The sequence below is a fragment of the Saccharomonospora amisosensis genome (genome assembly GCF_011761185.1).
GTDB lineage: Bacteria > Actinomycetota > Actinomycetes > Mycobacteriales > Pseudonocardiaceae > Saccharomonospora_A > Saccharomonospora_A amisosensis.
Map to the genome: position 1 here is coordinate 1,524,678 of NZ_JAAOYM010000001.1, position 57,671 is coordinate 1,582,348.

Consider the following 57,671-nt stretch of genomic DNA (forward strand, 5'->3'; position numbering starts at 1 on the left):
CCGAGCCTTCTGTTCCGCCGATCCGTACGCCAGGAGGTAGTGCGGAACGATCCCGCTGTGTACCGAGAACTGCAGCGCGCTGTTACCTACCCGGGCCTGCTCTTCCAGCAGGACTACCTCGTGGGCGAAAGTTCCACCTCCCCCGCCGTACTCCTTCGGGATCGACATGCAGAGCAGGCCCAGGTCGCCCGCACGACGGTAGAGATCGCGGTCCGGATAGCCCTGCCGGGCGAAGCGCTCCTCGTGCGGCGAGACCTCCCGCTCGAAGAATTTCCTGGCCAGATCCCGGACCGCAGCCAGTTCTTCGTTCACGCGTACATCGCCTCAATGACCTCCGCGTACTTGGCGGCGATCGGACCGCGCCGCAGTTTCATCGTGGGGGTCAACTCGACCCCCGCGGGCAGCCAGTCGCCGGGCACGATCGTGAACTTCTTGATCTGTTCGACCCGCGCGAGCCGGGTATTCGCCGCCTCGACCCCGGCTTCGACGGCCGCCACGATGCGCTCGTCCCCGGCGAGCGTGACCAGGTCGCCGGGGACGATTCCGTGGTTTTTCGCCCAGGCGGGCGCGGCATCCGCGTCCAGCACGATCAGAGCCGTGTTGTACGGCCGCCCGTCTCCGATACAGCAGGCTTGCCCGATCAGCGGTGAGGCGGCCTTGAGCCGGGACTCGATCATCGCGGGCGACATGTTCTTGCCCATCGCGTTGATGATCAGTTCCTTCTTGCGATCGACAACGCTGAGGTAGCCGTCTTCGTCGATGCTCCCGATGTCTCCGGTATGTAACCACCCGTCCACGATCGTCTCCGCCGTCAGCTCGGGACGGTTGCGGTATCCGCGCGTCACCACCCCGCCGCGGAGCAGGATCTCGCCGTCGTCCGCGAGCCGGATCTGCACGCCGCGCGCGGCGATTCCGACGGTCCCGATCTTGATCCGGTCCGGCGGGTTGGAGCAGCCCGCGCTCGTTGACTCGCTCAGCCCCCACAACTCCGATACCGGAAGCCCTATCGCGTGGAAGAACTCCAGCACGTCCGGTGGCGTCGGCGCGGCCCCCACGTTGAGGGTGTGTGCCGCGTCGAGGCCGAGTTTCGCGCGGATGCCCGCGAAAAGCGCGCCGTCCGCGGCGGCGACGGCGGTGGCCAGGTCGGGCGGGACCGGCTCACCGGACTGTTCGAGACGGACCTTGCGGACCGCCTCGCGTACCGCGGTCTTGGCATGAGCGCCCTGCTCGCCAGGCAACGCGTACAGCATCGCCTCCAGTCCCGCCTTCATCTTCTCCCAGACTCGGGGAACCGCGAAGAACCAGGTGGGGCGCACCTGGGGCAGGTACTGCGAGATCAGCTTCGGATCGGGACAGCATGTCACTTCCGCACCGAAGATGATCGGCAGGTAGTGGTGGGCGATCCGCTCGGCGATGTGCGCCGCCGGCAGCCAGCTGATCACCCGCGAACCGTCGGGCCAGGGGATCCGGCCGTCACATGCCAGCGCGGCGGCCGCGATGTTGCCGTGGGTGAGCTCGACCGCTTTGGGATCCCCTGTCGTCCCCGAGGTGTAGATCAGCGTCAGCAGGGTGTCGGCGTCCAGCGTGCGGACCAGGCCGTCGACGTCGAAGTCGCTGTCCTGCCCCGCTCGGGCGACGTCGGCGAGCGCGTGGACCTCCGTGGGGGCTTCGCCGTCGACGACGATCATGTCCCGCACGTCGGGGACGTTGTGCCACGCGGCCATGGCCTTACCGAGCAGGGCCTGCTCGACGACGATCGCCGTGGCGCCGGAGTCCTTCAGGACGAATTCGATCTGCTCCGGCGCATATGTGGTGTAGATCGAGAACGGGATCGCGCCCACGCTCGCGACGGCCAGGTCGACGAGGTGGAACTCAGGCCGGTTGGACAGCAGCAGGCCGACCCGGTCGCCGGCTCGGACACCGAGCTCGTGCAGTCCGCGTGCCAGTTCGATGGCCGCGGACCGGAGCTCGCGCCAGGTCCAGGACGTCTCGCCGGCGAGGTCGCGGACGGCGACCGTGTCCGGGATTCGCTCAGCCGTGGCCCTCAGGGCGTGCAGCAGGGTGGGTGGGTGACTGGGCATGGGCGATCAGTCGAGGATCAGGTCGGTGTCGCGCTCGAAATCGGTGGCGAGCCATTCGTGGCAGATCTGGAGGTATTCGAAGGGGCCGCCGCCGTAGGTCCGGCCGAACAGGCTCGGGCGATCGTCAAGACCTTCGTTGTTGTAGTAGCCGGGCGTACATTCACGCTCGAACTGCCCGCGATCGACGGCCTTGCTGGCCATGATCTCGGCCCAGCGCTGTTCGGCTTCCTGGCGTATCTCCATGGCGGCGATGCCGTCGGCCATGCAGCGCTTGATGACCTGTGCCACGAAGGCAGCCTGCTCACCGAGGATATGCGGAAAGTTGATCGTCACCGCGGCCTGCGTGATGCCACCGATCACGAACATGTTCGGGAACCCGTTGCTGTAGATGCCGTGCAATGAGTGCACCCCGTCGGCCCAGTCCTTGGCCAGGTTCACGCCACCGCGGCCGAACACCTCGAATCCGCCGGACTCATAGGCGGGGGCGCCGACGTTGAATCCGGTGGCGTAGATGAGGCAGTCGACTTCATGGACGTCGTCGCCTACCTGGACTCCCGTCTCGGTGATGCGGTCCACGCCGCGCCCGTCGGTGTCGACGAGCGTCACGTTGGGCCGGTTGAAGGTCTGCAGGAACTCGTCGCTGTAGAGGGGCCGCTTGCAGAACAGGTTGTAGTACGGCTTGAGCGCCTCGGCGGTGGCCGGGTCCTCGACGATCGAGTCCACCCGAGCTCGGATCTCCTCCATCTTCTCGAAGTCGGCGAGCTGCATCAGTGCCTGCGGATCGGTCTCGACCACCGCCGCCTTGCTGCTGGCCCACACCGCGAGCTTGCCCCACACGTCCGTCCAGCGGTCAGCGACCAGATCCTCGTTCTGCGGAATACCGATCATGATCGAGTCGAAGTTCACCATCCGCCGCTTCTGCCATCCCGGCGTCAGGCTCTTGACCCACTCCGGGTCGGTCGGCCGGTTGTCCCTCACGTCGACGGCCGACGGGGTGCGCTGGAAGACGGTCAGATGCTCGGCCCACTCCGCGACGCGGGGTGCGATCTGGACACACGACGCGCCGGTGCCGATGATCCCGACCCGCTTCCCCCGCAGTCCGGTCAGATTGCCATCAGGGTCACCGCCGGTGTAGGCGTAATCCCACCGAGCGCTGTGGAACGCATGGCCGGTGAAGGTGTCGAGGCCGGGAATGCCGGGCAGCTTGGGGCGGTTCAGTGGACCGCTACCGAGCACCACGAACCGGGCCTTCATGGCATCGTCACGATCGGTGCGGACGATCCACCGTAGGCAGTCCTCGTCCCAGGTGATGCTGGTGATCCTGGTCTGCAGTGCGGCGTCGGAGTAAAGGTCGTAGTGCCGTGCGATCCGCTGACAGTGCGCGAGGATATCCGCGCCCTTGGCGTACTTCTCGGTTGGCATCGCGCCGGTCTCTTCCAGCAGCGGCAGGTAGATGTAGGAATCCACGTCGCACCGGATGCCCGGGTACCGGTTCCAGTACCAGGTGCCGCCGACGTCCGCGGCCCGGTCGATGATGCGGATGCGCGGTATGCCGGCATCGCGCAGCCGCGCACCTGCCTGCAGCCCTGACATCCCGCCACCGACGATGACGACGTCGACCTCGTCGGTCAACGGCTCGCGCTCGACCATGGGCTCGGCGTACGGGTCGTCGTCGTAGGTCTCGAACTTCCCGGAGACATCGACGTACTGCCGGTAGCCGTCGGAACGCATGCGCTTGTCCCGCTCCTGCCGGTACTTGCGCCGCAGTTCCTCCGGATCGAATCCCAGCTCGTCCGTGGTCATCGGCTGCTCCCATCGCTGCGTTGAAATGGTGATCACACTGTAGGTATGAAGCACTACTTCGTCAAGGTAGTGTTTGCTAGCTTTCTGATCCGACATGTCCGCTGAGCAGCGCATACTGGGCGGCCAACTTCGGCAATCAGTGGTCCGATCAATACCGGAGTTGTGTAGTACCAGGAAGCGAGCCTGATTGCGCGCCCAGCCAATCTCGGGGCAATGCCGACTTCCGCGCCGGCGGTACGGCGGTCGCCGCTACCGGCGTCGTGGGTCCGGCTTGCAAGTGGAAGCCCGACGAAGGCGCGCCCGTCGGCGCGTGTGCGCGCGGGCATCGACGAACCCGTCAGCAAGCGGCCAAAGGCGCGGCCACCGCCGGCTCCGTCACCGGCTTGCCCGGATCGAAGCGCTGCGGTCGGGACGGCCCCACATACCGGTCACGGCGCCGGGCACTGCCGCGGACCATCCGCCGGGCTGAGCCGGGCAAGGTGATGACTCCGGACAGGTTGACACTGTGGACATTCGGCGCCCGTGCGACCGGGACGTGAGCACGGTACCGGCTTCGCCCGCCGACCCCCGACCAGATGCAGGGAATTCCGGCGCTACCGTAGCGGCCCCTCGCGCCTCAGCAACATCATCACCACCGCTTGTGTTCCTGCGGGTTACCCGGAAGGCTCGCCGCCCAGCCCCTCGCCATCGCCGCGTACGGGGGCCACGACCGGGTGGCCGCCGGCGGTGGTCAGCACCTCCACGGTCGCGCGGTAGTGCCGCCGCAGCACCTGTGGTGTCAGCACCTGGGCAGGCGGACCCTGCGCGGCAACCCCACCGGAGTCCAGTAACAGCAGCCGGTCGGCGTACTGCGCGGCGAAGGTCAGGTCGTGCAGCGTGGTGACCACGGTGGTGCCGTCCTCGCGGCGCAACCGGTCGAGCCGGTCCAGCAGCACCTGAGCGTGCCCGATGTCCAATCCGGACGTTGGTTCGTCAAGCAGTAGCAGGCTGGTGCGCTGTGCCAAAACCCTGGCCAGCACGGCGCGCTGCCGCTCGCCGCCGGACAGCGTGCGCAGCCTGCGGCTCGCCAGTCGCCGCAGGTCCAGTCTCGCCAGCGATTCCTCGACGATGGCCAGATCGGTCGCGCCCTCCTTGGCCAGCGGCCCCAGGTGCGGCGTGCGGCCCAGCAGCACGTAGTCGGTGACGGTGAGGCCGTCCGGCAGGATCGGGTTCTGCGGGGCGTAGCCGAGCAGCCTCGCTCGCCTGCGCCGGGTCAGCGCATCGCTCGCCGTGCCGTGCAGCGTTATCTCGCCACCGTGCCGCACCAGTCCGGCGATCGCCTTCAGCAGGGTGGACTTGCCCGCCCCGTTGGGACCCACGATCGCCAGCCAGCCACCCGGCTCGATCTCCGCCGACACCTCGCGCACCACCGGATCGGCCCCGTAGCCCGCGGACACCCCGCGCAGCCACACCGCGGTCACGGCAGCCGTCCCCTCGATGTGCGTAGCACGATCGCGAAGAACGGCGCGCCCGCGAAGGCGGTGACCACACCCAGCGGCAGCTCTCCCGGCAACACCGTGCGCGCCACGTGGTCGGCGAGGATCAGGAACACCGCACCACCGATCAGCGCCAGCGGCACGATGACCCGGTAGCTCGATCCCGCCAGCAGCCGCACGATGTGCGGCACGACGATCCCGACGAACCCGATCAGCCCGCTGACCGCCACCGCGGCGGCGGTGGCCAGCGACGCCGCCGCGAGCAGCAGCAGCCGCACCCGGCCGGGCCGGACCCCGAGCGACGCCGCTTCCGCGTCGCCGAGCGCCAGCACGTCCAGCAGCCGGGCCGATGCCAGCAGCACGACGGCCGCCAGCACGACGTAGGGCAGCGCCAGCAGCAGGTCGCGCCAGCTGCTGACGTTGAGCCCGCCCATCGTCCACGTGTAGACCTGCTTGATCGTGTCGGTGTTGAGTTGCTGGACGAAGGTCTGGATCGCGGTCAGGAACGCCGTTACGGCCACGCCCGCCAGCAGCAGTGTCGCGGTTCCTGAACCACCCGCCGACCGCCCGACGGCCCAGCTCAACCCCACACCGGCGAGCGCGCCCGCGAACGCGGCAAGCGGCAGCGGCCCGATCAGCCAGCCGGTGACGGCCGGGGCGAACACCATGACCACCGTCGCGGCCATCCCGGCGCCCGCCGCCGCGCCGAGCAGGTACGGGTCGGCGAGCGGGTTTCGGAACACGCCCTGGAACGCCGCACCCGCACCGGCCAGTGCCGCGCCGACGAGACCAGCGAGCAGCACCCTCGGCACCCGCAGCTGCCACACGATCGCGGCCTCGCGTTCCGACAGCGGGGACACGCCGCCGCTGACCTGGGCGGCGATCTCGGCGAGGACGCGTTGCCAGCCGAGCTCACCCGCCCCGACCACGACGGCGAACACCACGGTGAACAGCAGCGCGAGCAGCGCGAGCAGCACAGTCCGTGGCCGCAGCCTCGTCGTGGCCGGGCGGGAACGAGCTTTGAGCACGGCTACCGGCCGGCGTCGCGCACGGTGGACGACACGGTGCGGACGAAGTCGACGAGCCGGGGACCCCAGCGCGAGGCGATGTCGTCGCCCACCGCGACCACGCGGCCCTGCCTGACGGCGGTCAGCGTGTCCCAGCCGGGCCGCTCGGCGACCGTGTCCGCGCTCTGCCCGCAGCAGTTGGTGTCGGCGAGGAAGATCAGGTCCGGGTCAGCGCGCAGGATGTGCTCCGCCGAGAGTTGCGGGTAGCCGCCGAGCGCGTTGGGGTCGTCCTGGTCGGCGATGTTGCGCAGCCCGAACAGGTCGTAGACCCCGCCGATGAAGGTGGCCGAGGTGACGCTGTAGAAGCTGGGGTCCAGCTCGTGGTAGTAGCTCAGCTCGGTTTTCGGTGTGTCGGCCACGAGCTTGCTGATCTCGGCCTCGGTACGGCGCGCGAGTTCGGCCCCCTCCTTGGCGTGACCGGTGGCCTTGCCGACGAGTTCGAACTGCGTGTAGGCGTCGCGCAGCGTCGCGGGTGCGGGAAGCACCAGCGTCTTGGTGCCGGTCTTCGCCAGCGCCTTCGAAAGCTTGTTCTCCAGGTCGGACTCGACGATGACCAGGTCGGGGTTGTGGGAGGCGATCGCCTCCGGGTCGATGTTGAGCCCGGAAAGGGACGTGCGCGGCGCCTGCTCGGGGTAGGTGGACTGATCGTCGGCCGCGACCACCTGCTCGCCCGCGCCGACGGCGTACAGCGTCTCGGTCGTGGAAGGTGACAGCGAGACGATGCGCTCGGGCGCCGCCTCGAGGGTGACCTCGGGCGCACCCGAGGGACGAAGGGTGACCGGGAAGCCGTTCCCACCCCCTGCCGAGGCCGATGCGGGCTCCTCCCGCTCGGCGCAGCCGGCGAGGGCGAACAACAGCAACAGCGGTAACAGTGGCAACAGCGCCCACAGGCGCCGGCTGGAAGGCAACATGGAACCTCGACTGGTCGGCCGGCGCGGGCCGCGCCGGGACCGCGGGCCGCGATCGCGGACGCCGCACCCCTGCGCCGGAGGCGGGTGGCGTCAGCGCGAGCGGCAGGCGACCTGGCTCGAGGCCCGCTGTCACGGCACGTGTTCGTACCGGCACAACGGGTCCCATCACAGTTGCGGCACAGCGCCGGATTCACACCGGACTTCGCTCCCGCTCGCGTCGAAGGACGCTACCAGGCCGCGAAATTCGGGTAGACTCCATAGGACAAATCACCGGTAGTGCACAGTCCGTGCGCCAGTCGGGCAAGGCGCCCAAAACATCAAGAACATCGCCGTTCTCCGCAGCCAGATTGTTACGGTCGCGTGGGCGGAATGTGCACTTCGAACCGGTGCTCCCACGTTTCCCAGATGTTAAGGTCGCGCTAATGAGCGGGCCATCGTCGTCCCGTGCGCAGCACAAACCGAGCACGAAGACGACGCAGGAGGTCCCATTGATCTTCTCCGCGATTCCGGCTCAGCAGGGTCTTTACGACCCTGTAACGGAACAGGATTCCTGCGGTGTGGCCATGGTCGCCCACGTCCGAGGGGTACGCTCCCACAACATCGTCACCGACGCGCTGACGGCGCTGACGAATCTCGACCACCGTGGCGCCGCGGGCGCAGAGCCCACCAGCGGCGACGGGGCGGGCATCCTGCTGCAGCTGCCGCACGAGTTCCTTCGTGCGGAGTCCGGGATCGACCTGCCTTCGCCGGACGCGTTCGGCTCGCACCACTACGCCGCGGGCCTGGTGTTCCTGCCCACCGACGCCGAGCAGCGCAGCAAGGCGGTCGGCCTGGTCGAGCGGATCGCGTCCGAGGAGAACCTCCGGGTGCTCGGCTGGCGTGAGCTGCCGGTCGACGCGGACACCGCCGACATCGGCCCGACGGCGCGCTCGGTGATGCCCCACATCGCGATGCTGTTCGTCGCCGGAACAGCCGACGCCGACGGCGTGCTGCCGAGCGGGCTGGAGCTGGACCGGCTCGTGTACCCGCTGCGCAAGCGCGCCGAACACGAGAGCCAGGCGGCGGGCTGCGGCACCTACTTCCCTTCGCTTTCGGCACGTACGCTGGTCTACAAGGGCATGCTGACGCCGGTGCAGCTGCCGAAGTTCTTCCCCGACCTGCGCGACGAGCGGCTCAGCAGCGCCATCGCACTGGTACACAGCAGGTTCTCCACCAACACGTTCCCTTCGTGGCCGCTGGCGCACCCCTACCGCTACGTGGCGCACAACGGCGAGATCAACACCATCCGGGGCAACCGCAACCGGATGCGGGCAAGGGAAGCGCTGCTTGAGTCCGACCTGATTCCAGGAGACCTCAGCAGGCTCTTCCCGATCTGCTCGCAGGAGGGCTCCGACTCCGGCTCCTTCGACGAGGTGCTGGAACTGCTGCACCTCGGCGGCCGCTCGCTGCCGCACGCGGTGCTGATGATGATCCCGGAGGCGTGGGAGAACCACGCCACGATGGACTCCGAGCGCAGGGCGTTCTACCGGTTCCACGCCAGCCTGATGGAACCGTGGGACGGCCCCGCCAGCGTGGCCTTCAGCGACGGCACGCTGGTCGGTGCCGTGCTGGACCGCAACGGGCTGCGGCCGGCCCGCTGGTGGCAGACCGCCGACGACCGGGTGGTGCTGGCCAGCGAGGCGGGCGTGCTCGACCTGCCGCCGTCGCAGGTAATCGCCAAGGGCAGGCTGAAGCCCGGCCGGATGTTCCTCGTCGACACCGACGCGGGCCGTATCGTCAACGACGACGAGATCAAGTCCCGGCTCGCGGCGGAGGCGCCGTACGAGGAGTGGCTGCACGCCGGGTTGCTCTCGCTGTCGGAGTTGCGCGACCGTGACCACATCACGCAGTCGCATGCCTCCGTGCTGCGCCGCCAACTCGCCTTCGGCTACACCGAGGAGGAGCTGAAGGTGTTGCTCGCTCCGATGGCTGCCAAGGGCGCCGAGCCGGTGGGTTCGATGGGGTCGGACATACCGCCTTCGGTGCTGTCCAAACGCTCGCGGTCGCTCTACGATTACTTCAAGCAGGGGTTCGCGCAGGTGACGAACCCGCCGCTGGACGCGATCCGCGAGGAACTGGTCACGTCGACGAGCCGGATCATGGGTCCTGAGCAGAACCTGCTGCAGCCAGGACCCGCGTCGTGCAGGCACATCCAGTTGCCCAGCCCGGTGATCGACAACGACGAGCTGGCCAAGCTCATCCACATCAACGACGACGGCGACCTTCCCGGGTTCGCCTGCACCGTTCTGTCCGGACTGTATGAAGTGGACGGTGGTGGTCCCGCGCTCGCCGATGCGATCGAGCGGGTACGCAGGGAGGCGTCCGAGGCGATCGCCGCGGGGGCGCGCACGCTGGTGCTTTCCGACCGCGACTCCGATCACCGGATGGCACCCATCCCTTCGCTGCTGCTCGTCTCGGCCGTGCACCACCACCTGGTGCGCACCAAGGAACGGCTGCGGGTCGCGCTTGTGGTGGAGACCGGCGACGCCCGCGAGGTACACCACATCGCGTTGCTGCTCGGTTACGGAGCGGCGGCCGTCAATCCCTACCTCGCGTTCGAGACGATCGAGGACATGGTCGCGCAGGGCGCCATCACGGGTGTCGAATCCGCCAGGGCGGTGCGCAACTACGTCGACGCGCTCGTCAAGGGCGTGCTGAAGATCATGTCCAAGATGGGCATCTCCACCGTGGGCGCCTACACGGCGGCGCAGGTGTTCGAGTCGCTGGGACTGTCGCAGGAACTGCTGGACGAGTACTTCACCGGCACCGTCTCCAAACTCGGCGGCGTCGGCCTCGACGTGCTCGCCGAGGAGGTCGCCATGCGGCACCGGCGCGCGTACCCGGACAACCCCACCGAGCGGGTGCACCGTGGCCTCGACAGCGGCGGCGAGTACGCCTACCGGCGCGAGGGCGAACTCCACCTGTTCACCCCCGAAACCGTGTTCCTGCTGCAGCACGCGAGCAAGTCACGCCGCGACGAGGCATACCGGGCCTACGTCGACGAGGTGAACCGGCTCAACCGTGAAGGCGGTGTGCTGCGAGGGCTGTTCTCGTTGCGCACCGGCCAACGTCCGCCCGTGCCGATCGACGAGGTCGAGCCGATCGAGTCGATCATGCGACGGTTCAACACCGGCGGCATGTCCTACGGCGCGCTGTCGATGGAGGCCCACCAGACGCTGGCCATCGCGATGAACGCCATCGGTGGCAAGTCCAACTGCGGCGAGGGCGGTGAGGACCCGGAGCGGCTGTACGACCCGCAGCGGCGCAGTGCCGTGAAGCAGGTCGCGAGCGGCCGGTTCGGTGTCACCAGCGAGTATCTCGTGAACGCCGAGGACATCCAGATCAAGATGGCGCAGGGCGCCAAGCCGGGCGAGGGCGGCCAGCTTCCGCCGAACAAGGTCTACCCGTGGATCGCACGCACCCGGCACTCCACGCCGGGTGTGGGCCTGATCTCGCCGCCACCGCACCACGACATCTACTCGATCGAGGATCTGGCCCAGCTCATCCACGACCTCAAGAACGCCAACGAGCGGGCGCGAGTGCAGGTCAAGCTCGTCAGCACGCTCGGTGTCGGCACCGTGGCCGCCGGGGTGTCGAAGGCACACGCCGACGTGGTGCTCATCTCCGGCCACGACGGCGGCACGGGTGCCTCGCCGATGAACTCGCTCAAGCACGCGGGCACGCCGTGGGAGATCGGGCTGGCGGAAACGCAGCAGACGCTGCTGCTCAACGGTCTGCGCGACCGCATCACGGTGCAGGCGGACGGCGGGTTCAAGACCGGGCGCGATGTCGTCATCGCCGCGCTGCTGGGTGCGGAGGAGTACGGCTTCGCCACCGCCCCGCTGGTGGTGGCAGGCTGCGTCATGATGCGGGTCTGCCACCTGGACACCTGCCCGGTGGGCGTGGCGACGCAGAACCCGGACCTGCGCAAGCGTTACACCGGCCAGGCCGAGCACGTGGTGAACTTCTTCCGGTTCGTCGCGCAGGAGGTGCGCGAGTACCTGGCGCAGCTCGGCTTCCGTTCGCTGGACGAGGCGATCGGCAGGGCGGACATGCTGGACGTCGACCGTGCCGTGGAGCACTGGAAGGCACAGGGGCTCGATCTAGCGCCGATCTTCCGGATGCCGTCGCACACGCCGTACGGCGGCGCGCGGCGCAAGACCCGCGAGCAGGACCACGGACTGGAACACGCGCTTGATCGCACGCTGATCCAGCTCGCCGAGGCCGCGCTGGAGGACGCGCACCCGGTGCGCCTGGAACTGCCCGTGCGCAACGTCAACCGCACCGTGGGCACGCTGCTCGGTTCGGAGATCACCAGGCGGTACGGCGGGGCGGGTCTGCCCGACGACACGATCCGGGTGTTGCTCACCGGTTCGGCAGGCCAGTCACTGGGTGCTTTCCTGCCGCCCGGCGTGACGCTGGAGCTGGTGGGCGACGCCAACGACTATGTCGGTAAGGGCCTTTCCGGTGGACGCATCGTGGTGCGGCCGCATCCCGATTCACCGTTCGACGCGGAGGGACAGGTGATCGCGGGCAACACCATCGCATACGGGGCCACCAGCGGTGAGCTGTTCATCCGGGGCCAGGTCGGCGAACGCTTCGGGGTACGCAACTCCGGTGCGCTGCTCGTGGCCGAAGGCGTCGGTGACCACGCGTTCGAGTACATGACCGGTGGCAGGGCCGTCGTGCTCGGCAAGACCGGCCGCAACCTGGCAGCCGGCATGTCCGGCGGCATCGGGTACGTGCTCGACCTCGACAAGCGCCAGGTGAACGAGGCGATGGTGGATTTGCTCGCGCCCGAGGCGGACGACCTGGCATGGCTGAAGGGGATCGTGCGGCGGCACTACGAGCTGACCCGCTCGGCGGTGGCCGCGTCGCTGCTGGGCGACTGGCCGCGCCGCGGCGCGGCGTTCACGAAGGTGATGCCCAAGGACTACCAGCGGGTGCTGCGTGCCGCCAACGCCGCGAAGGCGGAGGGAAGGAACATCGACGAGGCCATCATGGAGGCAGCCCGTGGCTGAGAATGGCGGAGCTTGCGTAGCGGTGGCCGCGGGTGCCGATCGGGTGTGGGTGTCCCACAAGGCACTGAGGCAGCCCGTGGCTGAGAATGGCGGAGCTTGCGTAGCGGTGGCCGCGGGTGCCGATCGGGTGTGGGTGTCCCACAAGGCACTGAGGCAGCCCGTGGCTGAGAATGGCGGAGCTTGCGTAGCGGTGGCCGCGGGTGCCGACCGGGGTGGGCCCCCGCTGTGGCAGGTTGTTGGGCCACAGCAGGGGAGGGTGTCCCACAGGACACTGGAGGCGGCCCGTGGCTGACCCGACCGGTTTCCTCGACCACGAGCGCGTCGAACAGCCGAAGCGACCCAGGGACGAACGAGCCCGTGACTGGCGCGAGGTGTACGCCGACCTGGACCCGGAGGAGCGCAACCGGCAGGTGCGGGTGCAGGCGACGCGCTGCATGGACTGCGGTATCCCGTTCTGCCATTCCGGCGGTGCGGGCTGCCCGCTGGGCAACCTCATTCCGGAGTGGAACGACCTGGTGCGCAGAGGCGAGTGGGAGCAGGCCAGTGAGCGGCTGCACGCCACCAACAACTTCCCCGAGTTCACCGGCAAACTCTGCCCCGCGCCGTGTGAGTCGGCGTGCGTGCTGGCCATTTCCCCGGCTTCCGGCGGAGCGGTGGCCATCAAACGCGTCGAGGAGACGATCGCTTCGCAGGCGTGGGAATCGGGATATGCCCGGCCGGAGCGGGCCGCGGCCGCCACGGGTAAGAAGGTGGCGGTGGTTGGCTCTGGGCCTGCGGGGCTGGCCGCCGCGCAGCAGCTCACGAGGGCGGGACACGAGGTGACCGTGTTCGAGCGGGACGACCGGCTCGGCGGCCTGCTGCGTTACGGCATTCCCGAGTTCAAGATGGAGAAGAAGGTGCTCGACCGCAGGCTCGCCCAGTTGCGGGAGGAGGGCACCACGTTCGTCACCGGCTGCGAGGTCGGCGTGGACCTCACGGTGGAGGAGTTGCGGGAACGCTACGACGCGGTGGTGCTCGCCGTTGGCGCGCTGCGCGGAAGGGACGACACCGCAACGCCGGGTCGTGAGCTGGCGGGTGTGCATCTCGCGATGGACTACCTGGTGCCCGCCAACCGGTTCTGCGAGGGCGACGGGCCTGCAGAGATCGACGCGGCCGGAAGGCACGTCGTCATCATCGGTGGCGGCGACACCGGAGCGGACTGCTACGGCACCGCCACCAGGCAGGGTGCGCTGTCGGTGACGCAGCTCGACCAGTACCCGCAACCGCCGTCCACTCGCGACGACGACCGCTCGCCGTGGCCCACCTGGCCCTACCTGCTGCGCACCTACCCGGTGCACGAGGAGCGCGGGGAGCGGCTGTTCGCCGTCGCGGTGAAGCGCTTCCTCGGCGACGAGGAGGGGCGGGTGCGCGGCATCGAGTTGCAGAAGGTGCGCGTGGAGAAGGACCCGGGAACCGGGCGACGCCAGGTGGTGCCCACAAGCGAGGAAGTAGAAGAAGTTCCGGCCGACCTGGTACTGCTCGCGATCGGGTTCGAGGGCGTGGAGCACATGAGGCTGCTCGACGACCTCGGGCTGAAGCTCACCGGGCGGGGCACGCTTTCCTGCGGCACCGACTGGCAGACCGACGCGCCAGGAGTGTTCGTGTGTGGCGACGCGCACCGGGGCGCGTCGCTGATCGTGTGGGCGATCGCGGAGGGCAGGTCAGCCGCGCATGCGGTGGACAGCTGCCTCACCGGCTCCTCGGACCTACCCGCACCCGTGCACCCGACGGCGCTGCCGCTCGCGGCCGTGTGAACCCACTGCCTGAGTCCTGCACGCCACTCGTGCCGCTGACCGCGGAGCCAGGAAGGGTCAGCCTGCCGACCACGCGAAGTGCCCGAGAGCCGCGGCAGCCAGGAGGAGAAACGCCACGGGGAAGGCGATGTTGTGGAACACCCGTGCCCGGATGTGGGTGACGACCGCTGCGATGAAGTACAGCACCAGCCCAACCGCGGCGGCGAGCCCGATGAGCCGCGGACCGAGCAGGCCGAGAACAAGCCCGGCGACCCCAGCCGCCTCAGCGACCGCGAGGTAGCGGATCCATTCGCGGCCGACTCCCACCTCGGCGGAGTTGCGCACCACGAACTTCGCGCTGACCGCCTTCGCGACGACTTCGAAAGTGTTCGCGGCGATACACAGCAGGGTGGCGACCAGTAGCCCGGTCGCGAGCACCGCGCTCAACCGGAGCACCGCCCCGGCTTGCCCTGCCGGGCTCCGTGGCGGCCGAGGACCGCATCGGCATTCCCCGCGGATCTGACGATCGGTACGCTCATGGCTGTCTCCTCACGCGTGTACTCATCGGGTATCGCTGTTTCACTTGTCTCGACGCTGCGCACGTGGGAAAGGTGACCAACCCGTGGAACTGGTCGAACAGTTCGAGGCGGCAAGGCCCCGGCTGGTATCACTGGCGTATCGGATACTCGGCTCGCATCACGATGCCGAGGATGTGGTCCAGTCCGCGTGGCTGCGCGTACAGGACACCGGATTGGCCGAGTTGGCCAATCCGGCCGGCTATTTCACCACGGTGACCACACGGTTGTGCCTCGATCAGCTACGGATCCGCGAGCGACGTGGCGAACTCCCGTTGCTGTCCAGCGAACTGCCCACCGAACAGGTGAGTGCCGACGAGGCGTACCTGCGCCGCGAAGATGTGTCCAGGGCGCTGCTGGTGCTGCTTGCCGAGCTTTCGCCGAGCCAGCGGGTGGCCTTCGTACTGCACGATCTTTTCGCCGTGCCGTTCGCCCAGATCGCCGACGTGCTGGACACCAGCCCTGCCTCGGCGAAGAAGCTGGCCAGCCGTGCCCGCGAGCGACTCCGCGGTGCCCGACCAGGCGAGGGTGGCCACAGCGCCGAACATTTCGAGATCATCGAGGCTTTCCTGGTGGCCGCGCGAGATGGTGACATCACAAGGCTCGTCACGCTGCTGGCTCCTGATGCCGTCCGCACGGCCGATCCGTTGCTGCTCCCCGCCCGCGCACGCGTTGAGGTCCGCGGAGCCAGGGCAGTCGCAGAGGAAACCAGGGCTTTCGCCGACCGGATCGCGGCAGCGGTGCCGGTCCTTGTCCACCGCCGCCCCGGTGCGCTGATCGCGCCTGGCGGCCACCCATACGCGTTCGTGCACTTCGAGGTCCAAGCCGGACTCGTCGTGAGGGTCGAGATCATTCCCTACCAGCCCGGCGCGGCGTCACTGGCTGCCGTAGCTTGACCTGGCCGCCGGACTCGTGGGCAACGGCCGGGTGGCGTAGCCGGGCCACGCGCGTTCGCCGCAGCCGTGGTGGGTCCGTTCAGCCGCTTCCACCCAGGGCCGGTTGGCTGATTGCCAAGCCGTACTGATGGTTGGTTAATTACCTTCGATCGAGTTCGGCGAGAGGCGGCATGATGAAGCGAGCGTGGCTGCGGTCCGTGGTTGCCCTTTCCGCGACGCTGTTGACGGTATCCATGACGGCAGCGGCCAACCCCGCCCTCGCGGAGCCCGCAGCCGTCGCGGTGCACACATTGGACAGTGCGGCTGGCGTAACCGACTACTGGACGTCGGATCGGATGCGTGCCGCGACACCGCTTGACCAGCTGCTGACCTCCCGGGCACCCGCCGCGGACGTCCCGGCAGGCGACGCCCAGGTCGTGCCCGGGGTCGCTGCGCTGGCCTACCCGACTTCGGGAGAGCCGTGGACGGGCGGGGGCGAGGTCACCCGGACAGCGGGCAGGGTGTTCTTCACCTTCGACGGCTCGCCCGCCTCCTGCAGCGGCAACGCGGTCACCAGCGCCAATCGCAGCGTGGTGCTGACGGCCGGCCACTGTGTGAAGTACCAGGGCAGTTGGCACACCGACTGGATCTTCGTGCCCGGATACGACGAGGGGACAGCACCCTTCGGCGAGTGGGCGGCCAGTGCCACCCTGACCACCCCGCAGTGGGAGGCGAACGAGGACATCAACTACGACGTCGGCGCGGCGGTGGTGGAGCCGGTCAACGGCCAGCGCCTGACCGACGTGGTCGGCGGGCAGGGTGTGGCGTTCAACCAGCCGCGCGATCAGGACATGTACGCCTTCGGATATCCGGCCGCCGACCCCTACGACGGCAGTGCGCTGATCCACTGCGGCGGTGCCACGTTCACCGACCCGTTGCTCAGCGACGACCACGGTATGCGCTGCGACATGACCGGTGGCTCCAGCGGAGGACCGTGGTTCCTCGACTTCGACGAATCCAGCGGCACCGGCGTGCAGGCATCGGTCAACAGCTTCGGCTACAGCGTCCTGCCCGGTTACATGTTCGGTCCCTACTTCGGCTCCGACGCACAGGCGCTGTACGAGGAGGCACAGTCGGCGTAGCCGCCCGGAAGGTGTCCGTGCGGTTGTTCGTATGCTGGTAGGCGTGAACTGGACTGTCGACGTCCCCATTGACGCACTTCCCTCGCTGCCTCCGCTGCCGGTTGAGCTGCGAGAACGCCTCGACGACGCGCTCACGCGCCCGGCGGCGCAGCAACCGGAGTGGCCCGACGACGAGGCCGTACACCGCGTGCGTACCGTGCTGGAGAGTGTGCCGCCCATCACGGTGCCTGCCGAGATCGACCGGCTCCGCGAGCGGTTGGCGATGGTCGCGCGAGGCGAGGCGTTCCTGCTACAGGGCGGTGACTGCGCTGAGACGTTCGAGTCCAACACCGAGCCGCACATCAGGGCGAACCTGCGCACGCTGCTACAGATGGCCGTGGTGCTCACCTACGGGGCCAGCCTGCCGGTGGTGAAGGTCGCCCGCATCGCGGGGCAGTACGCCAAGCCGCGCTCCAACACCACCGACGCCCTCGGCCTGCCGGTGTACCGGGGCGACATCGTGAACTCGCTGGTGGCCGAGCCGCAGCTGCGGGTGCCCGACCCGGGCAGGATGATCAGGGCGTACGCCAACTCCGGCGCCGCGATGAACCTGATGCGCGCGCTGACCGGGGCGGGCATGGCCGACCTCGCCCAGGTGCATGACTGGAACAAGGATTTCGTGCGGACCTCGCCCGCGGGTGAGCGCTACGAGGCGCTCGCCTCGGAGATCGACCGGGGGCTGCGGTTCATGTCGGCGTGCGGGGTGAGTGACAGTTCGCTGCACTCCACCGAGATCTTCGCCAGCCACGAGGCGCTGCTGCTGGACTACGAGCGCGCGATGCTTCGGCTGGACGACCCGAGCGCGGCCGATCCGACGCTGTACAACCTGTCGTCGCACTTCCTGTGGATCGGGGAGCGCACCCGGCAACTCGACGGTGCGCACATCGCGTTCGCGGAGCTCCTCGCCAACCCGATCGGGGTCAAGATCGGCCCGACCACCACGCCGGAACAGGCGGTGGAGTACGTGCACCGGCTCGACCCGCACAACGAGCCCGGCAGGCTGACGCTGATCTCCAGGATGGGCAACGGCAAGGTCCGCGAGGTGCTCCCTGCCATCGTGGAGAAGGTCGAAAGCTCGGGACACAAGGTCATCTGGCAGTGCGACCCGATGCACGGCAACACCCACGAGTCGTCCAACGGCTACAAGACGCGGCACTTCGACCGGGTCGTGGACGAGGTGCAGGGCTTCTTCGAGGTGCACCGCAAGCTGGGCAGCTACCCCGGCGGCATCCACGTCGAACTCACCGGTGAGGACGTCACGGAGTGCCTCGGCGGAGCCCAGGACATCTCCGACCTCGACCTGTCCGGTCGCTACGAGACCGCGTGCGACCCGCGGCTGAACACCCAGCAGTCGCTGGAACTGGCGTTCCTCGTCGCCGAGATGCTGCGGGCCTGATCAGGGGCAGCGCTGGTACAGCGCCGCCAGCGACTTGCCGACGGCATCTGCGAGCGAGCCGACGTCCGGCACAGCCGACGCGTTGGCCTGCAGTCCGACGTGCAGGCTGTCGCGGTAGGTGGACACGGCGATCCCCAGCGCCTGGTGCGGGGCCAGCGGCACGAACGGGTACACCTCGCGCAGCCGGGCCCCGCCCAGCGAAAGCGGCAGTCCTGGCAGCGGCACGTTGGTCACGACAGTGTCGAACAGCAGCGGCGCTGCCCTGCCCGCGGCCTTGGTGGCCAGCCGGTGCACTCCGCAGGGCAGCCGGTTGGCCAGCACGGGCAGCGCGCCCGCGCCACGGTAGGGCCCGGCCCGCTTGTTGCTCTCCATGGTTTCGCGCACCGCGCACAGCCGTTCGACCGGGTCGTCGACCTCGACGGGCAGGTCGCACAGGTAACCGCTGAGCAGGTTCCCACCGTCCGCCGCCGCGCGCCCGCGCGTGCTCACCGGCACCAGCGCGCGCAGTGTCCGCGCGTCCGGCCGCATGCCACGGTTGAGCATCCACTCGCGCAGCGCCCCGGCGAGCACGGCGAGGATCACGTCGTTGCCGGTGCCGCCGTAGGTCTTGCGCACGCGTTTGACGTCGGAGAGGTCGGCGCGGACGAACGCGAGCCGCCGCTGCCGGGAGTTGAGGGTAACGGTGGGGGAGATCGGGTAGGGCCGCGCCGCTCGCAGCACCGCCTTGGCGATGCCGGCCGATTCGGTGGCGTTGCCCAGCACGGTCGAGGCTGTGTCGCGCAACAGGTGCAACGGTGACCGCTGTGGATCCCGCTCGGCACCGGTCGGCTGCCGAGCCGGCCGCTGCCGTGTGCTGCGTGCCTGCTGGCCCGGCAGGATGTCGTCGAGCAGCCCGAAAGCGGCCTCGACGGCGCCGGTTCCGTCGGTGAGCGCGTGGTGGAACTTCAGCAGCATGGCGAACTCGCTGTTAGGCAGCCCGCTCACCAGCTGGATGTTCCACAGTGGAGCGCGGGGGTCGAGTGGGGTGGCGATCCACTCGGAGGTGAACTCCGCGAGCGCGTCGGGGCCGTAGGTGTCGCGCAACGTCTCCACCGCTATGTGCCGATCCGGGTCGAAGCCGGGGTCCTCCCGCCAGCGGGCGCCGCCGAACGGTGGCCACGAGGAGTGAACCCGCTTGCGCAGCACGGGAAGGCGAGCGGCGCGGGTGGCGAGCAGGTCGCGCAGCCTGCCCAAGTCGAGCGCAGCGGGTGGCTGGAAGGTGGCGACCGCCGCCATGTGCATGGGCGTCGTGTCGCCTTCCAGGCACAGAAACGCGACGTCCAGCGCGCTCAGCCGATCCGATGGCATGGGCGGTCTCCCCGCGGGTCGTTGCCGAATCGCTTCCCGTGACTACTTCACCAGTGGCACATGACGCATGCGTGGTCGCGGTGTTACCGACCCGCTAACCCTGTTGACCGCGGCAGTGGCGCGCGGCGCACACCGAACGAATCTACGGATGCCGCGTGGGGTGTGTCGACGTTGCCGGGCGAGGACCGCGCGGTCAGGGGATAACCTCCAGGTGAACAGTGGTACCACGTGCCACGAACGTGCCCGGTGACGGGTCCTGTCCGACAACGAAGCTGAACCGGCCCGTGCCACTGTCGGCGTCGGCCGAAAGCCCTGCCCTGCTGAGGATTCGCACCGCCCGGTCCGTTGGCTGCCCGATGACTACGGGCACCTCCACGGCGTTGGACACGTACACGCCCACGCGCTGGCCGTTGCCTGGGGTGGCACCCGCCTGCGGGTCGGTGCGGGTGACCTGCCCCGCGGGAACGCCTTCGGCGAACTCCTCCCCGGCCTCGAACGGTTCGAACCCGGCCTCCCGTAGCGCCTGGAAGGCTTCCTGCTTGCTCATGCCGGTGACCTGGGGAACCGGGGTCGGCGGTGGGCCCTTGGACACGATCAGGGTGACCTGGTCGCCGAGATTGGCCTGGCTGCCCGGGCGCGGTTGCACCCGCACCACGGTGCCCTTGGGTACCTCGGCGCTGTACTCGTCGGCCGCCGGATCGTGCTTCGGCGTCAACTGCATGTCGCGAATCGCCTGCTCAGCGTGGTTGAGCGGGGTTCCGGGCGCGATGTCGGGCACCACGGGCCTGCCGAGCGAGACGACCACGGTGATCTGCTCGCCGCGCAGCGCACGGGAGCCGTTCTCCGGCTCGGTGCGGATCACGGTGCCGCTGGGCGTGGTGTTGTGCCGTTCCTCGGTGACGACCGGGGTGAGTTCGGCCTGCCGCAGCACCTGCTCCGCCCGCTGCTGTTCCATGCCGACGACCTTGGGCACCTCGACCCACCTGCCACCCATGAACCACCACACACCCGTGGCTATACCGCCCACCAGCAACAGGCCGACCAGCACCCACAGCGCCGTCCACAACCCGCTGCGGGCCGCGGGCGCCTCCGGCTCGGTGTCCGGGTACGCCGACGCGGGCGCCGCGTAACGGGGGTCGCGGGGTAGGGCCTGCGTGCCACGTGGGCCACCGGCCCCGTGTGCCGCGGGCACGGTCGGCATGACCGGCATGGTGCGCTCGACGTCCGGCTGCTCCTCGACGGGTGCCGATGGCACCGGGATCGGCACCCGCGCGATGCCCAGTTCCTCGCGAACGCGAGCGAATTCCGCAAGGAAGGCGCCCGCGTCGGCGGGCCGGGCGTTCGGGTCACGCCTGGTGGCGCGCAGCACCAGCTCGTCAAGGGCTGGCGGCAGGCCGGGAACCTCGCGGCTCGGTGCCGGGACGTCGTCGTTGACGTGCCGGTATGCCACCGACAGTGCCGTGTCGCCGCTGTAGGGAACGCGGCCCGTCAGCATCTCGTACAGCAGGATGCCTGCCGAGTACACGTCGCCCGGTGCGCCCGCAGAACCCGAGGTCACCTGCTCGGGAGACAGGTACGCCACCGTGCCGAGGATGACGTCGGCGCTCGTGGTCGACGAGCCCGCGACCGCGCGGACCAGGCCGAAGTCACCGACCTTCGCCACCCCGCCCGCGTCGCCGCCGCGGCCGATGAGCACGTTCTCCGGCTTGACGTCGCGGTGGACCAGGCCTGCCGCGTGCGCGGCGGCCAGCGCGGAGAGCACGGACTCGAAGACGGTGAGGGCAAGCGGGACGTCGAGTGCGCCACGCTGGTCGAGCAGGTCGCGCAGCGTCCCGCCGTCGACGAGCTCCATCACGAGAAACGCCCGCTTGCTCTCCGGTCCCGCCGAGGTGTCGAAGCCCTGGTCGTGTACCGCCACGACGTTCGGGTGGTGCAGGCGGGCAGCGGAGCGGGCCTCGTTCTCGAACCGGTCGACGAACGTGCGGTCGTCGGCGAACCGCGAATCCATGATCTTGATCGCGACAGGTCGGTCCAGCCGGGTGTCCACGCCGCGATACACCGCGGACATGCCGCCCCTCGCCAGCAGTCCGTCGACGCGGTATCGCCGGTCGAGCAGCGTGCCTGCGAAGCTGGGTCCCGTGCTCGTCACAGCATCCGATCCTACGGTCGGGGGTACGGGGCTCACCGGGGGCGTCCGCGGGCCTGCCCGCGTTGGGCCATTAGCATTCAGCCTGCTGCGACAGGCCCCGATTGTGGCAAGGTAGTAGTCGTGAGTGCGATCCCAGTCGCTGATGACGTGCTCGACGCCGATGTCGCCGTGCTCCCCGCGGGGGAGGTGGCAGCGCTGCTCGGGCAGTCGCTGAACAAGGTCAGGCAGATGCTTCGTGACGGCCAGTTGATCGCCGTGCGCAGGAACGGTGAGCTGATGATTCCCGCCGATTTCGTCACCAGAGCGGGCGTGATCAAGGGGTTGGCAGGCACCATCACGGTGCTGTCCGACGCCGGATTCACCCGCACGGAGATGCTGCGCTGGCTGTACTCCGAGGACGAGTCGCTGCCCGGCATCACGCCGATCAACGCGCTGCGCACCAGCCACGGCACCGAGGTGAAGCGGCGAGCGCAGGCGATGGCGTTCTGACCAGTCAGGGCCGCCCTCTCCCGGGCCCTCGCGTGCCTCGGTCGAACGTGGGTGTTCGGCAGGGCCGCACCGACCCTGCCGAACACCCACCGCATCCGGGTCGGGGCGATCAACCGGTGTAGGGACAGGTCTCGCGGTACTCCTCGATCGCGAGGCCACTGGGTGCGGGACAGAGGAACTGCTCGTAGCGGGTGTCGCTGTCGATGAACCGCTTGAGCCACGAGATGCTGTACTTGGCGATCGTGGTGTTCGAAGTGTTGGGCGCGAAGTGTGTCGCCGCGTTCAGCTCCAGGTAGGCCTTGTCCAGCGTCGCGGGCAGGCTCTCGTAGAACGGTTCCGCGTGCGTGCGTACGGAGGCGATGCTGTCGTTCTCGGCGCCGATGATGAACGTCGGCACCCGGACCTCCGACCACGTCTTGTCGAGGTTCCACGGCGTCAGCGGGATGGACGCCCGCAACGAGGGCCGGTCGGCCGACGCCTCGAGCGCGCCTCCGCCGCCCATCGAGTGGCCCATGACGCCGAGCCGGTCCGGGTCGATCCGGCTGCGCACGGCGAGCGGGGAGTCCTCCACCAGGTAGTCCAGCGCGGCCAGTAGCTGGTCACCACGCTGGCCCGGCTGGTCGTACCTGGTGTTGGTGTCGATGGTGAACACCACGAAGCCCTGTGAGGCGATGCGCGGTCCGTACCAGCTCATGCTGCTCTCGCTGGCCGTGTAGCCCGGCGCGACGGCGACCGCGCCGAACGTGCCCTCGCTGGTGTCGGTCGGGTAGTAGATGGTGCCGCCTCCGAACCCGGGGGTTAACGACGACACGTTCTGCTCGGCGACGGAGAACGGGCCGCGGATGGCTTCGATGCTGTCCTCGGTGGGGTCAGGCCCGCGCTCGTAGGGGTTCTCCTGCGCGGTGGCCACACCCGCGCCCGCCAGGCCGCAGGCCACGGCGAGCGCGGCGATCACGACACCGATCGCTCGTCTCGCCCGGCCGCGGGCACCCTTGCCCGGTTGGGGGACTCGGGAACGCACGTTGTCGACTCCTCTCACAGTGACCATCACCCGGCTGCCATAGCCGGCTGCGTTCGTCCGGTGACGAACGGTTACTGATTCTCGCCGTGGCGGCTGCGGCCGCGCATCGGTGAAATCACCGGTGTCTACTCACCGGTAGAGCTTGGCCAGCTCGACGCGGGAACGGATGCCGAGTCGCGTGAAGATGTTGCGCAGGTGGTGATCGACCGTGCGGTGGCTGATGAACAGCCGAGCCGCGATCTCGCGGTTGGTCGCACCGTCGGCCACCAGTGTCGCGATCTGTTCCTGTTGCGGCGTCAGCTCGCCAGGCCCTCGGGCGGTGTCGTCACGCACCTGATGACCGGAGGCGCGAAGCTCGCGCTGGACCTGCCGCACCCAGTGCCGCGCGTCCAGTTCCCCGAACAGCTGCTCGGCCTCTCGCAGCACCTCCCGCGCCCGCCGCTGTCTGCGATCACGGCGCAGCCTCCTGGCGAACAGCAGCTCGGTGTAGGCCAGGTCGTAGGCCGAACCAGCCTGGGTGTGCAGCGTGACGGCCTCGGCGAAACGCTCCCGCGCCCGGCCCTCGTCCTCGGTGAGCAGTGCATGGCAGCGGTGCACCAACGCCATCCGCGCCGCACCGCCCGTCGTGCTCGCCCACCGCTCGAAACCCGCGAGCGCTCGCTCGGCGCTGTCCCGCCTGCCGCAGCGGACGGCGGCCTCGACGAAATGGGGCACGGCCATGACCCTGATCGGGGAGTAGCGCATGGACCGGCCCAGTGACATCCTGCGCAGCCGGTTGAACGCGTCGGCCGGGCGGTCGTCGGCGAGATCAGCACACGCTGCCGCCCACGCGGCCAGCGCACCCGGCCTGCCGAGCCCTCGCCTCAGAAAGCCGTCCGTCGCCGCCCGCAGCCTGAGCTTGGCCGTGGCCAGGTCACCCTGCAGTGCCGCCAGCAACGCCAGCACCGTCAGATGGCTGACCTCGGAGTTCGGCTGGCCGAGCGACTTGGCCAGCGCGAGCCCCTCCAGCGAGCTGCCGGCCGCCGCCGCGTGCCTGCCCGTCAGCAACGCCGAAAGCGAGCGATACACCAGCGCCCAGGGAACGTGGGACAGTTCGGCACGCTGCCTGGCACAGGCGATCGCCTGCGCGGCGAGGTCACTGGCCTCGGCCGCGTCGCCGAGGGTGAAGGCCGCCTGGCTGGCGAGCGTCTTCGCCGCGGGATCGCCCGCCTCGTGGCCGAGGCGTACCACGCGGCGCAGCGGGGTGGCGGCCTCGGTGTGTCTGCCACTGAACGTCGCCGCCATCGCGGCGAAATGCTCGACCACGAGCGCGGTGTGGCCTGCCGTGTCGTCCGCCGTCCGCAGCCCGGCGGCGTCCCGGGCGATCGCGCAGTAGCGCTCGTTGTCCCCCGCGAGGCAGTTCGCCTCCCCTGCCAGCATCAGCGTGGTCGCGGCGATCGCGCGGTGGGTGCCAGCCAACCGTCGTGCCGTACCGATCAGTTCGTTGGCCGCCACGGCGGGGTCACCGCGCCGCAACTCGATCTCTCCCGCCAGCAGCCCGGCCGTGCCCGCCAACCCGGCATCCGCCAGCGGGGCCGCCCTGCGCAACACGGTTCGCGCGCGGTCGGGCCTTCCCGCGGCCCAGTGGTCCTTCGCGGCGCGGACGAGCCTGCGTGCGCTGGTGACCTCGTCGGCCGACAGCGCGGCGGCCCGCTCGCTCGCCGCGGCGGCGTCGCGGTGCCCGCCCACCCGCCGCGCATCCTCGGCCACCCGATCGAGTTCGCGTGCGAGTGCGGGCGACGGCGCCGCCGCCAGTGCAGCGCGGTGCCACACCCGGCGGTAGGCGTGGCCGCGGAGCCTCGCGGTGTCGGCGAGCAGCCGGTGTGCCGCGCGGAACTCGCCGGGCTCGGCCGCCGCGCGTAGCGAGGCAGCGGGCACGTCGGGACAGCGCCGGATCGCGTCCCCCTCGACGGTCAGCAGCCCGGCGACGATCGCGTCGCGAAGCCCCGAACCGTCCTCGTCGAGCCCCGCGTCGGCCACGGTGCGCCGGTCAAGCCGTTCGTCGGCGGTCGCCAGCAGCACGAGGGTTCTGGCCCGCGCGGGCAGTTCGGCCAGCCGGCGGCGCACGCGCTCGGACAAGGTGCTGCCCGCCGCCAGGGCGTCAGGAGGTGCGCTCTGCCCGCTCAGCTGCTCGGCGGTAACGCCGTCGGCGAGTTCGGTCAGCGCGAGCGGGTTACCGCCCGCGAGGTCAAGCAGGCTGTCGGTGAGGTCGGGCGAAGCACGATCACCGAGCCGGTCGTGCAGCAACAGCAGCGCGGCCTCGGGTGGCAACGCGCCTACCGGCAGCGACGGCAGCTCGGCAAGCCGGTCCCCGGTCGCGGCACCGTGGTCGGCGGCGAACGCCATGGCCAGCGGGCGGTCGCGCACCCTCCTGGCCGCGAACACCAGCGCGGCCAGCGATTCGCTGTCGAGTTCGTGCGCGTCGTCCACGCAGCACAGCGTGGGCCGCCGCGCCGCGGCGGCGAGCAGCAGCGCGTGCACGGCCGCGCGCAGCTCCAACGGATCGCACGGGTCCCGGCTGAGCCCGAGCACACGTCGAAGCGGAGCCTGCCTGCCTGGTTCCAGCGAGGGCAGCAGCTCGCGCGACGGCAGCAGCAACTGGTGCAGACCAGCCAGCGGCAGGTCGGCCTCCGATGTGGTGCCCGCCGCCCACAGCACAAGGAACCCATCCCGTTCGGCGTGCTCGGCGGCTCGCCGGAGCAGCGTCGTCCTGCCGGTCCCCGGCATCCCACGCAAGACGAGCGCACCGCCCCTGCCCGCGGCGGTGTCGCAGAGCAGCCGGGTCAGTTGGGCGAGTTCACGGTCGCGCCCGTGCACCCGCAAACCCGGCGCGGGCGTGCCCCCACACACGGTGACCATCCGGACAGTGTTACGCGCCGGTGTCGCCGTGAAAAGGGTTTCGGAAACAAACCGGACGATCAGCCGTTGCGCGCGTCCCGCCACGCGATCCACTCGCGTAGCGTGCTCAGGTCGTAGTCGGGGCCGCCAACACCGACGGTGAACATGGTGATCCCCAGGTCGAGCAGTTGCGGGCCGGAATCCTTCGGAGCCCCGCGCACCCCAACCGACCGCGTGATCTCCGCCGGATCGCGGCCGACGTCGGCGCAGTGCCGGTCGAGCACGGCCACCTTGTGCGCGGCCACCTCGACGTCGCCGAAGCCGTGCCAGATGTCGGCGTGCTGGGCGACCAGCCGCAAGGTCTTGCGCTCACCGCCACCGCCGATCAACACGGGGATCTTGCGGGTAGGGGGCGGGTTGAGCTTGCCGAACCGCTGCTGGATGCGGGGCAGCGCCTCAGCCAGGTCGGCGAGCCTGCTGCCCGCCGTACCGAACTCGTAGCCGTACTCGACGTAGTCCTTCTCGAACCAGCCCGCGCCGAGACCCAGGATCAGCCTGCCGCCACTGATGTGGTCGACCGTGCGGGCCATGTCGGCGAGCAACTCCGGGTTGCGGTAGCTGTTGCAGGTCACCAGCGCACCGATCTCCACCCTGGACGTGGCCTCCGCCCACGCGCCGAGCATGGTCCAGCACTCGAAATGCTTGCCGTCGGGGTCGCCGGAAAGCGGATAGAAGTGATCCCAGTTGAAGACGATGTCCACGCCGAGTTCCTCCGCCTGCGCGGCGGTGCGCCGGATGGCGTCGTAGTCGGCGTGCTGTGGCTGGAGTTGCAGCCCGATGCGGACCGGTTTGTCGCCTGCGGTCGTCATGATCGACACCCTAACGCCGTCGTCGGCTGTTGGCAGCGCCGCGAATCCGTTCCGCCGCCAGGCGTCCGGAGATCAGCACCGGCGGGATACCCACTCCCGGAACGGTTCCGCAGCCGGCCAGTACCACGTTGTCCGCGCCACGCACGAGGTTCGCCGGTCGGAACGGTCCGGTCTGGGCGAAGGTGTGCGCCAGCGAGAACGGCGTGCCCTCGGCGAGCCCCCGTCGTGCCCAGGTGGCGGGGGTGACCACCTCGGTGATCTCCATCGCCTCCGCGAACGCGGTCAGCCCCCTCGCGGTGAGCACGCGAAGCAACTCGTCGCGGTAGGCGGGCGCCAGTCGTGCCCAGTCGATGTCGCCGGCTCGCAGGTTCGGCGCGGGCGCGAGCACCGAGATCACCTGCTTTCCCTGTGGCGCCAACCCCGGGTCGGTCGCCGTCGGCCGGGTCACCAGCAGCGAGGGATCGCTCATCAGCGTGCCGCCCCGGATGATCTCGGCGAATGTCCGCCGCCAGTGCCTGCCGAAGAAGATCGTGTGGTGGTCGAGTTGAGGCCACGTCCGCCCACTGCGCCCGTGCAGCACCACCGCGGACGGCGAGAACCGCAGCGGCACCGGCCGGCGTGGCCGCCTGCTCAGCAGCGCGTAGGCCGTGGTCAGCTCGGTCGCCAGCACCACCTGGCCACACCGGAAGCGGTCGCCCCCGGCGGTACGCACCGCCCGCACGCGCGAGCCCGACCACTCCAGCTCGCCGACAGCGGCGCCGAACCGCAGTGTCGCTCCCGCCTTCTCCGCCGCGGCCGCCATGCCTGCCGCCACCCTGCCCATACCGCCGACCGGGTAGTAGACCCCGCCGACGGTGTCCATGTAGGAGATCACCGCGTACGCCGCCAGCGCCCGCATCGGGTCCAGCCCGGCGTAAAGCGACTGGAACGAGAACAACTTGCGTACCCGCTCGTCGCCGATGAACCGCGCCATCGTCGGCCCGAGCCTGCCGAACCCGCCCAGCATCGCCAGCCTGACCAGCTCCGGACGCAGCAGATCGAGCGGCGAGTCGAAGTTCGCCCCGATGAACCGATCCCGCTGCACCGCGTACAGCTCGGTCAGCCAGCGCCGCAGCCGCCGGTAACCCTCGGCGTCCTCGGGCCCGGCGACCGACCGGATCTCAGCCTCCATCGCCTCCGGATCGGTGTGCAGCCGCATCGAGCTGCCGTCGGCGAAATGGGCCCGGTAGGCGGGTTCGATGCGGCTCAGCCGCACCCACCGCTGGCTGCTCTCACCGACGGCGGCGAACGCCTCGTCAAGCAGCTCCGGCATGGTGAACACACTGGCACCGGTGTCGATCGTGTAGCCGGCCTCGCCGCGGTCGCCCGCCCGGCCACCCGGCCGCGGCTCTCGCTCCAGCACGGTGACCTCGTATCCGGCGCCGAGCAGGTGCAGCGCCGCGGAAAGCCCTGCAAGACCCGCTCCGACCACCACGACCCGCTGTCCGGCCACCGTGCGCATGGTCGTCCCGCCTTCCCCGCGTTCGAACCGTTCGCCGTCAGAATGTCCTTCTGGTCGCCCGTGCCGCCAATTCGGTCAGCCGGTCGGTGGCCGGGTCCGCAAGGGCCGCGCGGTACAGAGAGGCCAGCCCGCTGTCGGCCAGCTCCTCGATCCTGCGCTCCACCTCGGCCACGGCGCCGACGTCCACGAGCACCTGGCGCACCAGGTCCACGGCTTCGTCGGTGAGCTCGGGGTCGCCGACCGCGGCGGCGAGTGCCTTGCCGTCACCCTCCCTGCCCTGCTCTTCCGCGTACAGCATGCCCAGCGCCAGCAGCAGGGTCCGCTTACCCTCGCGAAGGTCGTCGCCAGCGGGTTTGCCCGTGACGGAAGGGTCACCGAAGACGCCCAGCAGGTCGTCGCGCAACTGGAAGGCGACACCGAGGTCGGCGCCGAAGGCCAGCAACGGGTCGATCACCTCAGCGCCCGCACCCGCCAGCGCCGCGCCCAGATGCAACGGGCGCTGCACCGTGTAGGCCGCCGTCTTCAGCCGGTCGACCCGAAGCGCCGCCTCCACCGAGGCGTCCCCGGTGGCCTGGGTGTGCACGTCGAGGTACTGGCCCGCGAGTACCTCGGTGCGCATGGCACGCCACGCGGGCCTGCCCGCGGCCAGTGTCGGCGGCGGCAGTGGCGCTTCCGAGAACATGTCGTCGGCCCACGCCAGCGCCAGGTCCCCGATCAACACCGCCGCGGCGAGCCCGAACGCGTCGGCCGAGCCCAGCCAGCCGTGCTCGGCGTGCCGACCGGCGAACGCGATGTGCACCGTCGGTGAACCCCTCCTGGAATCGGAGGAATCGATCACGTCGTCGTGGATCAGCGCGCAGGCCTGGATCAGTTCCAGGCTCGCGACCGCCTGCAGCACCCCCTCGGCCTCTCCGCCGTCGGGGTCTCCTCCCGCACCCCGCCAGCCCCACCACGCGAACGTGGGACGTAACCGCTTGCCCCCGCCGAGCACGAAATCGGCCAGCGCGTCGGCGGCGGGCGCGAAGGTCGGCTCGGCGGTGCGCACCGGCTCGCCTGCGCGGCGCAGGAAATCGGTGAGCGCGCGGTTGAGGTGAGCGTGCAGGTCCGCGTCGTAGTCGGGCATGGTTCTATCGTCGCAGGGAACCGACTCGTCACTAGCATGAGCACGGTGACGTCGGTGATCGAGCGACTGCAAAGCAGGGCCGCGGGCTTCTCCGTGGAGTTCTTCCCGCCGCGTGACGCCGCCGACGAGGCCGTGCTGTGGCGGTCCATCCGCGAGCTGGAACCACTCGATCCGGCATACGTGTCGATCACCTACGGCGCGGGCGGGTCCAGCAGGCAGGGCACGATCCGCAGCATCGCCAGGGTCGCCACCGAGACCACACTGGTGCCGATGGCTCACCTGACGGCCGTGAACCACTCCGTCGCCGAGTTGCGTCACGTGATCGGCTCCTACGCCGCCGTCGGGGTGCGCAACATCCTCGCGCTTCGGGGTGACCCGCCGGGCGACCCCTACGGCGAGTGGGTGCCGCACCCCCACGGGCTGCGCTACGCCGAGGAACTGGTGACGCTGGTGCGCTCACTCGGTGACTTCTGTGTGGGGGTTTCGGCCTTCCCCTACGGGCACCCGCGTTCACCGGACCTGGCCACCGACACCGCTCATCTGGTGCGCAAGTTCGCGGCGGGCGCCGACTTCGCCATCGCGCAACTGTTCTTCGAGGCGGAGGACTTCCTGCGGCTGCGGGACCGGGTTTGCGCCGCGGGCTGCGACAAGCCGATCATCCCCGGCATCATGCCGCTGACCACGCCGAGGACGCTGGCCAAGACCATCGAGTTGTCCGCGGCCGAACCGCCGAGGTGGCTGGTGGACCGGTTGCGGCCGCTGTCGGACGACCCCAAGTCGTTCCGTGCGGCTGGTCTCGACGTCGTTACCGAACTGTGTGAGCGGCTGCTCGCGGAGGGCGTTCCCGTGCTGCACTTCTACACGTTCAACCGGTCCAAGGCCACTCGCGAACTCGTTAACAGGCTCGGCCTGGTTCGGGTGGGCGCCTGACCGGTAGCGTGCGGATCATGCACGTCCACCAGATCTGTGACGCCTACGTCGACGACTTCGCCGCCGCCCACCCCGTGGCCGCGACGACGATCGGCGTTTCCGGCTACGACGACCAGCTCACCGACTACTCGCCGGAGGGCCACGCCGCAAGGGCGACACTCGCGCGGCGCGCGCTGCGCGAGATCGAGGCCGCGCAACCCGTCGACGAGACGGAGCGGGTGGCGAAGGCGGTGTTCACCGAACGGGTCGGGCTCGAACTGGAGATCCACGAGGCCGGGCTCGACGTCGCCGCGCTCAACGTCGTCGAGAGCCCGGTGCAGGCGATCCGAATGGTCTTCGATCTCATGCCCACCCGGACGCAGGAGGACTGGGAACGGGTCGCCGCGAGGATGGCCAAGGTGCCCGCGGCCCTCGACGGTGTACGCGCCTCGCTGCTCACAGCGGCCGAGGCCGGAAGGGCGCCCGCGTTGCGGCAGATCAGCAAGGTCGCGGAGCAGGCGGAGTTGTGGGCGGGCATGAGTGGCGGCACCGGCTTCTTCGACCAGCTCGCCCAGTCGGCCGACGCGGTGGACGGCGTCTCGACGACGTTGCGCGAGCGGCTGCGGCACTCAGCGAGGGCCGCGCAGGAGTCCTACGCCGAACTCGCGGGCTTCCTGCGGGCGGAGCTGGCTCCGCAGGCACCGACCAGGGACGCGGTGGGGGAGGAGACCTACCGGTTGTGGTCGCGCTACTTCATCGGCTCCGAACTGGACCTTCGCGAGGCCTACGAGTGGGGTTGGGAGGAGTTCTCCCGCATCGAGCGTGAGGCGGCGAAGGTCGCCGACCGTATCCGCCCCGGCGCGTCTATGGCGGAAGCGGCACGGGCGCTGGACGAGGACGAGCGCTATCGCGTGCACGGCCAGGCGCGGCTGCGGGAATGGATGCAGCGGCTGTCCGACGAGGCGGTGACCGCCCTGCGCGGCAAGCACTTCGACATCCCCGACGCGCTGACGGCGCTGGAGTGCCGGATCGCGCCGCCCGGCGGCGGGGTCGGTGCCTACTACACCGTCCCGAGCGAGGACTTCTCCCGGCCTGGGCGCATGTGGTGGTCCCTGCCCGCCGACAAGACGGACTTCTCCACCTGGCGGGAGGTCACCACCGTCTATCACGAGGGTGTTCCCGGGCACCATCTGCAGCTGGGCACGTCGGTGCACGAGCGGACGCTGAACCGCTACCAGCGGCTGCTGGGATTCACCTCAGGGCACGGCGAGGGCTGGGCGCTGTACGCCGAGCGGCTGATGCGCGACCTCGGCTTCCTCGACGACGACGGTGACCTGCTCGGCATGCTGGACGCCCACCTGTTCCGCGCCGCTCGCGTGGTGGTCGACATCGGTATGCACCTCGAACTGGAGATCCCCCGCGGCACCGGGTTCCACGAGGGGCAGCGCTGGACGCCGCAGCTGGGACTGGAGTTCATGCTCACCCGCACGATCACCGACCCCGACCACGTCTACGACGAGATCGACCGCTATCTCGGTTGGCCGGGGCAGGCGCCCGCGTACAAGCTGGGCGAACGACTGTGGCTTGCCGCGCGCGATGACGTCCGCCGCAGGCAGGGTGAGGCGTTCGACCTCAAGGAGTTCCACTCGCGCGCGCTGCGGATGGGCGGCATGGGCCTGGACACGTTGCGGGAACAACTCGCCGCCCTGTGAGCAGCTTTCACGCCCGCGCCGATATGATCGGCCACATGCACCGGGTCTTCCGCAGCACCCCGCCGCCACGCTCCTGAAGCGGGGCGCGGCTATGGGTAGCCACCGCGCGGCGTGTTCGGCGCCGCGCGGTCTCTTCGGCACCCTTTCGCAGACCTGAGGACAGCTCAGGACTTCTCACGCCCCGCGTCGTCGTGCCTGCTCATCCCTTCGACGTTGGAGCGTCCGCGTAATGTCCATTTCTGCCGCTGGCACCGGCGCGCGAACCCGCGCCGGTGCTCTCAACCTGCTCGTGGCTGGTGTGCTGTGGGGAACCGGCGGCCTCGCCGGTTCCGTACTCGCCACGAAGGCCGACCTGCACCCGCTGGCAGTGGCGTCTTACCGGCTGCTGCTCGGCGGCGGCTTCGCGGTGGTGCTGCTGTGGCTCACCGGCGGGCTGCGCACCTTTCCACGTACCTATCCACGTACCTATCCACGTACCTTCCCGCGCACCGGCACTGTCGCCCGCCGCCTGCTCACGGCGGGAGCCCTGCTCGCGCTGTTCCAGGCGTGCTACTTCGCCTCGGTGACGCTCACCTCGGTGAGCATCGCGACCATGACCACGATCGGAAGCGCGCCGGTGTTCGTGGCGCTCGGCGATGCCGTGCTCGAGCGCCGCCGTCCGAGTAACGCGACCGTGCTCTCGCTCGCGGGCGCGCTACTGGGTCTGGCCCTGCTCACCTGGTCTCCCGGCGGCGGCGACCGCTGGAGGTTGGTGGCCGGGGTGGCCTGCGCGCTGGTTTCCGGTCTCGGGTTCGCGACGCTGACGCTGGCCACTCGCCGGCAGGTCGAGGGCCTCGACCCGTTGCGGACCACGGCGTTCGGTCTGCTGGTGGGTGGGGTGTTGCTGCTGCCGCTCGGGCTGTGGACCGGGATGGCGCTGCCCGCCCGGCTCGACGTGCTCGCGGTGGCGGCCTACCTCGGCGTGGTGCCCACGGCACTGGCATACCTGGCGTACTTCCGTGGGCTTCGGCGATCCCAGCCGGTGCTGGCGGCGCTGGCCGCGTTGCTGGAGCCGTTGACGGCCGCGCTGCTGGCGGCCGTGCTGCTGGGGGAACGGCTCGGAGTCCTCGGCTGGTGCGGGGCCGCGCTGCTGGCAGGCACGATCGCGGCGAGCTACCTGCGGCCACGGGAGTGAACGACGGTCGGTGAGTGTCCGCTCGGCGCGGGCATTCACCGACCCTCGGTGGGGCCGTCCAGCGGCAGCGAACGCCCGAGGATCGCGAACGGTCTGGGGTCTCCCGCGAACCGGTAGTCGCGCAGTACGTCGGTGAAGCCGAGCCTGCGGTACAGCTTCCACGCCCGTGACGTCCCCTCCGGGGTGGACAACAGCACGTGGCGTTGCGCAAGCCCGTCGACGAGCCCGCGCAGCAGGTGCTCGCCGAGGCCGAGGCCCTGGCAGTCGGGGCGCACATGGATCTCGGTCAGCTCGAAGTAGTCGCCGAGCCAGCGCGCGACGGCCTGTTCGCCCTGGCTGGCCGCCAGCCCCCTGCGGACCTGCTCGTGCCACCACTGGCCGGGCTTGCCCTGGTATCCGTAGGCCAGGCCGATGAGTGCATCACCGTTGTCCAGGACGGCCATACACCGCCAACCCGCCCGCAGGGCGTGGGTGAGCCACATGGGCGCGCGTTGCTCGGCCGTACCCGAGGGGTAGTTCATCGCGGCCACGTACACCGAGAGCGCCTCGGGTAACCGGGCGCGAAACTCCTGGGCGGTGAGCCGGGCGAACCGTGGGTTGCCGTGGCGGGTGGCGGCCATCATGGCATGGTTCCGTCAAGCGCCGAGGCGACGTCGGCGGCGCGCCCGCCGGTGAGCCTGAGCAGGTCCTCGAAGGTCGTAGGGAACACCGACTTGGGGTGGCCAGCGGCGGCCCACACCGTGTCGTACTCGCGTAGTGCGGTGTCGACCACGGTGAGCAGTCTGCTCGGGTGGCCCACTGGAGCCACCCCGCCGATCACCTGGCCGGTGTGCCTGCGGACGAAATCGGGGTCGGCCTTGCCGACCTCCTCCGCACCGGCGAGCCGCGCGAGGGTGGCGGTGTTCGCCCGGTGGGCTCCCGAGGTCAGTGCCAGCAGGGCAACCTCGCCAACTTCGCCAACTTCGCCGTGGCCGGAAATGTCGGCGGTGAAGACGAGACTGTTGGCTATGGCACCGACCTCGACGCCAAGGGCAGTGGCCGCCTGCGCGGCGGTGCGTGCGTCGTCCGGCAGTATCCGAATGCCCTCGGCCGCGCGAACCTGCCCCGCTTCGACGAGGGCGGCGGCGACCTTGGCGACAGCGGGATGGTCGAGGGTGCTCATAGGGCTATGAGATCACGGTACGGCCGGAGGACGCGACGCAGTTCGCCCGCCGTGGGCTTGAGTCCCCGCCCCTCCCCCGCTAACCTGGACTTGTTCGAACATACGTTCGACATTCGGTTCGAGGTGGGAAGTGCTCGCCGGAACCGGGTGCCCGGCGCGGTGGTGGGGGAAGCACCTCGCGCCGGGTATCCGGCGAAGACACGCTTCGCCGAGGCACGAGATGAGGGATGTGGGGCTATGTCCGTCGCGTTCGCGTCACGTCACGGGCCGAGGTCGCGCAACGGTTCCGTACAACCGGCGTTGCCGATCGAACTGCGCCCACCGGTGGCGTCTTCGGCGGTGGCGCTACTGGAGCAGGCTCGGCACGGCCTGGCAGAAGCCGACCGGGAGTCTCAGCCCGCATCCCGGTTCGTCGTCGCCTACCTTTCGGCGCTGCGTGCCGCCGCGGCGATCCTCGTCGCCAGGGGGCGTCCGCACCGGGGCAGGGCGAAACCGGAGAGCGTGTGGACGCTGCTGGAGTCGGCGGCACCCGAACTGGCGTCGTGGGCCTCGTTCTTCGCGGCGAACTCGGCGAAGCAGGCCGCCGCACAGGCAGGCGTCACTCGCCGGGTCAACGAAGACGCGGCCGCGGAACTGTTGCGGCGCGCCACGGAATTCGTGGCCATCGCCCACCGCGCCGTGCACGGCGAAGGTGGAGCACCCGGTGCCCGTGGCACGTCTGGTGAACGCGGGGCCCGTGGCGACCGGATGGTCCGATGCGGAGCGCCTTCCCGGGCACGTCCTCGGCGGAGCGGTTGATGCCGGGGCGCGCGTTGATCGACCACGGTCGACTACTGGCGGCGATCGGATACGAGGCCGAACTACTGGTGGAGGCCGCCCGCGCGGTTCCTCCCGAGTCGCCCGTACCGACCTGTCCGGGGTGGACGGTGGGCGAGGTGGTTCGACACGTCGGAAGTGTCTACCGGGTGGCGCTCGGCTGGCTGGTGGAGGGCGGCAGGCCGAGCCGGTGGCAGCGTGATCCCGCGCGTGGCCAGACGGTGGAGAGCTATCTGCGGGACGGGCTGACCGAACTGGTCGAGGTGCTGTCCTGGCACGACCCGACAGAAACCGCCGCGACCTGGTGGCCCGCCGACCGCAGCTACGGGTTCTGGTGTCGCCGCATGGCTCACGAGACCACCGTCCACCGCGTCGACGTGGAGGACGCCGCCGGGCTGGAACGATCCGAGATCACCGACGACTTCGCGGTGGACGGGGTGGACGAGGCGCTGTCGCTGTGGTTCGCCCACAAACTGCCGATGCTGGGGTTGAGCGGAACCAGGCACGGGGTGGTGGCGATCAACACCGGCGGGCACACCTGGATCGCCCGTGCCGGACCCGTGGGGACGACGGCCCGGCGTTGCTCGCCCGCCGAGGCGGCAGGCGCCGACGCCGTCGTATCCGGTCGTCCCGCCGCGGTCTATCTGTGGTTGTGGGGAAGGCAGCGGCCAGGGGCGGTGGCGGTGGAAGGCGACGAGGACGCTGTCGGGCAACTGTGGGCACTGCTGCGGCTGGCGACGCGATGAACGCGGGTTTGTGGGGAAGCAACATCCGCGATCGCCGCATCGCCGCCGCGGCGAGGCCCGACGAGAAGGCCACGGTCGCCCGCGCCGCCGACTGACTCCACCGCCACCGCCCCGGTGTCGTGTCGCGAATCAGGACTGCGAATGGATGCGGTGGCGATCGGTGGCGATCGGCGGCGATCGGCGGCGAGCCAGTGGTTCGTCGGGTGCGCGCCGGGCGCCGAGGTCTAACACCGCGTCCGGCCCTGCGATGACTGTCGCCCGGTACTCGGTGGGCGCCTCGGCGCCGGGAGCGCCTCGAACACCAGCCATGCGGCCGTCCTCGACGATCAGTTCCCGCACGCAAGTCTCGCGAGTGGGTTCGCCGTGCACGCGGCGCCACTGCTGACCCGGGGCAGGGTCCGGCATAGTCGCCGGAGGTGCTCGATGCGGGTCGGGCACAGTCGCCTCGCCGGGGCGGTGGGGTGTCGGCGAGACGTTCAGGGCGTGCCGGGCGAAGTTCTCGTCGGCCGCTGGCACTCGGTAGAACTCGATTTCCAGCGGTGACATCACCTCGGCGCGGGCGAGTCCGTTGGTCAACTGGTAGACCTCGAGGCATTTCCCGCTCGCGCCGCCGTTCCCACCGCGGCAGCGCCCCCGCCCTTCGGTGCCTGGTCGTGCAGCGAAGGTGCGGCTTCGCCGAGCAGGGGTGCTCGATGCGCTGACGCTGCCGGTTGGGGATCGGGTGCCCGAGTGGCGCGTGTCTGGGAGCACCGATGCCAAGCCGGTCCGGTGTTTCGGGCGCGTTGCGAACGCGGCCGAATCGCTGACACCGCCGAAACACCCACGCCGCCTACCAGCAACAACGCTTCGGGACCGTGGCGGCATGGAGATTCACCGTGCTCGCGCGCCACAGCGCCACGAGGCAGTACTCGGTGGCTGGCTGGAGGAAGTTCCGGAAGGTGCGATCCCCACGGTTACCTGGCGGCTGCGGATCCGTATGGAGGACCATCCGGGAGCGCTGGCCAGGGTGGCCATCAGGCTGGCCGACCTGGAGTGCAACATCCTGGGGTTCTCGGTGTTGCCGGTGCCGGGCGGTGTGCTCGACGAGATCGTGATTCGACCCGCCGCCGGTCTCACCAAAGCCCACGTGGCACGCGCCATCCGCGAGGAGGGCTGCGAGTGGCTCGGCATCACCGACGCGGCCGTCGAGGAACTGGTCGACGTGTCCACCGCGAGCCTGGCCACGGCGAGCCGGGTGATCGGCGACCCATCCGGACTCGCCGATGCCGTGCGCCAGCTGCTGTCGGCGGACATGGTGACTGTGGTGCCCGCGGCGGAAGCGAACCCCGCCCGCACCGAGAACGGCCATCGAGCCGTCTTCCAGGTCGGCGACGACAGGAGCGTCGTGGCTCGCCGGATGTGGGCCCCGTTCGCCCAGCTGGAGCTGTCCCGCATCGAGGCGCTGCTGGGTCTACTGGGTGTGGTGCGGGACAACCTCGCCGGGCAGATCGCTGTGACCTGCGAAGACGGGGCCACCGTCGTGCTGAGGCAGGGCGAGCCACGCGACGCGAGCGCCGTCGCCGACCTGCACGGCAGGTGTTCGGCGAACACGCTTTACCACCGCTACCACACCGGCATGCGGACCGTGCCGCGCCGCTGGCTGCACCGGCTGCTGCTGCCGCCCAGGGGACTGAGCGTGCTCGCCGTCTGCGGGCGCGAGGTGGTCGCCCTCGGACAACTCATTCCGCTGCCCGAGGGCGATTCGGCTGAGGTATCGCTGCTCGTGGAGGACGCCTGGCAGGGCAACGGGCTCGGTAGCGCCTTGCTCAACAGGCTCGCCGTTACCGCGAGGGCCCGTGGCTACCGCGAACTGAGCGTGCTGTGTCTCCCGGGCGAGGACGGCGTCCGCCGTACCGCGTCGCGGGCCGGGTTGCGGCCGGCGGACACCCTCGACCCGAACGGTGTCCTGCGGATCAGCATGTGACGTTGACCGCCGCCCCTTCCGCGAAGGACACGTGGACATGGTCCATGTGGTTCGCCGTGGGGCTGCCACGGTCGGTCATCGTGGACCAGCCACTGCCGTCGTTGTAGCGCTGCCGCCAAATCACATAGGTCACGCCGAATTCGATCCGATGTGCCAGTACGTAATCAGCCAGTGCGTTTCCGGTTTCGGTTCCGACCATGAAGTCGAGCGCCAATCCGGAAGGATGATCACTGGCGCCTGATCGATTTGCGCGGCCACCCACGGAATCGACGGCGAATTTCGTCAGAATGTGATTGCCTACTTGCGCAACGTGAGGCTGGGTGCCCGCGAGGTCGGTGGAGCAGGATGCGGGCGGGGGTGGGGGCGGGGCTGGTTGCGGAGCCTGCAGGGCTTGCGGCGGTTGCGTCGGCTCAGGCTCAGGCGCTGGCGGCGCTGGCGGCGGTGGCGGCGGTGGCGGCGCGGGCTCCTCGCTGGTCACCGTCGGTTCTGCCGTCGTGACCAGCGGTTTCGGCGGCGGTTCCTCCGTTGTCGTGCTGCTGGTTGGCGGAGGCGTTGTGGTTGTGCTCGTCGGGGTGGTGGTCGTCGGCGTGGTGGTCGTCGGGGTTGTCGTGCTCGCCGCCGACCTGGACAAGGTCGGCTCGTTCGCCCTGGCGGAAGCGGCAAGCGCGGCACCGTCGGTCTGCGTCGCGTGCCACGGTGCGCCGATGATCCATACCGCGAACAAGAGCAGGCTCGCGGCGACCACGCCCAGTGCTGTGGGCATTCCCCACGACCGGGAAGAATGTGCGCGATGTCGACCGGCCATTGCATTCCTCGAATTCCAGCGACGGCAAAATCCGGCTCAGATTACGAACCGGATACATCGATGTCACGCCAAGGTGGCGCTGGACACAGATCAATAACGATGTCGGTGGCGAGGTTTCAGCGCGCCCAGAACCAGTCCCGTTGCCGTGCCTGGCGCATCGCGTCGCGCCTGTGCTCGGTGGTCAGCCGGTCCAGGTAGAGCATGCCGTCGAGATGGTCGGTCTCGTGCTGCAGGCACTGCGCCATGACGCCCTCGCCGGAGACGGTGATCGGCTCGTTGCGCAGGTCGACACCGCGCACCACCGCACGCTTGGCCCGAACGGTCGGAAACCACAACTGCGGCACCGAGAGGCAGCCCTCGGTGATCTCGTGTGTCTCCTCGGAGAGTTCGACGATCCGCGGGTTGAGTACGTAGCCGCGGCTGCCCTCGACGTTGTAGCTGAAAGCGCGAAGGCTCACGCCGATCTGCGGCGCTGCCAGCCCGGCCCTGCCCGGCGCGTTCACGGTGTCGAGCAGATCATCGACAAGCCGCTTCGTCGAGTCGTCGAACCGGGTCACCGGCTCGGCCACCGCCTTGAGCACGGGGTCGCCGAAGTAACGCAGCTCGCGCATCGCCATGGCTCGCAGGTCCCTTTCTCAACTCGGCTGGGCGAGCTTAACCGGACCGGACCTCGGGCTGCCGGGCACGGGTACGGCGATCACGCGCGCAGCCGCAGCCCCTTGGGGGTGGCGCGGAACCCGGCCTCCCGCAACACCTCCGCCAACTCGGAGGTCAACGCCTGCTCGCCGTCGGCTCGCTGGACCTGGAGCTGGCCCAGCCAGCCCTCCTTGACCGCGGTGGACAGGGCCTCGGCGGCCTTGCGCAGTGCGTCACCGTCGGTGGTGAACGACAACAGCGACCGCCCACCCCGCTCGACGTAGAGAGCGGGAGCCCCGTCCACGAGTACGGTGAGCGCGCCGGCCTTGCGTGCGGGCCGGTGCTTGGTCTCGCCCAGCGGCGGCGGCCAGGGTAACGCCGCGCCGTAAGGCTGTGCCGGGTCGCCGGCCGCCAGCACCACCGCGCTGCGCCGCCTTCGTGGTCCGCCCACATCGGACAGTGCGCGCAACCGGTCGATCGCCCCGTGCGCGGCGAACTGCGCGGCGCCGAGCCCCTCGACGACGTAGCCGCGGATGACCTGCCCGGAGTCCTCCATCCCGCGCAGCACCTTGTAGATGCCGGAGAAGCCGCCGGTCAACCGCTCGGTTTCCAGCGCACCCCTGGTGAGTACCCCGTGCCGCTCCAGGAACGATTCGGTGCGGGCGTGAGCTCTGCGGGTGGGGTCGCGATCCCGCGCGGGCGCCAGGCCCCACCGGCCCGCGACCGTGGGCGGTCCCGTCCGCGTCGGCATGGTGGGGCGGCCTGCCCGTAACCGCGCGTACCGGCCGCGCGGTGCCGACCGCCGCGGCTTGTGCGCGGCGCCCCTACCAGCCACCAGCGCCCGCAGCGGTGCCAGAGTGTCTCCCGAGACCAGTCCGGCCCACACTAGCTCCCACAGCGCGGCCGCCACGTCCGCGTCGGGTGGTGCGGTGCTTGGGGTGGTGGCAAGGGTTGTGGTGACCCTGTCGGCGAGCTGCCGGAAGAACAGTGCCCCACCGTCCAGCGCGGACAGAATGGCCTCGTGCAGCGGTCCGTGCTCTGCGGTGTTCTCGACATCCGGCAGCAGTAGGTCCGCGACATCGGTTGGTGCCAGCGCGATCCAGCCGTCCCCTCCGGACAGCGCACCACACCCGCACCAGCTGACCTCACCCGCGACGGTCAGCTCGTCGAGCAGTGCGGGGTAGTAGCCGGGCAGTCTGCTCGGCAGAATCAGCGATTCCAGCGCGCTCGCGGGCAACGGTGCCCCGGCCAGCTGCTCCACGACCGACAACACGTCGTCGGGGGTGGGCGCCGACCGCACGCGGCCACCGATGCCGTGCCAGCTGGGCAGGAACCGGCCGAGCGCGACCTGTTCGACGGGTTCGACCTCCGCCCGCAGCCGCGCGAGCGAGGCTCGGCGCAGCCTGCGCAGCACGCGGGCGTCGCAGTACTCGACGGCGCTTTCTCCCGGCCCGGGACGCAACTCGCCTCGCACCAGCGTGCCGTCGGAGGTGAGCCGGTCGAGCACGCCCGTCACCACGGCCCTGCCGAGTCCGAACCGTTCGGCGACCTGCGTGGCGGGGAACGGACCCCTGCCACGCGCGTAGCGGATGAGCAGGTCGGCCAGCGGGTCGGCCACCGGCTCTGTGAACGCCTCGGGCACCCCGATCGGCAGCGCTACCCCCAGCGCGTCGCGAACCTTCCCGGCGTCCTCGACGGCGAGGTAGCGTTCCTCGCTCGCGATCCGCACCGCGATGGCGCGGCGGTCGGTGACCAGTTGGGTAAGCCACTCCGGCCGGACACCGCGCGCGGCGGCCTCCTCGACGGTCAGATCGCCGAGGAAACGCAGCAGGTCGGCCGTGTCCTCGACGTCGCGGGCGTGCCGGTCGGGGTCAAGCCGTTGCAGTGAGCGTTCCACCTCCGCGACCACATCGGCGTCGAGCAACTCGCGGATCGCCTCGGTGCCGAGCAGTTCGGCCAGCAGCGCGGAGTCCAGCGACAGGGCGGCGGCCTTGCGCTCGGCCAGCGGTGCGTCGGTTTCGTACAGGAACATGCCGATGTAGCCGAACAGCAGGCTGCGAGCGAAGGGCGATGCCGAGGGGGTCTGCACCTCAACAACCCGCACCCGGCGGGCACGTACGTCGGCCATCAGCTCGCGCAGACCGCCCACGTCGTAGACGTCCTGCAACACTTCGCGCATCGCTTCCAGTACGACCGGGAACCGCTCGTACTTGGCCGCGACGGCGAGCAGTTGGGAGGCACGCTGCCGCTGCTGCCACAGCGGGGTGCGCCTGCGCGGGTCGCGGCGAGGGAGCAGCAGCGACCGTGCCGCGCACTCCCGGAACCGGGCCGCGAACACCGCCGACGTGCCCACTTCGGACACGATCAGCGGTTCCACCTCGTCCGGGTCGACGAGCACGTCCTCGGTGCCGATCACCACGTCAGCGCCTTCGGCGTCGAGCGCGTCGGGAAGCCGCAGTACGATTCCGTCGTCGGAGTGCGCGACCTGCGCGTCGACGCCGCGGTGCTCGCGCAGTCTGGCCGCGATGGCCAGCGCCCACGGCGCGTTCACTTGGGCGCCGAACGGCGAATGGACCACCACGCGCCAGTCCCCGAGTTCGTCGCGGAAGCGTTCGAGCAGTACCACCCTGTCGCTGGGTAGGTGTCTGGTCGCCTCCCGCTGCTCGGCGAGGTAGCCGAGCAGGTTGCCGGTCGCTCGCTCGTCGAGCCCGGCCGCGTGTGCCCGCCGCCGCGCCGCCGCCTCGTCCGATGTGGACAATTCGCGTAGGAAAGCTCCCAGCGCCCTGCCAAGTTCCAACGGCCTGCCCGGCGCGTCCCCCTTCCAGAACGGCATCCGGGCGGGCTCACCTGGGGCGGGAACCACGAGCACGCGGTCGTGGGTGATGTCGGTGATGCGCCACGAGGAGGTGCCGAGCAGGATCGTGTCGCCCACCCTGGACTCGTACACCATCTCCTCGTCCAGTTCGCCCACACGCGAGCCCGGCTTGCCCTCCTCACCGGGCGTCATCACGGTGAACAGCCCCCGGTCCGGGATCGTGCCCCCGGAAGTGACGGCGAGCCGCTGCGCTCCCGGCCTGCCGCGAAGCTGCCCGGTGACCCTGTCCCAGGTGACGCGGGCCCGCAGCTCGCCGAACTCCTCGCTGGGGTAGCGGCCGGAGAGCATGTCGAGAACGGCATGCAGCGCCTCGTCGGGCAGTGCCGCGAACGGCGCCGCCCTGCGCACGGTGGTGGCGAGATCCGCCACCGTCAAGGGTTCGATCGCCACCATCGCCACGATGTGCTGCGCGAGCACGTCGAGCGGATTGCGTGGGTAGCGCACCGCCTCGATCGCGCCCTCCGCCATCCGCTCGGCGACCACGGCGCACGACACCAGGTCGCCGCGGAACTTCGGAAACATCACCCCGGTCGACACCGCGCCGACCTGATGTCCCGCGCGGCCGACCCGTTGCAGCCCGGAAGCGACCGTAGGCGGCGCCTCGATCTGCACGACCAGGTCTACCGCACCCATGTCGATTCCCAGCTCCAGCGACGAGGTCGCCACCACGCACGGCAGGCGCCCCGACTTGAGTTCCTCCTCGACCCGGGTGCGCTGCTCGCGCGCCATCGAGCCGTGGTGCGCCTTCGCGACGGTCGCCGTGGCACCCTCACTCACCCCTGACGCGCCGGGGGCCTGGGCGGGAAACCGCTGCTCGGCTCCAGGTTGCGCCCGTTCCGTGGCGAGCTCGTTGAGCCGGGCGGTGAGCCGCTCGGCGAGCCTGCGCGAGTTGGCGAACACGATTGTGGAACGGTGGGCCTCCACGAGTTCGAGGACCCGTTCCTCGACGGCGGGCCAGATCGACGGTCTGCGCGGCGGGCCACCAAGCTCGGCCGCGGCATCGGGCATGCTCTCCGACGGCAGCGGCGCGGGCTCGGCGGGACGCGGCGCGGCGTCGAGTTCGGCCATGTCTTCCACCGGCACCTCGACCCGGACCTCCACCGTCTTGGCCAGCGGCGGCCGCACCACCCGCACCGGGCGGCCACCCGCCAGGAACGAGCTGATCTCGTCGACCGGCCGCACGGTGGCGGAAAGCCCGATGCGTTGCGCTGGTACCGGCAGCAACTCGTCCAGCCGCTCAAGCGACAGCGCGAGGTGCGCACCACGCTTGCCCCCCGCGACGGCATGCACCTCGTCGACGATCACGGTCTCCACGCCGCGCAGCGAGTCCCGCGCGGAGGAGGTGAGCAGCAGGAACAGCGATTCGGGCGTGGTGACCAGTACATCGGGCGGAGTGCGGTTGAAGGCCCTGCGCTCGGCGGCGGTGGTGTCGGAGGTGCGCATGCCCACCGTGATGTCGGGTTCGGGCAGCCCGAGCCTGCGGGAGGCCTGCGAAATGCCTGCCAGCGGTGCTCGCAGGTTGCGCTGGACGTCCACGGCGAGTGCCTTCAGCGGCGAAACGTACAGCACCCGGCAACGCCGCCGGTCGCGCCGCGGCTCGGGCGCGATCGCCAGCCGGTCGAGCGCCCACAGGAACGCGGCGAGGGTCTTCCCCGAGCCGGTCGGTGCCACCACCAGTGCGTGCTGGCCCGCGTGCGCGGCCTGCCACGCGCCCTCCTGCGCGGCGGTGGGCGCGGCGAAGGCCCCCGCGAACCAGTCCCTGGTCGCGGGGGAGAACAGGTCGAGAACCTTCGAGCCGTGGCTTTCCACGTACTCCATGATGCGGCGCGGCACCGACAATCCTGCCCCGAGGAGGGCCCCATAGTCGGGTTGCGTCCCTCGCGTCGCCGCGGTCGTGGGAGCATCACCGCGGCGGCTGCGCTGGTTCCGCGCTGTTTTCGCGCTGCCGACGGCGCTATCGACAAGGGGAGAGCTGTGCGGATTCTTTCCGTGGATCTCGGTACGTCCAACACGGTGGCGGTGCTGTCCGCACACGGCAGGCCACCCAGGGTGGTAGAGGTCGACGGGTCCGCGACGATGCCCTCGGCGGTGTTCGCCGAGGAGGACGGCACGCTCGTGGTCGGCCGCGACGCCGAGCGCAGGGCCCGGCTGGACCCCACCCGGTTCGAGCCCAACCCCAAGCGCCGGGTCGACGAACAGACCCTGCTGCTCGGTACGGACGTGGTTCCGGTGAACGAGGCGCTCGCCGCCGTGCTGCGCCGGGTCCTCGAGGAGACAACCCGGCAGCTCGGGGGCGAGTCACCGGACGAGATCCGGCTCACCCACCCGGCGCAGTGGGGTCCGGTGCGTCGCAACGTACTGCTCTCGGCCGCGCGGTTGGCGGGCATGTCCGGTGCGGTCTCGCTGGTGCCCGAGCCCGTCGCCGCGGCGGCGCACTTCGCCTCGTTCCCCGGCAAGGCACTGCTGCCGGGGCAGGCGCTGGCGGTGTACGACCTCGGCGCGGGCACGTTCGACGTCGCCGTCGTCGGCGCCACCCAGAGCGGTTTCACCGTGCTCGCCGAGGACGGCCTGCCCGACCTCGGTGGGCTCGATGTCGACCAGGCACTGCTCGTGCACGTCGGAAGAGAGGTGTCGCACCGCGACCCGCAGCGCTGGCAGTGCCTGCTCCGGCCGGAGTCGACGGCCGACCGGCGCGCCAGGCGCGCGTTGCAGGAGGACGTCAGGGCCGCCAAGGAGGCACTGTCCCGGCTGCCGCAGACGGAGGTGCCGATGCCGGAGCCGTTCACCGACGTCCTTGTGACCAGGTCGGAGCTTGAGGCGCTCGTGCGGCCAGCGATGTTGCGCAGTGTCGAGTTGCTCGCCAGGACGGTGTCGTCGGCGGGGCTCACCCCTGACCGGCTCGCGGGCATCTATCTGGTCGGCGGGTCGAGCAGGTTGCCGCTGGTGGGCACGTTGCTCTCCGAGAAGCTGGGCGTCGTGCCCGCCAGCCTCGACCAACCGGAGACGGCGGTGGCGCTCGGCGCGCATCACGTCGCGGCCGACGGGATCAGCATGCGAACCCAGCAGGTGGACGGGCAGGCCGCGGCCACGGGACAACCGGTACGGCCCGCCACGGCCGCCGCCCCGCCTCAGCCGGTCGTCGCCGCGCCCGCGCCCACCGGTCCGGCAGGCTACCCGGCGCGGCCGGGATATCCAGGGGTGCACGCGCACCACAACGTGCCGCGACAGGCACCGGGACCGGGCTTTCCCGCCTTCTCCGAGCCACCGCGGCGGGCGACATCGGGCGGTCGCAGGAAGCCGCTCATCGGCGTCGCGGTCGCGGCCGTGCTGGTGCTCGCCGCCGCCGCGGTGGTGTGGTGGCCCTCCTCCAGTACCGCGACCTACGCCGCCGAGGAATGCCGGACGCCGGGTGCCACCGACGAGCAGGGCTTCACCGGCTGCCTGCGCCAACTGGCCGGTGCGGTGGCCGAGCAGAACCAGTGTGGGCCGGGCACCGGTACCGGCGCCGCCGCGGCGCCGAACGAGGAGGACCTCGGTGTCACCGTGACGTGCTCGGCGCCGGGACTGGCCGGTGCGCAGATCACCTACCTGCACAGTGAATCGGCCGAGACCATCAAGCGATACACCGACGGGTTGCTGAACCGCACCGGAGGCGGCGAGCAGGTACGGGCCGACTGGAAGGGCAACGCGCTGGAGGGCCGGTACGCGGCCGCGGCAGGCAGGAACTCGGCTGTGCTGGTCTTCACGGTCGACGACCGCCCGCTCGCGGGGTTCGTGTACCAGGTGAACGTGGCGGGCACGGGGGAGCTGGCCGGGCCGGCCGAGTTGGCCGACTACTTCGAGCGCAACGTCCAGCCGGGGGAGTAGCCGCCGGTCACTTCCTGCGGTTGCGGACGCCGATGATCAGCACGATCAGCGCGGCGGTCACGGTGGCGATCGACGCCAGCGTCAGCGCCGTGGAACCGAATCCGGAGACGTCCTGTGCCAGCCGCATGCCTTCCAGCCTACGGCGCGGCGCGGCGCTACGCTGAGACCGATGCGCATCACGGTTTTCCGCAGGCTGATGGCGGAGGAGTTCGGACAGACCCGCGCCGAGACCCTGGCGAGAGACCACGTGCTCAGCGGCCTGGGAGGACGCACGATCGAGCAGGCGCTGGCCGATGGGGTACCTGCCAAGGAGATCTGGCAGCAGGTGTGCGGCGAGTTCGACATCCCGGCGGAGCGTCGGTGACCGCGTCAATGATCGCGGCGGTGCCGAAGAATGTACCGAAGAACGTACCGAAGAACGGAGCGGAAACCGTACCAGCAGGGCGTGTCGCGTCGACCTCGAACATCTGTTCGGCTACTGTGGTTGTCCACAGCAGGGTCGTGCCGGGGTCGACTATCCACAGATTTCCGCTTGACCCCCGAACTGTCGGACCCCGGCCGTAACGTCGGGGTCAGCACAAAACGACAGCAGACCGACAGCCAATGAGGTGGATTCCATGCCAGCAGCACCGGACAAGGGCAAGGCGCTCGATCTAGCCCTTGCCCAGATCGACAAGCAGTTCGGCAAGGGGTCGGTGATGCGCCTCGGCGAGGAGACCCGGCCGCCGATCGAGGTCATCCCCACCGGCGCCATCGCGCTGGACATAGCCCTGGGTATCGGAGGACTGCCTCGCGGCCGGGTGGTGGAGGTCTACGGTCCGGAGTCCTCCGGTAAGACAACGGTCGCGTTGCACGCGGTGGCCAACGCGCAGAAGGCGGGCGGCATCGCGGCGTTCATCGATGCCGAGCACGCGCTCGATCCCGAGTACGCCAAGACGCTCGGTGTCGACACCGACGCGTTGCTCGTCTCCCAGCCGGACACCGGTGAGCAGGCGCTGGAGATCGCCGACATGCTGATTCGCTCCGGCGCGCTCGACATCCTGGTGATCGACTCGGTGGCGGCGCTGGTGCCCCGCGCCGAGATCGAGGGCGAGATGGGCGACTCGCACGTCGGCCTGCAGGCCAGGCTGATGAGCCAGGCACTGCGCAAGATCACCGGTGCGCTGCACAACTCCGGCACCACCGCCATCTTCATCAACCAGTTGCGCGAGAAGGTCGGCGTCATGTTCGGCAGCCCGGAGACGACCACCGGTGGTAAGGCGCTGAAGTTCTACGCGTCGGTCCGGCTCGACGTCCGCCGTATCGAGACCCTCAAGGACGGCGGTGAGCCGGTCGGTAACCGCACCAGGGTCAAGGTGGTGAAGAACAAGGTCGCGCCGCCGTTCAAGCAGGCCGAGTTCGACATCCTCTACGGTGTTGGCGTTTCGCGGGAGGGCTCGCTCATCGACATGGGCGTCGATCAGGGAATCCTGCGCAAGTCCGGCGCCTGGTACACCTACGAGGGCGACCAACTCGGCCAGGGCAAGGAGAACGCGCGCAGGTTCCTGCGCGACAACCCCGACATCGCCAACGAGATCGAGAAGCGCATCAAGGAAAAGCTCGGTATCGGTGCTCAGGTCGACGCCGAGGAGGCCGCCCCGGCGCCGGTCGAGTTCTAGCCGCCGTGCCCTTCGAGGGAGAACGGGACGGTGAGGACGTGAGCGAGTCAGGCCGTCGTTTCGGGGGCGGCGGCTCCCGGTCTCGGTCGGTGGCGGAGCTGACACCGGAGGAAGCCAGGAAGAAGGCCAAGGAGATCTGCTTCGACCTGCTGGCCGCGCGGCCCCGCACCAAGGACGAGCTGCGTCAGGCGTTGCGCCGCAAGGGCTTCGACGAGCGGACGAGGGAGACCCTGCTCGGCAAGCTGGACGAGGCCGGGCTTGTCGACGACGAGGCCTTCGCGCAGCTGTGGGTGCGGTCCCGGCACACCCAGCAGGGCCTCGCCCGGTCGGCGCTCGTGGCGGAGCTCAAGCGCAAAGGTGTCGACAGCGACGTCGCGGTCGAGGCCGCGGGCGAGATCGACCGGGACGCCGAGGAGCAGCGAGCCCGCGAGTTGGTTCGCAAGAAGCTGCGCACGATGGCCGGCCTCGACGAGCGGACCGCCACCCGACGACTGCTCGGGATGCTGGCACGCAAGGGTTACCCGCAAGGACTGTCCTACGTGGTGGTCCGCGAGGAACTGCGTGACGCGGGTGCGGAGTCCACACTGCTCGACGACATCGTCCCGGACTGACCTGCGGGCGGGCGCCGGGATGGGACACTGGTCCATGACGTGAGGAGCAGCCGTTACCGCATTTCCGAGCCTTCCGAGTCGCCTCTGCCCGGTATGGATCACCTGCTGACCATCGCCGAGTACGCGGAGCTCGGTGAGCCCGAATCGGGCTACACCGAGCTGCTGGAGGGCCGCCTGTTGATGTCGCTGAGCCCGAGACCGGGCCACAACATAGCGCTGTTCGAGCTGTATCTGCAGGTGAAGCCGCAGTTACCCCGGCAGCTGACCGCCGTTCCCGACATCGACGTGGATCTTGAGCTGGCGCCGCTGGGTGCTCCGGCGACGGCGCGCCGCCCCGACCTGGTCGTGGTCGACCGTGCCGCGGTACGGCGGTTGACCGGGAGGGCGGGTTGCTCAAGGCGTCCGACGTGCTGCTCGTGGTGGAGATCGTGTCGCCGGGTTCGACCCGGACCGACAACGTGGACAAGCGCGGCGAGTACGCCGACGCCGGAATCCCGCACTACTGGATCGTCGATATCACCGAGCCCGTCTCGCTGGTCGCCTGCCACCTTGCCGGGGAGTTCGGCTATCAGGACGGCGGTGCCGTCACCGGTGAGTTCGCCACCGATGACCCGTTCGCGGTGCGGGTGAACCTCGACGCGCTGCTCTGATGTGGTCCGAATGAGGATGATCCGGACAACCTCGCTCGGCTGACCTCGCGCTCGGCTACTGTGACCGCCGTGTCCGCGCCCACCGAGATCATTCCGGCGGTTCATGCCCGCCTGCCAACCCTGACCGGCATGCGCTTTCTGGCCGCACTGCTGGTGTTCGTCTTCCACGCGGCCACCGTGTTCGACTACCCCGACCAGCAGACCGCGGCGGACGTCGGATGGCTCACCGGCAAGCTGGCCTTCCTCGGTGTGTCGTTCTTCTTCGTGCTGAGCGGCTTCGTACTCAGCTGGTCGGCGAGGGCGGGCGACACCGCCGCGCGGTTCTGGCGCCGCCGGGCCTGCAAGGTCTACCCCAACCACCTGGTGACGTTCCTGCTCGCGGTCGCGCTGCTGCTCGCACTGCACAAGCCGGTCACCGGTTGGTGGCAGAACCTGCTGCTGATCCACGCGTGGTTCCCCGACCAGACGATCTTCAACAGCGCCAACGTGGTGAGCTGGTCGCTGGCCTGCGAGGCGGTGTTCTACCTGCTGTTTCCGGTGCTGCACCGGTGGTTCGGCCGCATCCCGTCGTCGACCCTGTGGTGGTGGGCGTCCGGTTTGGTCGTCGTCGTGCTGTGCATGCCGCTGCTCGCGCAAGCGTTGGTGCCCGCCACCGGCGGCGATCCCACACAGCCGGGTTCGAGCCTTTCGCAGGTGTGGTTCCTCTATATCTTCCCGCCGGTGTGCCTGCTGCAGTTCATGCTCGGCATGATCATGGCGAGCATCGTGTTGTCCGGCCGCTGGATCGGCCTTCCGCTCCCGCTGGCAGCCGTGCTGCTGGCGGGCGGATACGCGCTGGCGCTCGTCGTGCCCTACAACTTCGGCGTCAACGCCACCACGATCGTGCCTGTCGCGCTCGTTATCGCGGCAGCTGCGGTCGCCGACGTGCGCGGCCGCGCGACGTTGCTGCGCGGCAGGGTTGCGGTTTGGCTGGGCGAGGTGTCCTTCGCCTTCTACCTCGTGCACTACCTGGTGCTGCTGCACGGCCGCGAACTCACGGGCCTTCGCGGCAACGGAGAGGTCGCCGTGGAACTTGCCGTGCTCACCGGCGCGATGGCGCTGAGCCTCGGCTTGGCGTGGCTGCTTTATGCCGGCGTCGAGCGGCCCGTCATGCGCCGCTGGAGCAGACCGCGTAGATCGGCCCGGCCGCCAGCGCCACCACAGTCACAGCCACGGCCGCCACAGGCGCAGCGCGGGCAGGTCACCGGCCCACACCACGGTGTCCCAGTGGCACGGGGCAGCACGGCGTTGCAGAGGCACAGCGCGCCCGTGGCGAAACAGCCACGCCCGCGGGAACCTCGGTGGTGAACCGCCTCGGTGCGATCGGAAGACCACCGGCGGTGGCGGGTAGCCCCGGCCTCTCCTTCGCCCCGCGCGGAGCTACCTTTCCGGTGCGGTCAAGGCAACGGCCTGCCGCGCCAGCGCCTCGATCCAAGCGAAGTCCTTCGCCGCGACGGCGTCCGGCGGCGTCAGCCATGAGCCGCCAACACAGTCCACATTGGCCAACTCCAGATAGCGCCTTGCGCTGTCCATTGTGATTCCGCCGGTGGGGCAGAAACGCAGCCACGGCAGCGGACCGGCTATCGCGCGCAGCGCGTCGGTCCCGCCGCTGGCCTCGGCAGGGAAGAATTTGAGGGCGTGCAACCCCCGCTCTGCCAGCCGCATGGCCTCGGAAACGGTCGCAGCTCCTGGTAGCAGCGCGAGCCCGGTGTCGAGTGCCGCCGAGACCAACGTCTCGGTGCATCCAGGCGTCACAAGGAACGCCGCCCCTGCGTCGGCGGCCTGCCGCGCCTGCTGTGGCGTGGTCACTGTGCCGGCTCCGACGACCATGTCCGGCACCTCCCGCGCCACGCGGGCCACCGCGTCCACCGCGGCCGGAGTGCGCAGCGTCACCTCCATGACACCCACGCCGCCGGAGCGCAACGCGTGGGCCACGGGCACGGCGTCGTCGGCGTCGTGTAGCACGACCACTGGCAGCACCGGCGACAGCGTCAGCAGCTCCGAACTCGTGACCATCAGGTGAGTCCACCGGTGACGCCCGCGATAGCGGGATGTGGTCGGGCACCGACCGGCGCGAACACGCTGGCGCCTCGCTCCGCCGGACCGACGCAGCGGCGCAGCGCGGCGAACAGTTCCCGGCCGGTGCCGACCCATTCGTCCTCACCGGGGACCGAGCCCGATGGAGCCCTCGATGCGAGTGTCGCGGCCGCCACGTCGACCTCCAACTCACCCGAGTCGGCGTCGACGCGAATCAGATCCCCGTCGGCCACCCGGGCCAGCGGCCCACCCACCGCGGCCTCCGGCGTGACGTGAATCGCGGCGGGAACCTTCCCCGATGCCCCTGACATCCTGCCGTCGGTTACGAGTGCCACGCGATGCCCGGCGTCCAGCAGTGAGCTGAGCGCGGGGGTGAGGCCGTGCAGCTCGGGCATCCCGTTGGCGCGGGGACCCTGCTGGCGCAGCACCACCACGACATCGCGATTCAGTTCGCCTGCTCGAAACGCCAGCTGGAAGTCCTGCTGGGAGTCGAACACCCGCGCGGGCGCGTAGACGAGGCGGTGGCGCGGAGAAACGGCCGACACCTTCAGCACCGCACGGCCCAGATTGCCACGCAACATGCGCAGTCCGCCGTCGGGTGCGAACGGCCGGTCGATCGGGCGCAGAACGTTCTCGTCGAGGCTGCGCGACGGGGCTTCGCGCCAGGTCAACTCGCCGTCACGCAACACCGGCTCGGCGCGGTAGCGGTGCAGCCCGGTGCCCGCCACGGTGCGCACGTCGCCGTGCAGCAGTCCGGCGTCGAGCAGCGTGGCGACGAGGAACGGCACGCCACCCGCGGCGTGGAAGTGGTTGATGTCGGCGCTGCCGTTGGGATAGATGCTGGCCAGCAGCGGCACCACCGAAGAGAGATCGGCGAAGTCGTCCCAGGTAAGCTCTATTCCGGCCGCCGAGGCGATCGCGACCAGGTGCAGGGTGTGGTTTGTGGAGCCTCCGCTGGCCAGCAACGCGACCACCCCGTTCACGATCGAACGCTCGTCCACCACCTCGGCCACGGGTGTGTAGCCTTCGCCGCCACCGACCGGGGAAATCTCGACGATGCGCCTGGCGGCTCGTTCGGTGAGCGCCCGCCGCAGCGGTGTGTTCGGTTGCACGAAGGCTGCTCCCGGCAGTTGCAGGCCCATCACCTCGAGCACGAGTTGGTTGGAGTTGGCCGTGCCGTAGAAGGTGCAGGTGCCGGGGGAGTGGTAGGAGGCGGACTCGGCCTCCAACAGTTCCTCCCTCGTGGCGCTGCCCTGCGCGTACAACTGCCGCACGCGAGCCTTGTCCTTGTTCGGCAGCCCGGACGGCATGGGTCCCGCAGGCACCAGGATCGCGGGCAGGTGCCCGAATGACAGTGCGCCGATGAGCAGCCCGGGCACGATCTTGTCGCACACGCCGAGCAGCAGCGTCCCGTCGAACATGTCGTGTGCCAGCGCCACACCTGTCGCCATGGCTATCACGTCGCGGCTGAACAGCGAGAGTTCCATTCCCGCCCGCCCCTGTGTGATGCCGTCGCACATGGCGGGTACCCCGCCCGCGAACCGGGCGACACCCCCGGCCCGCCTCGTGGCCTCCTTCAGCTGGTCGGGGAACTCACCGAGCGGTTGGTGGGCCGAGAGCAGGTCGTTGTAGGCGGACACGATCGCGATTCCCGGGCCCTGCCGCCCTCGCAGGGTGAGCCGGTCGGGGCCGGAGCACGCGGCGAAGCCGTGCGCGAGATTGCCGCACCCCAGCCCGGCCCGCGCCGGACCGTCGGCCGTGGCCGCGCGGGCGTCGCTGACCCGGGAGAGGTAGGCGCCGCGGGAGTTCTCGCTTCGAGCGGCGATGCGGGCGGTGACCTCGGCGATGACGGGGTGGAGGGGTCGCAACGTGGTCGCTCCTGATCGCTTCTCGCGGGCATCTTCTCGCGGACGTGGAGGTCGGTAAGCGACGGCACCGTCGCGGCCGACGTGGCGACTGACACGATACAGATCCAGGGCCTCGGAGCAAAATCGATTCAGAAAGTCACGATTAGTGACCCCCATCACGCCCTCCACGCCGTGTGTGCTACTTGTCACACCACAGTTGGCAAGGCAGAGTCGGCCTTAGCCGGCTCAGATCCCGGGATCGATTCGAAGGGACGACACAGATGTCGAGCACGGAAATGAGCGAGCTACGCCGCACCATCGGCAGGCTCAGGCAGTGCGTGGGCGCGCTGCGGGCACGTTACGGCGAGGCACCCGCTGTCCGGCGCCTCGCCAACGACGTCGAGCGGCTCGACATCGACGCGGGCGATCTCGCGCAGCAGCAGGTGCCTGCCCAGTCGAAGCCTTCCGACCCGCCCGAAGTGGTCAAGATCCCCGACACCCCGTACGACCCATCGTTGTGGGAGGGCGCTGACGACGAGGGCGTCGGCGGCTACCACCGGGATCAGCGGTGAGTGGGGCCGGGATCGACGACGTGACAGTCACCCAGAACAGCGCACCCGCACGAACCCGAGTCGGCATCGGCACGCGCACGCTGCGCACCGACCGGTGGTGGCTACAGCCACTGCTGACGACACTGGGCCTGGCGGCCTTCGTCGGCTACGCGACCGTCCGGTCGTTCATGCGCACCGGCTACTACGACGCCGAGAACAACTACCTCACGCCGTTCTACTCCCCGTGCCTCAGCGACTCCTGCGTACCGGGGTCGGCGCACTTCGGCACCCCGTTCGGGGAGTTGCCGGGCTTCATCCCGCTGGCGTTTCTTTCGCTGCCGTTCCTGCTCGGGTTCCGGTTGACCTGTTACTACTACCGCAAGGCGTACTACAGGTCGGTCTGGTTCTCCCCGCCCGCGTGTGCCGTCACCGAACCGCACGCCAAGTACACCGGGGAGACCCGCCTGCCGCTCATCGTGCAGAACGCTCACCGCTACTTCTTCTACGTCGCGTTCGTGATCGCCTTGATCAACACCTGGGACGCGATAGTGGCCTTCGGTGGCGAGCGAGGGATCGGCTTCGGACTCGGGAACCTCATCCTGGTGATCAACGTGGTGTTGCTGTGGGCGTACACGGTGTCGTGCCACTCGTGCAGGCACGTCACCGGCGGCAGGCTCAAGCACTTCTCGAGGAGTCCGGTCCGGTACTGGATCTGGACGCAGGTGAGCAGGCTGAACGTGCGCCACATGCAGTTCGCGTGGATCACGCTGGGCACCCTGGCGCTCACCGACCTCTACGTGTGGCTCGTGTCCACCGGCACGATCACCGATCTTCGTTTCATCAACTGAACAGTTCTTTCGAGGTGGCAATTACATGACCGAGGTCGAGCGGCACAGCTACGACGTCGTGGTGATCGGTGCCGGCGGCGCGGGTCTGCGTGCGGTGATCGAGGCAAGGCAGCGTGGCCTCAGCGTCGCGGTGGTGTGCAAGTCGCTGTTCGGCAAGGCACACACCGTGATGGCCGAGGGCGGGTGCGCGGCGTCGATGGGCAACGCGAACCCGAACGACAACTGGCAGGTCCACTTCCGCGACACCATGCGTGGCGGCAAGTTCCTCAACAACTGGCGGATGGCCGAGCTGCACGCCAAGGAAGCCCCCGACCGCGTGTGGGAGTTGGAGACCTACGGCGCGCTGTTCGACCGCACCAAGGACGGCCGCATCAGCCAGCGAAACTTCGGCGGGCACACCTATCCCCGGCTGGCGCACGTCGGCGACCGGACCGGCCTTGAGCTGATCCGCACCATGCAGCAGAAGATCGTGTCGCTGCAGCAGGAGGACAACAAGAAGTACGGCGACTACGAGGCCAAGCTCAAGGTATTCGCCGAGTGCACCGTCACCGAACTGCTCAAGCAGGACGGCCGGATCGCGGGCGCGTTCGGCTACTGGCGCGAGTCCGGCCGGTTCATCCTGTTCGAGGCACCGGCCGTGGTGCTGGCCACCGGCGGCATCGGCAAGTCGTTCAAGGTGACGTCGAACTCCTGGGAGTACACCGGTGACGGGCACGCGCTCGCGCTACGGGCAGGCGCGGACCTGATCAACATGGAGTTCGTCCAGTTCCACCCCACCGGCATGGTGTGGCCGCCGAGCGTGAAGGGCATCCTCGTCACCGAGGGTGTGCGCGGTGACGGCGGCGTGCTGAAGAACTCCGAGGGCGAGCGGTTCATGTTCCGCTACATCCCCGACGTGTTCAAGGGCCAGTACGCCGACAGTGAGGCGGAGGCCGACCGCTGGTACGAGGACGCGGACAACAACCGCCGCACCCCTGACCTGCTGCCCCGCGACGAGGTGGCCAGAGCCATCAACGCGGAGGTGAAGGCGGGACGGGGTTCTCCGCACGGCGGGGTGTTCCTCGACATCGCAAGCCGACTACCGGCCGAGGAGATCCGCAGGCGGTTGCCCTCGATGTACCACCAGTTCAAGGAACTGGCCGATGTGGACATCACCAAGGAGCCCATGGAGGTTGGCCCCACGTGCCACTACGTGATGGGCGGCATCGAGGTCGACCCCGACTCCGCCGCTGCGAGCGTGCCGGGGCTGTTCGCGGCGGGTGAGTGCTCGGGCGGGATGCACGGGTCCAACCGACTGGGCGGCAACTCACTGTCCGACCTGCTCGTCTTCGGCCGCAGGGCCGGGCTCGGCGCGGCCGACTACGTGGAGTCGCTCTCCGGAAGGCCGAAGGTGGCCGATTCCGATGTGGACACCGCGGCGAAGCGGGCGGTGGCGCCGTTCGACCCACCCGGGCAGGGAGTGGCGGAGGAGAACCCCTACACGTTGCACACCGAACTACAGCAGTGCATGAACGACCTGGTCGGCATCATCCGCAAGGCCGACGAGATGGAGCAGGCGCTGGAAAGGCTGGCCGACATCAGGCGGCGGATCGCGGGCGTCACCGTGGAGGGGCACCGGCAGTACAACCCCGGCTGGCACCTCGCGCTGGACCTGCGCAACATGCTGCTCGTCAGCGAGTGCGTGGCGCAGGCCGCGCTGCGGCGCGCGGAGAGCCGGGGTGGACACACCCGCGACGACCACCCGCAGATGGACGCGAAGTGGCGCAACACCCTGCTTGTCTGCGGCGCGGCTGACGGCGATCCGGCCATCCCCGATGTCACGGTGCGAGCCAAGGAACAGCAGCCGATGCGACAGGATCTGCTGGGGTTGTTCGAACTGAGCGAACTGGAGAAGTACTACACCTCCGAAGAACTCGCCGACCACCCGGAAAGGAAGGCCTGATATGGGTTACCAGGCAAAGCTTCGGGTGTGGCGCGGTGACGACGGTGCGGGCGAGTTGCACGACTTCACCGTCGAGGCCAACGACGGCGAGGTCGTGCTCGACCTCATCCACCGACTACAGGCGACCCAGGCTCCGGATCTCGCTGTCCGCTGGAACTGCAAGGCGGGCAAGTGCGGTTCCTGCTCCGCGGAGGTCAACGGCAGGCCGAGGCTGCTGTGTATGACGCGGATGTCGATGTTCGAGGAGGACGACGTCATCACGGTCACGCCGATGCGCACGTTCCCGGTGATCCGGGATCTGGTGTGCGACGTGTCGTTCAACTACACCAAGGCCATGGAGATCCCGGCGTTCACCCCGCCTGCGGATCTGGGCCCGGGTGAGTACCGAATGCAGCAGGTCGACGTGGAGCGCTCGCAGGAGTTTCGCAAGTGCATCGAGTGCTTCCTGTGCCAGAACGTCTGCCACGTGATCAGGGACCACGAGGAGAACAAGCCGGCGTTCGCGGGCCCGCGCTATCTGATGCGGATCGCCGAGTTGGAGATGCACCCACTCGATGTCGCCGACCGGCGTAACGAGGCACAGACCGAGCACGGTCTCGGTTACTGCAACATCACCAAGTGCTGCACCGAGGTGTGCCCGGAGAACATCCACATCACCGACAACGCGCTGATTCCGATGAAGGAACGGGTCGCCGACCGTCGCTACGACCCGATCGTCTGGCTGGGCAACAAACTGTTCCGCCGCGGCGAGCGCGACGCAGGCGCCTGATCGGCGGCGCTGCGGTTCGCCAATGCCCGGGCACGGGCGAACCGCAGCGCCGGGTACGCGTTACGCGCCCGCCCTGCCCGTCTCGGACATCGCCGCCTCTTCCGCCTTCTTCGAAACCGCCTTCTTGCCCCGGCTGAGCCTGCGCTCCAGGTAGACGGCGAACTTGCTGAGCAGGTAGTTCACCGCGATGAACAGCACAGCGATGATCAGGTACGTCTGAATCGGGTTGTGCAGGTTCTGCACGATGATGCCGGCCGTGTTGACGGTCTCCTCGAAGGAGATGATGAAGCCGAGCGAGGTGTCCTTGAGCACGACAACCAGCTGGCTGATCAGCGCGGGCAGCATCACCCGGAATGCCTGTGGCAGCAGCACCGACCCGAGGACCTGGGAACGCCGCAGCCCGATCGACTCCGCGGCTTCGCGTTGGCCGACGGGCAGCGAGTTGATGCCCGCCCGCACGATCTCGGCGATGATCACCGAGT

Annotated in this window: 46 protein-coding genes and 1 riboswitch (2 of these 47 cut by a window edge); of the genes, 22 read left to right on the forward strand and 24 right to left on the reverse strand. The window is 69.7% G+C overall.

The window, feature by feature from the left end:
* The 6 genes from FHU38_RS07485 to FHU38_RS07510 all read right to left on the reverse strand — a co-directional run.
* Positions 1-312 carry the beginning of an acyl-CoA dehydrogenase family protein gene (locus FHU38_RS07485; RefSeq protein WP_167168114.1) on the reverse strand. 816 nt of this gene lie to the left of the window's left edge, so only the first 312 of its 1,128 coding nucleotides appear in the window; its start codon is at positions 310-312; the stop codon falls past the left edge of the window.
* A complete protein-coding gene (locus tag FHU38_RS07490) occupies positions 309-2,081 on the reverse strand; it encodes an AMP-dependent synthetase/ligase (RefSeq protein WP_167168117.1) in 1,773 nt (590 codons plus the stop codon). Before FHU38_RS07490 ends, FHU38_RS07485 begins: the two co-directional genes overlap by 4 nt.
* A 6-nt stretch (positions 2,082-2,087) precedes the next feature.
* Positions 2,088-3,884, reverse strand: a complete 1,797-nt coding sequence (locus FHU38_RS07495; protein WP_167168119.1) for a flavin-containing monooxygenase — start codon at positions 3,882-3,884, stop codon at positions 2,088-2,090.
* Positions 3,885-4,537: 653 nt separating this feature from the next.
* A complete protein-coding gene (locus FHU38_RS07500) occupies positions 4,538-5,344 on the reverse strand; it encodes an ABC transporter ATP-binding protein (protein WP_167168123.1) in 807 nt (268 codons plus the stop codon).
* Complete coding sequence (locus tag FHU38_RS07505; protein ID WP_167168126.1) at positions 5,341-6,387, reverse strand: FecCD family ABC transporter permease; 1,047 nt, start codon at positions 6,385-6,387, stop codon at positions 5,341-5,343. Before FHU38_RS07505 ends, FHU38_RS07500 begins: the two co-directional genes overlap by 4 nt.
* A gap of 2 nt (positions 6,388-6,389) precedes the next feature.
* Positions 6,390-7,337, reverse strand: coding sequence for an ABC transporter substrate-binding protein (locus FHU38_RS07510; RefSeq protein WP_167168129.1), 948 nt, complete (start codon positions 7,335-7,337; stop codon positions 6,390-6,392).
* 84 nt (positions 7,338-7,421) lie between these two features.
* Positions 7,422-7,583, reverse strand: a riboswitch (cobalamin riboswitch).
* A gap of 242 nt (positions 7,584-7,825) precedes the next feature.
* On the opposite strand from FHU38_RS07510, the gene gltB reads away from it, so the two are divergent.
* Together gltB and FHU38_RS07520 are read left to right on the forward strand one after the other, a co-directional pair.
* Positions 7,826-12,397, forward strand: a complete 4,572-nt coding sequence (gene gltB / locus FHU38_RS07515; protein WP_167175706.1) for a glutamate synthase large subunit — start codon at positions 7,826-7,828, stop codon at positions 12,395-12,397.
* 284 nt (positions 12,398-12,681) lie between these two features.
* A complete protein-coding gene (locus tag FHU38_RS07520) occupies positions 12,682-14,190 on the forward strand; it encodes a glutamate synthase subunit beta (protein ID WP_167168132.1) in 1,509 nt (502 codons plus the stop codon).
* 57 nt (positions 14,191-14,247) lie between these two features.
* Here FHU38_RS07520 and FHU38_RS07525 read toward each other — a convergent pair whose 3' ends face one another.
* Positions 14,248-14,625, reverse strand: a complete 378-nt coding sequence (locus FHU38_RS07525; RefSeq protein WP_167168135.1) for a DoxX family protein — start codon at positions 14,623-14,625, stop codon at positions 14,248-14,250.
* Between the two features lie 166 nt (positions 14,626-14,791).
* Here FHU38_RS07525 and FHU38_RS07530 point away from each other — a divergent pair, with 166 nt between their 5' ends.
* The 3 genes from FHU38_RS07530 (at position 14,792) to FHU38_RS07540 (ending at position 18,196) form a co-directional block, all read left to right on the forward strand.
* The gene (locus tag FHU38_RS07530; protein ID WP_167168138.1) at positions 14,792-15,640 is read left to right on the forward strand and encodes a sigma-70 family RNA polymerase sigma factor; all 849 of its coding nucleotides are present in this window, start codon (positions 14,792-14,794) and stop codon (positions 15,638-15,640) included.
* Positions 15,641-15,813: 173 nt separating this feature from the next.
* Positions 15,814-16,761: a trypsin-like serine peptidase gene (locus FHU38_RS07535; protein ID WP_167175708.1), complete on the forward strand. Its 948-nt coding sequence runs from the start codon at positions 15,814-15,816 to the stop codon at positions 16,759-16,761.
* A 31-nt stretch (positions 16,762-16,792) separates the two neighbouring features.
* Complete coding sequence (locus tag FHU38_RS07540) at positions 16,793-18,196, forward strand: class II 3-deoxy-7-phosphoheptulonate synthase (protein ID WP_167168141.1); 1,404 nt, start codon at positions 16,793-16,795, stop codon at positions 18,194-18,196.
* Here the strand turns inward: FHU38_RS07540 and FHU38_RS07545 are convergent, their stop codons facing one another.
* Both FHU38_RS07545 and FHU38_RS07550 read right to left on the reverse strand, forming a co-directional pair.
* Positions 18,197-19,543, reverse strand: a complete 1,347-nt coding sequence (locus tag FHU38_RS07545) for a wax ester/triacylglycerol synthase family O-acyltransferase (RefSeq protein ID WP_167168144.1) — start codon at positions 19,541-19,543, stop codon at positions 18,197-18,199. It abuts the gene before it with no gap.
* Between the two features lie 193 nt (positions 19,544-19,736).
* Positions 19,737-21,692 carry a PASTA domain-containing protein gene (locus FHU38_RS07550; protein ID WP_167168147.1) on the reverse strand — a complete coding sequence of 652 codons (1,956 nt, stop codon included), beginning with the start codon at positions 21,690-21,692 and terminating at the stop codon, positions 19,737-19,739.
* A 120-nt stretch (positions 21,693-21,812) separates the two neighbouring features.
* Here FHU38_RS07550 and FHU38_RS07555 point away from each other — a divergent pair, with 120 nt between their 5' ends.
* Positions 21,813-22,181 carry an Rv2175c family DNA-binding protein gene (locus FHU38_RS07555; RefSeq protein WP_167168150.1) on the forward strand — a complete coding sequence of 123 codons (369 nt, stop codon included), beginning with the start codon at positions 21,813-21,815 and terminating at the stop codon, positions 22,179-22,181.
* Between the two features lie 109 nt (positions 22,182-22,290).
* Here the strand turns inward: FHU38_RS07555 and FHU38_RS07560 are convergent, their stop codons facing one another.
* From FHU38_RS07560 to FHU38_RS07580, 5 genes are all read right to left on the reverse strand, one after another.
* The gene (locus FHU38_RS07560) at positions 22,291-23,202 is read right to left on the reverse strand and encodes an alpha/beta hydrolase family protein (RefSeq protein ID WP_313886688.1); all 912 of its coding nucleotides are present in this window, start codon (positions 23,200-23,202) and stop codon (positions 22,291-22,293) included.
* A 129-nt stretch (positions 23,203-23,331) separates the two neighbouring features.
* The gene (locus FHU38_RS07565; protein WP_167168156.1) at positions 23,332-26,100 is read right to left on the reverse strand and encodes a helix-turn-helix transcriptional regulator; all 2,769 of its coding nucleotides are present in this window, start codon (positions 26,098-26,100) and stop codon (positions 23,332-23,334) included.
* 59 nt (positions 26,101-26,159) lie between these two features.
* A complete protein-coding gene (locus tag FHU38_RS07570; protein WP_167168159.1) occupies positions 26,160-26,948 on the reverse strand; it encodes an LLM class F420-dependent oxidoreductase in 789 nt (262 codons plus the stop codon).
* Positions 26,949-26,958: 10 nt separating this feature from the next.
* Positions 26,959-28,449 carry a phytoene desaturase family protein gene (gene crtI / locus FHU38_RS07575; protein ID WP_167168162.1) on the reverse strand — a complete coding sequence of 497 codons (1,491 nt, stop codon included), beginning with the start codon at positions 28,447-28,449 and terminating at the stop codon, positions 26,959-26,961.
* A 37-nt stretch (positions 28,450-28,486) separates the two neighbouring features.
* Entirely contained in the window at positions 28,487-29,572 is a 1,086-nt protein-coding gene (locus FHU38_RS07580) for a polyprenyl synthetase family protein (protein WP_167168165.1), read from the reverse strand.
* A gap of 45 nt (positions 29,573-29,617) precedes the next feature.
* On the opposite strand from FHU38_RS07580, the gene metF reads away from it, so the two are divergent.
* From metF to FHU38_RS07595, 3 genes are all read left to right on the forward strand, one after another.
* Positions 29,618-30,502, forward strand: coding sequence for a methylenetetrahydrofolate reductase [NAD(P)H] (metF, locus tag FHU38_RS07585; RefSeq protein WP_167168168.1), 885 nt, complete (start codon positions 29,618-29,620; stop codon positions 30,500-30,502).
* Between the two features lie 17 nt (positions 30,503-30,519).
* Positions 30,520-32,193, forward strand: a complete 1,674-nt coding sequence (locus FHU38_RS07590; RefSeq protein ID WP_167168171.1) for a DUF885 domain-containing protein — start codon at positions 30,520-30,522, stop codon at positions 32,191-32,193.
* A 229-nt stretch (positions 32,194-32,422) separates the two neighbouring features.
* Positions 32,423-33,367: a DMT family transporter gene (locus FHU38_RS07595; RefSeq protein ID WP_167168174.1), complete on the forward strand. Its 945-nt coding sequence runs from the start codon at positions 32,423-32,425 to the stop codon at positions 33,365-33,367.
* A 35-nt stretch (positions 33,368-33,402) separates the two neighbouring features.
* Here FHU38_RS07595 and FHU38_RS07600 read toward each other — a convergent pair whose 3' ends face one another.
* Entirely contained in the window at positions 33,403-33,987 is a 585-nt protein-coding gene (locus FHU38_RS07600; protein ID WP_167175710.1) for a GNAT family N-acetyltransferase, read from the reverse strand.
* Positions 33,987-34,529, reverse strand: a complete 543-nt coding sequence (locus tag FHU38_RS07605) for a YbaK/EbsC family protein (RefSeq protein WP_167168177.1) — start codon at positions 34,527-34,529, stop codon at positions 33,987-33,989. Before FHU38_RS07605 ends, FHU38_RS07600 begins: the two co-directional genes overlap by 1 nt.
* 237 nt (positions 34,530-34,766) lie before the next feature.
* On the opposite strand from FHU38_RS07605, the gene FHU38_RS07610 reads away from it, so the two are divergent.
* Entirely contained in the window at positions 34,767-35,327 is a 561-nt protein-coding gene (locus FHU38_RS07610) for an SAV_6107 family HEPN domain-containing protein (RefSeq protein WP_243852209.1), read from the forward strand.
* Positions 35,327-36,091 (forward strand): maleylpyruvate isomerase family mycothiol-dependent enzyme, encoded by a 765-nt coding sequence (locus tag FHU38_RS07615; RefSeq protein ID WP_167175712.1) that lies wholly within the window; start codon positions 35,327-35,329, stop codon positions 36,089-36,091. Before FHU38_RS07610 ends, FHU38_RS07615 begins: the two co-directional genes overlap by 1 nt.
* A gap of 129 nt (positions 36,092-36,220) precedes the next feature.
* Here the strand turns inward: FHU38_RS07615 and FHU38_RS07620 are convergent, their stop codons facing one another.
* Positions 36,221-36,667 carry a hypothetical protein gene (locus tag FHU38_RS07620; RefSeq protein ID WP_167165469.1) on the reverse strand — a complete coding sequence of 149 codons (447 nt, stop codon included), beginning with the start codon at positions 36,665-36,667 and terminating at the stop codon, positions 36,221-36,223.
* Between the two features lie 286 nt (positions 36,668-36,953).
* On the opposite strand from FHU38_RS07620, the gene FHU38_RS07625 reads away from it, so the two are divergent.
* Positions 36,954-38,054, forward strand: a complete 1,101-nt coding sequence (locus FHU38_RS07625) for a GNAT family N-acetyltransferase (protein ID WP_390623241.1) — start codon at positions 36,954-36,956, stop codon at positions 38,052-38,054.
* Here FHU38_RS07625 and FHU38_RS28240 read toward each other — a convergent pair.
* From FHU38_RS28240 to FHU38_RS07640, 4 genes are all read right to left on the reverse strand, one after another.
* Entirely contained in the window at positions 38,044-38,268 is a 225-nt protein-coding gene (locus FHU38_RS28240) for a hypothetical protein (RefSeq protein WP_449314273.1), read from the reverse strand. The genes FHU38_RS07625 and FHU38_RS28240 overlap by 11 nt on opposite strands.
* Before the next feature lie 202 nt (positions 38,269-38,470).
* Positions 38,471-38,749 carry a hypothetical protein gene (locus FHU38_RS28245; protein ID WP_449314274.1) on the reverse strand — a complete coding sequence of 93 codons (279 nt, stop codon included), beginning with the start codon at positions 38,747-38,749 and terminating at the stop codon, positions 38,471-38,473.
* Positions 38,750-38,975: 226 nt separating this feature from the next.
* Entirely contained in the window at positions 38,976-39,476 is a 501-nt protein-coding gene (gene def, locus FHU38_RS07635; protein WP_167168183.1) for a peptide deformylase, read from the reverse strand.
* Positions 39,477-39,556: 80 nt separating this feature from the next.
* On the reverse strand, positions 39,557-44,188 hold the full coding sequence (locus FHU38_RS07640; RefSeq protein ID WP_167175720.1) for an ATP-dependent helicase: 4,632 nt from the start codon (positions 44,186-44,188) through the stop codon (positions 39,557-39,559).
* Between the two features lie 156 nt (positions 44,189-44,344).
* Between FHU38_RS07640 and FHU38_RS07645 the strand changes: the two genes are divergently transcribed.
* From FHU38_RS07645 to FHU38_RS07670, 6 genes are all read left to right on the forward strand, one after another.
* A complete protein-coding gene (locus tag FHU38_RS07645) occupies positions 44,345-46,237 on the forward strand; it encodes an Hsp70 family protein (protein ID WP_167168186.1) in 1,893 nt (630 codons plus the stop codon).
* Positions 46,238-46,406: 169 nt separating this feature from the next.
* Positions 46,407-46,601, forward strand: coding sequence for a DUF3046 domain-containing protein (locus FHU38_RS07650; RefSeq protein WP_167168189.1), 195 nt, complete (start codon positions 46,407-46,409; stop codon positions 46,599-46,601).
* A gap of 253 nt (positions 46,602-46,854) precedes the next feature.
* Entirely contained in the window at positions 46,855-47,895 is a 1,041-nt protein-coding gene (gene recA, locus FHU38_RS07655; RefSeq protein ID WP_167168192.1) for a recombinase RecA, read from the forward strand.
* 89 nt (positions 47,896-47,984) lie between these two features.
* Entirely contained in the window at positions 47,985-48,506 is a 522-nt protein-coding gene (locus FHU38_RS07660; protein WP_167175723.1) for a regulatory protein RecX, read from the forward strand.
* A gap of 389 nt (positions 48,507-48,895) precedes the next feature.
* Entirely contained in the window at positions 48,896-49,156 is a 261-nt protein-coding gene (locus FHU38_RS28130; RefSeq protein ID WP_390623242.1) for a Uma2 family endonuclease, read from the forward strand.
* 69 nt (positions 49,157-49,225) lie between these two features.
* Entirely contained in the window at positions 49,226-50,503 is a 1,278-nt protein-coding gene (locus FHU38_RS07670) for an acyltransferase family protein (RefSeq protein ID WP_208415587.1), read from the forward strand.
* Between the two features lie 72 nt (positions 50,504-50,575).
* Here FHU38_RS07670 and eda read toward each other — a convergent pair whose 3' ends face one another.
* Complete coding sequence (gene eda, locus FHU38_RS07675; protein ID WP_167168196.1) at positions 50,576-51,211, reverse strand: bifunctional 4-hydroxy-2-oxoglutarate aldolase/2-dehydro-3-deoxy-phosphogluconate aldolase; 636 nt, start codon at positions 51,209-51,211, stop codon at positions 50,576-50,578.
* Entirely contained in the window at positions 51,211-53,100 is a 1,890-nt protein-coding gene (edd, locus tag FHU38_RS07680) for a phosphogluconate dehydratase (RefSeq protein ID WP_243852210.1), read from the reverse strand. The genes eda and edd overlap by 1 nt, the downstream gene beginning before the upstream one ends.
* Positions 53,101-53,360: 260 nt before the next feature.
* Here edd and FHU38_RS07685 point away from each other — a divergent pair, with 260 nt between their 5' ends.
* The 4 genes from FHU38_RS07685 to FHU38_RS07700 are packed head-to-tail and all read left to right on the forward strand — an operon-like array spanning position 53,361 to position 57,189.
* A complete protein-coding gene (locus FHU38_RS07685) occupies positions 53,361-53,651 on the forward strand; it encodes a hypothetical protein (RefSeq protein ID WP_167168202.1) in 291 nt (96 codons plus the stop codon).
* Positions 53,648-54,478 carry a hypothetical protein gene (locus FHU38_RS07690; protein ID WP_167168205.1) on the forward strand — a complete coding sequence of 277 codons (831 nt, stop codon included), beginning with the start codon at positions 53,648-53,650 and terminating at the stop codon, positions 54,476-54,478. The genes FHU38_RS07685 and FHU38_RS07690 overlap by 4 nt, the downstream gene beginning before the upstream one ends.
* 25 nt (positions 54,479-54,503) lie before the next feature.
* Positions 54,504-56,420 (forward strand): fumarate reductase/succinate dehydrogenase flavoprotein subunit, encoded by a 1,917-nt coding sequence (locus tag FHU38_RS07695; protein WP_167168208.1) that lies wholly within the window; start codon positions 54,504-54,506, stop codon positions 56,418-56,420.
* A 1-nt stretch (position 56,421) separates the two neighbouring features.
* On the forward strand, positions 56,422-57,189 hold the full coding sequence (locus tag FHU38_RS07700; protein ID WP_167168211.1) for a succinate dehydrogenase/fumarate reductase iron-sulfur subunit: 768 nt from the start codon (positions 56,422-56,424) through the stop codon (positions 57,187-57,189).
* A gap of 60 nt (positions 57,190-57,249) precedes the next feature.
* Here the strand turns inward: FHU38_RS07700 and FHU38_RS07705 are convergent, their stop codons facing one another.
* Positions 57,250-57,671, reverse strand: the 3' portion of a protein-coding gene (locus FHU38_RS07705; RefSeq protein WP_167168214.1) for an amino acid ABC transporter permease. The gene runs 454 nt beyond the window's last position; 422 of the gene's 876 nt are visible here — the last part of the coding sequence; its start codon lies beyond the right edge, outside the window; the stop codon is at positions 57,250-57,252.

What these genes read in the sequence shown, in the direction of transcription:
- FHU38_RS07625 (WP_390623241.1), top strand. Translation starts at nt 36,954, where the DNA reads ATGGAGATTCACCGTGCTCGCGCGCCACAGCGCCACGAGGCAGTACTC.
- FHU38_RS07580 (WP_167168165.1), bottom strand. Translation starts at nt 29,572, where the DNA reads ATGCCCGACTACGACGCGGACCTGCACGCTCACCTCAACCGCGCGCTC.
- FHU38_RS07545 (WP_167168144.1), bottom strand. Translation starts at nt 19,543, where the DNA reads ATGCCATCGGATCGGCTGAGCGCGCTGGACGTCGCGTTTCTGTGCCTG.
- crtI (WP_167168162.1), bottom strand. Translation starts at nt 28,449, where the DNA reads ATGCGCACGGTGGCCGGACAGCGGGTCGTGGTGGTCGGAGCGGGTCTT.
- FHU38_RS07605 (WP_167168177.1), bottom strand. Translation starts at nt 34,529, where the DNA reads ATGAGCACCCTCGACCATCCCGCTGTCGCCAAGGTCGCCGCCGCCCTC.
- eda (WP_167168196.1), bottom strand. Translation starts at nt 51,211, where the DNA reads ATGGTCACGAGTTCGGAGCTGCTGACGCTGTCGCCGGTGCTGCCAGTG.
- FHU38_RS07615 (WP_167175712.1), top strand. Translation starts at nt 35,327, where the DNA reads ATGCCGGGGCGCGCGTTGATCGACCACGGTCGACTACTGGCGGCGATC.
- def (WP_167168183.1), bottom strand. Translation starts at nt 39,476, where the DNA reads ATGGCGATGCGCGAGCTGCGTTACTTCGGCGACCCCGTGCTCAAGGCG.
- FHU38_RS07700 (WP_167168211.1), top strand. Translation starts at nt 56,422, where the DNA reads ATGGGTTACCAGGCAAAGCTTCGGGTGTGGCGCGGTGACGACGGTGCG.
- FHU38_RS07590 (WP_167168171.1), top strand. Translation starts at nt 30,520, where the DNA reads ATGCACGTCCACCAGATCTGTGACGCCTACGTCGACGACTTCGCCGCC.
- FHU38_RS07595 (WP_167168174.1), top strand. Translation starts at nt 32,423, where the DNA reads ATGTCCATTTCTGCCGCTGGCACCGGCGCGCGAACCCGCGCCGGTGCT.
- FHU38_RS07495 (WP_167168119.1), bottom strand. Translation starts at nt 3,884, where the DNA reads ATGACCACGGACGAGCTGGGATTCGATCCGGAGGAACTGCGGCGCAAG.
- FHU38_RS07535 (WP_167175708.1), top strand. Translation starts at nt 15,814, where the DNA reads ATGAAGCGAGCGTGGCTGCGGTCCGTGGTTGCCCTTTCCGCGACGCTG.
- FHU38_RS07570 (WP_167168159.1), bottom strand. Translation starts at nt 26,948, where the DNA reads ATGACGACCGCAGGCGACAAACCGGTCCGCATCGGGCTGCAACTCCAG.
- FHU38_RS07510 (WP_167168129.1), bottom strand. Translation starts at nt 7,337, where the DNA reads ATGTTGCCTTCCAGCCGGCGCCTGTGGGCGCTGTTGCCACTGTTACCG.
- FHU38_RS07640 (WP_167175720.1), bottom strand. Translation starts at nt 44,188, where the DNA reads ATGGAGTACGTGGAAAGCCACGGCTCGAAGGTTCTCGACCTGTTCTCC.
- FHU38_RS07540 (WP_167168141.1), top strand. Translation starts at nt 16,793, where the DNA reads ATGCTGGTAGGCGTGAACTGGACTGTCGACGTCCCCATTGACGCACTT.
- FHU38_RS07490 (WP_167168117.1), bottom strand. Translation starts at nt 2,081, where the DNA reads ATGCCCAGTCACCCACCCACCCTGCTGCACGCCCTGAGGGCCACGGCT.
- FHU38_RS07565 (WP_167168156.1), bottom strand. Translation starts at nt 26,100, where the DNA reads ATGGTCACCGTGTGTGGGGGCACGCCCGCGCCGGGTTTGCGGGTGCAC.
- FHU38_RS07600 (WP_167175710.1), bottom strand. Translation starts at nt 33,987, where the DNA reads ATGGCCGCCACCCGCCACGGCAACCCACGGTTCGCCCGGCTCACCGCC.
- recA (WP_167168192.1), top strand. Translation starts at nt 46,855, where the DNA reads ATGCCAGCAGCACCGGACAAGGGCAAGGCGCTCGATCTAGCCCTTGCC.
- FHU38_RS07650 (WP_167168189.1), top strand. Translation starts at nt 46,407, where the DNA reads ATGCGCATCACGGTTTTCCGCAGGCTGATGGCGGAGGAGTTCGGACAG.
- FHU38_RS07610 (WP_243852209.1), top strand. Translation starts at nt 34,767, where the DNA reads ATGTCCGTCGCGTTCGCGTCACGTCACGGGCCGAGGTCGCGCAACGGT.
- FHU38_RS07695 (WP_167168208.1), top strand. Translation starts at nt 54,504, where the DNA reads ATGACCGAGGTCGAGCGGCACAGCTACGACGTCGTGGTGATCGGTGCC.
- FHU38_RS07685 (WP_167168202.1), top strand. Translation starts at nt 53,361, where the DNA reads ATGTCGAGCACGGAAATGAGCGAGCTACGCCGCACCATCGGCAGGCTC.